The 51,018-nt window shown below is 64.1% G+C and carries 45 protein-coding genes, 2 tRNA genes and 6 pseudogenes; 37 read left to right on the top strand and 16 right to left on the bottom strand.

Features of this window, described 5'->3' with window-relative positions; all coding sequences use genetic code 11:
• Positions 1–621, top strand: a 621-nt coding sequence (locus tag ACLQI9_RS28755) for an anhydro-N-acetylmuramic acid kinase (RefSeq protein WP_442392488.1), incomplete at its 5' end; no start/stop codon positions are given.
• 31 nt (positions 622–652) lie between these two features.
• Here ACLQI9_RS28755 and ACLQI9_RS28760 read toward each other — a convergent pair.
• Positions 653–1,642 (bottom strand): serine hydrolase domain-containing protein, encoded by a 990-nt coding sequence (locus ACLQI9_RS28760; RefSeq protein WP_442392489.1) that lies wholly within the window; start codon positions 1,640–1,642, stop codon positions 653–655.
• Between the two features lie 68 nt (positions 1,643–1,710).
• On the opposite strand from ACLQI9_RS28760, the gene ACLQI9_RS28765 reads away from it, so the two are divergent.
• Together ACLQI9_RS28765 and ACLQI9_RS28770 are read left to right on the top strand one after the other, a co-directional pair.
• Positions 1,711–3,390, top strand: coding sequence for a patatin-like phospholipase family protein (locus tag ACLQI9_RS28765; RefSeq protein ID WP_442378157.1), 1,680 nt, complete (start codon positions 1,711–1,713; stop codon positions 3,388–3,390).
• A gap of 175 nt (positions 3,391–3,565) precedes the next feature.
• Positions 3,566–4,918 carry a serine hydrolase domain-containing protein gene (locus tag ACLQI9_RS28770; protein WP_442378156.1) on the top strand — a complete coding sequence of 451 codons (1,353 nt, stop codon included), beginning with the start codon at positions 3,566–3,568 and terminating at the stop codon, positions 4,916–4,918.
• 2 nt (positions 4,919–4,920) lie between these two features.
• On the opposite strand, the pseudogene ACLQI9_RS28775 reads toward ACLQI9_RS28770, so the two are convergent.
• Together ACLQI9_RS28775 and ACLQI9_RS28780 are read right to left on the bottom strand one after the other, a co-directional pair.
• Positions 4,921–5,070, bottom strand: a pseudogene (locus tag ACLQI9_RS28775) (YceI family protein); the annotation flags it as partial.
• Positions 5,071–5,170: 100 nt separating this feature from the next.
• Entirely contained in the window at positions 5,171–5,887 is a 717-nt protein-coding gene (locus tag ACLQI9_RS28780; RefSeq protein ID WP_442378155.1) for a TVP38/TMEM64 family protein, read from the bottom strand.
• A gap of 110 nt (positions 5,888–5,997) precedes the next feature.
• On the opposite strand from ACLQI9_RS28780, the pseudogene ACLQI9_RS28785 reads away from it, so the two are divergent.
• The 3 genes and pseudogenes from ACLQI9_RS28785 to ACLQI9_RS28795 form a co-directional block, all read left to right on the top strand.
• Positions 5,998–6,216: pseudogene (locus ACLQI9_RS28785) on the top strand (antitoxin); the annotation flags it as partial.
• Positions 6,213–6,476 (top strand): annotated as a pseudogene (locus tag ACLQI9_RS28790) (type II toxin-antitoxin system ribonuclease VapC29); the annotation flags it as partial. The pseudogenes ACLQI9_RS28785 and ACLQI9_RS28790, both read left to right, overlap by 4 nt.
• 29 nt (positions 6,477–6,505) lie before the next feature.
• Complete coding sequence (locus ACLQI9_RS28795; RefSeq protein ID WP_442378154.1) at positions 6,506–7,444, top strand: class I SAM-dependent methyltransferase; 939 nt, start codon at positions 6,506–6,508, stop codon at positions 7,442–7,444.
• Here ACLQI9_RS28795 and ACLQI9_RS28800 read toward each other — a convergent pair.
• Entirely contained in the window at positions 7,441–8,286 is an 846-nt protein-coding gene (locus ACLQI9_RS28800) for an NYN domain-containing protein (RefSeq protein WP_442378153.1), read from the bottom strand. The two genes, ACLQI9_RS28795 and ACLQI9_RS28800, sit on opposite strands and share 4 nt — an antisense overlap.
• Positions 8,287–8,431: 145 nt before the next feature.
• Between ACLQI9_RS28800 and ACLQI9_RS28805 the strand changes: the two genes are divergently transcribed.
• The 3 genes and pseudogenes from ACLQI9_RS28805 to ACLQI9_RS28815 all read left to right on the top strand — a co-directional run bounded on the left by ACLQI9_RS28805 (position 8,432) and on the right by ACLQI9_RS28815 (position 9,772).
• Positions 8,432–8,800, top strand: a complete 369-nt coding sequence (locus ACLQI9_RS28805) for an STAS/SEC14 domain-containing protein (protein ID WP_442392490.1) — start codon at positions 8,432–8,434, stop codon at positions 8,798–8,800.
• A gap of 35 nt (positions 8,801–8,835) precedes the next feature.
• Positions 8,836–9,194, top strand: a pseudogene (locus tag ACLQI9_RS28810) (VOC family protein).
• Positions 9,191–9,772: a TIGR03086 family metal-binding protein gene (locus ACLQI9_RS28815; RefSeq protein WP_442378151.1), complete on the top strand. Its 582-nt coding sequence runs from the start codon at positions 9,191–9,193 to the stop codon at positions 9,770–9,772. The pseudogene ACLQI9_RS28810 and the gene ACLQI9_RS28815 overlap by 4 nt, the downstream one beginning before the upstream one ends.
• Here ACLQI9_RS28815 and ACLQI9_RS28820 read toward each other — a convergent pair.
• Positions 9,769–10,659: an SCO6745 family protein gene (locus tag ACLQI9_RS28820; protein WP_442378150.1), complete on the bottom strand. Its 891-nt coding sequence runs from the start codon at positions 10,657–10,659 to the stop codon at positions 9,769–9,771. The two genes, ACLQI9_RS28815 and ACLQI9_RS28820, sit on opposite strands and share 4 nt — an antisense overlap.
• A 50-nt stretch (positions 10,660–10,709) precedes the next feature.
• Here ACLQI9_RS28820 and ACLQI9_RS28825 point away from each other — a divergent pair, with 50 nt between their 5' ends.
• Together ACLQI9_RS28825 and ACLQI9_RS28830 are read left to right on the top strand one after the other, a co-directional pair.
• A complete protein-coding gene (locus ACLQI9_RS28825; protein WP_442378149.1) occupies positions 10,710–11,750 on the top strand; it encodes a TIGR03617 family F420-dependent LLM class oxidoreductase in 1,041 nt (346 codons plus the stop codon).
• 97 nt (positions 11,751–11,847) lie between these two features.
• Positions 11,848–13,407: a DUF4070 domain-containing protein gene (locus ACLQI9_RS28830; RefSeq protein ID WP_442378148.1), complete on the top strand. Its 1,560-nt coding sequence runs from the start codon at positions 11,848–11,850 to the stop codon at positions 13,405–13,407.
• Positions 13,408–13,425: 18 nt separating this feature from the next.
• Here ACLQI9_RS28830 and ACLQI9_RS28835 read toward each other — a convergent pair whose 3' ends face one another.
• From ACLQI9_RS28835 to ACLQI9_RS28845, 3 genes are read right to left on the bottom strand one after another with little or no spacing between them, the layout of a single operon-like run.
• Complete coding sequence (locus ACLQI9_RS28835) at positions 13,426–14,223, bottom strand: SDR family NAD(P)-dependent oxidoreductase (RefSeq protein ID WP_442378147.1); 798 nt, start codon at positions 14,221–14,223, stop codon at positions 13,426–13,428.
• Positions 14,220–16,022, bottom strand: coding sequence for a sulfatase-like hydrolase/transferase (locus ACLQI9_RS28840; protein WP_442378146.1), 1,803 nt, complete (start codon positions 16,020–16,022; stop codon positions 14,220–14,222). The genes ACLQI9_RS28835 and ACLQI9_RS28840 overlap by 4 nt, the downstream gene beginning before the upstream one ends.
• Positions 16,015–16,461, bottom strand: coding sequence for an SRPBCC family protein (locus ACLQI9_RS28845; RefSeq protein ID WP_442378160.1), 447 nt, complete (start codon positions 16,459–16,461; stop codon positions 16,015–16,017). The genes ACLQI9_RS28840 and ACLQI9_RS28845 overlap by 8 nt, the downstream gene beginning before the upstream one ends.
• Positions 16,462–16,741: 280 nt before the next feature.
• Here ACLQI9_RS28845 and ACLQI9_RS28850 point away from each other — a divergent pair.
• From ACLQI9_RS28850 to ACLQI9_RS28910, 13 genes and pseudogenes are all read left to right on the top strand, one after another.
• Positions 16,742–16,935, top strand: a pseudogene (locus ACLQI9_RS28850) (CAP domain-containing protein); the annotation flags it as partial.
• Positions 16,936–16,942: 7 nt separating this feature from the next.
• On the top strand, positions 16,943–17,248 hold the full coding sequence (locus tag ACLQI9_RS28855; RefSeq protein ID WP_442378145.1) for a hypothetical protein: 306 nt from the start codon (positions 16,943–16,945) through the stop codon (positions 17,246–17,248).
• A 404-nt stretch (positions 17,249–17,652) separates the two neighbouring features.
• Positions 17,653–18,324, top strand: coding sequence for a TetR/AcrR family transcriptional regulator (locus ACLQI9_RS28860; protein WP_442378144.1), 672 nt, complete (start codon positions 17,653–17,655; stop codon positions 18,322–18,324).
• 566 nt (positions 18,325–18,890) lie between these two features.
• Complete coding sequence (locus ACLQI9_RS28865) at positions 18,891–19,685, top strand: MlaE family ABC transporter permease (RefSeq protein WP_442378143.1); 795 nt, start codon at positions 18,891–18,893, stop codon at positions 19,683–19,685.
• A gap of 1 nt (position 19,686) precedes the next feature.
• The gene (locus ACLQI9_RS28870) at positions 19,687–20,565 is read left to right on the top strand and encodes an ABC transporter permease (RefSeq protein WP_442392491.1); all 879 of its coding nucleotides are present in this window, start codon (positions 19,687–19,689) and stop codon (positions 20,563–20,565) included.
• A gap of 5 nt (positions 20,566–20,570) precedes the next feature.
• Positions 20,571–21,878: an MCE family protein gene (locus ACLQI9_RS28875; protein ID WP_442377421.1), complete on the top strand. Its 1,308-nt coding sequence runs from the start codon at positions 20,571–20,573 to the stop codon at positions 21,876–21,878.
• Entirely contained in the window at positions 21,875–22,918 is a 1,044-nt protein-coding gene (locus tag ACLQI9_RS28880; protein ID WP_442392492.1) for a virulence factor Mce family protein, read from the top strand. The genes ACLQI9_RS28875 and ACLQI9_RS28880 overlap by 4 nt, the downstream gene beginning before the upstream one ends.
• On the top strand, positions 22,915–24,486 hold the full coding sequence (locus ACLQI9_RS28885) for an MCE family protein (protein WP_442392493.1): 1,572 nt from the start codon (positions 22,915–22,917) through the stop codon (positions 24,484–24,486). The genes ACLQI9_RS28880 and ACLQI9_RS28885 overlap by 4 nt, the downstream gene beginning before the upstream one ends.
• Positions 24,483–26,096 (top strand): virulence factor Mce family protein, encoded by a 1,614-nt coding sequence (locus ACLQI9_RS28890; protein WP_442384488.1) that lies wholly within the window; start codon positions 24,483–24,485, stop codon positions 26,094–26,096. The genes ACLQI9_RS28885 and ACLQI9_RS28890 overlap by 4 nt, the downstream gene beginning before the upstream one ends.
• Before the next feature lie 62 nt (positions 26,097–26,158).
• The gene (locus tag ACLQI9_RS28895) at positions 26,159–27,313 is read left to right on the top strand and encodes a virulence factor Mce family protein (protein ID WP_442384498.1); all 1,155 of its coding nucleotides are present in this window, start codon (positions 26,159–26,161) and stop codon (positions 27,311–27,313) included.
• Entirely contained in the window at positions 27,307–28,857 is a 1,551-nt protein-coding gene (locus ACLQI9_RS28900; RefSeq protein WP_442392494.1) for an MCE family protein, read from the top strand. Before ACLQI9_RS28895 ends, ACLQI9_RS28900 begins: the two co-directional genes overlap by 7 nt.
• Before the next feature lie 355 nt (positions 28,858–29,212).
• Positions 29,213–29,710 (top strand): type II toxin-antitoxin system Phd/YefM family antitoxin, encoded by a 498-nt coding sequence (locus tag ACLQI9_RS28905; protein ID WP_324440664.1) that lies wholly within the window; start codon positions 29,213–29,215, stop codon positions 29,708–29,710.
• 130 nt (positions 29,711–29,840) lie between these two features.
• Complete coding sequence (locus ACLQI9_RS28910; protein WP_442384483.1) at positions 29,841–30,293, top strand: universal stress protein; 453 nt, start codon at positions 29,841–29,843, stop codon at positions 30,291–30,293.
• A 13-nt stretch (positions 30,294–30,306) separates the two neighbouring features.
• Here ACLQI9_RS28910 and ACLQI9_RS28915 read toward each other — a convergent pair whose 3' ends face one another.
• A complete protein-coding gene (locus ACLQI9_RS28915; protein ID WP_442384481.1) occupies positions 30,307–30,927 on the bottom strand; it encodes a hypothetical protein in 621 nt (206 codons plus the stop codon).
• A gap of 160 nt (positions 30,928–31,087) precedes the next feature.
• On the opposite strand from ACLQI9_RS28915, the gene ACLQI9_RS28920 reads away from it, so the two are divergent.
• Together ACLQI9_RS28920 and ACLQI9_RS28925 are read left to right on the top strand one after the other, a co-directional pair.
• The gene (locus ACLQI9_RS28920; protein WP_442384479.1) at positions 31,088–32,131 is read left to right on the top strand and encodes an amidohydrolase family protein; all 1,044 of its coding nucleotides are present in this window, start codon (positions 31,088–31,090) and stop codon (positions 32,129–32,131) included.
• 50 nt (positions 32,132–32,181) lie between these two features.
• Positions 32,182–33,360, top strand: coding sequence for an MFS transporter (locus tag ACLQI9_RS28925; RefSeq protein ID WP_442384477.1), 1,179 nt, complete (start codon positions 32,182–32,184; stop codon positions 33,358–33,360).
• 25 nt (positions 33,361–33,385) lie between these two features.
• Here ACLQI9_RS28925 and ACLQI9_RS28930 read toward each other — a convergent pair whose 3' ends face one another.
• The gene (locus tag ACLQI9_RS28930) at positions 33,386–34,984 is read right to left on the bottom strand and encodes a stealth family protein (protein ID WP_442384496.1); all 1,599 of its coding nucleotides are present in this window, start codon (positions 34,982–34,984) and stop codon (positions 33,386–33,388) included.
• Between the two features lie 256 nt (positions 34,985–35,240).
• Here ACLQI9_RS28930 and ACLQI9_RS28935 point away from each other — a divergent pair, with 256 nt between their 5' ends.
• Both ACLQI9_RS28935 and ACLQI9_RS28940 read left to right on the top strand, forming a co-directional pair.
• Positions 35,241–36,641, top strand: coding sequence for a CehA/McbA family metallohydrolase (locus ACLQI9_RS28935; RefSeq protein ID WP_442384475.1), 1,401 nt, complete (start codon positions 35,241–35,243; stop codon positions 36,639–36,641).
• A 45-nt stretch (positions 36,642–36,686) separates the two neighbouring features.
• Positions 36,687–39,323 (top strand): GH92 family glycosyl hydrolase, encoded by a 2,637-nt coding sequence (locus ACLQI9_RS28940; protein ID WP_442384473.1) that lies wholly within the window; start codon positions 36,687–36,689, stop codon positions 39,321–39,323.
• Here the strand turns inward: ACLQI9_RS28940 and ACLQI9_RS28945 are convergent.
• The 3 genes from ACLQI9_RS28945 to ACLQI9_RS28955 are packed head-to-tail and all read right to left on the bottom strand — an operon-like array spanning position 39,304 to position 42,195.
• The gene (locus ACLQI9_RS28945) at positions 39,304–40,581 is read right to left on the bottom strand and encodes a cytochrome P450 (RefSeq protein WP_442384471.1); all 1,278 of its coding nucleotides are present in this window, start codon (positions 40,579–40,581) and stop codon (positions 39,304–39,306) included. The two genes, ACLQI9_RS28940 and ACLQI9_RS28945, sit on opposite strands and share 20 nt — an antisense overlap.
• A gap of 22 nt (positions 40,582–40,603) precedes the next feature.
• Entirely contained in the window at positions 40,604–41,983 is a 1,380-nt protein-coding gene (locus tag ACLQI9_RS28950; protein ID WP_442384469.1) for an NAD(P)/FAD-dependent oxidoreductase, read from the bottom strand.
• Between the two features lie 11 nt (positions 41,984–41,994).
• Positions 41,995–42,195, bottom strand: coding sequence for a ferredoxin (locus ACLQI9_RS28955; RefSeq protein ID WP_442384467.1), 201 nt, complete (start codon positions 42,193–42,195; stop codon positions 41,995–41,997).
• A gap of 94 nt (positions 42,196–42,289) precedes the next feature.
• Between ACLQI9_RS28955 and cynS the strand changes: the two genes are divergently transcribed.
• The 4 genes and pseudogenes from cynS (at position 42,290) to ACLQI9_RS28975 (ending at position 47,129) form a co-directional block, all read left to right on the top strand.
• On the top strand, positions 42,290–42,745 hold the full coding sequence (gene cynS, locus ACLQI9_RS28960; protein ID WP_442384494.1) for a cyanase: 456 nt from the start codon (positions 42,290–42,292) through the stop codon (positions 42,743–42,745).
• 245 nt (positions 42,746–42,990) lie between these two features.
• Positions 42,991–44,661 carry a potassium-transporting ATPase subunit KdpA gene (gene kdpA, locus ACLQI9_RS28965; protein ID WP_442384465.1) on the top strand — a complete coding sequence of 557 codons (1,671 nt, stop codon included), beginning with the start codon at positions 42,991–42,993 and terminating at the stop codon, positions 44,659–44,661.
• Positions 44,662–46,059, top strand: coding sequence for a DUF2254 domain-containing protein (locus ACLQI9_RS28970; RefSeq protein ID WP_442384463.1), 1,398 nt, complete (start codon positions 44,662–44,664; stop codon positions 46,057–46,059).
• Between the two features lie 42 nt (positions 46,060–46,101).
• Positions 46,102–47,129, top strand: a pseudogene (locus ACLQI9_RS28975) (patatin-like phospholipase family protein).
• Between the two features lie 89 nt (positions 47,130–47,218).
• Here ACLQI9_RS28975 and ACLQI9_RS28980 read toward each other — a convergent pair.
• From ACLQI9_RS28980 to ACLQI9_RS28990, 3 genes are all read right to left on the bottom strand, one after another.
• Entirely contained in the window at positions 47,219–47,914 is a 696-nt protein-coding gene (locus ACLQI9_RS28980; protein WP_442384461.1) for a crotonase/enoyl-CoA hydratase family protein, read from the bottom strand.
• A gap of 72 nt (positions 47,915–47,986) precedes the next feature.
• Positions 47,987–48,826 carry a hypothetical protein gene (locus ACLQI9_RS28985; protein WP_442384459.1) on the bottom strand — a complete coding sequence of 280 codons (840 nt, stop codon included), beginning with the start codon at positions 48,824–48,826 and terminating at the stop codon, positions 47,987–47,989.
• Positions 48,827–48,899: 73 nt separating this feature from the next.
• Positions 48,900–49,616 (bottom strand): MBL fold metallo-hydrolase, encoded by a 717-nt coding sequence (locus ACLQI9_RS28990; RefSeq protein WP_442392495.1) that lies wholly within the window; start codon positions 49,614–49,616, stop codon positions 48,900–48,902.
• A gap of 144 nt (positions 49,617–49,760) precedes the next feature.
• On the opposite strand from ACLQI9_RS28990, the gene ACLQI9_RS28995 reads away from it, so the two are divergent.
• The 5 genes from ACLQI9_RS28995 (at position 49,761) to hadA (ending at position 51,014) form a co-directional block, all read left to right on the top strand.
• Positions 49,761–49,970, top strand: coding sequence for a type II toxin-antitoxin system VapB family antitoxin (locus ACLQI9_RS28995; RefSeq protein ID WP_442384455.1), 210 nt, complete (start codon positions 49,761–49,763; stop codon positions 49,968–49,970).
• 116 nt (positions 49,971–50,086) lie between these two features.
• Positions 50,087–50,159 (top strand) — tRNA-Thr (locus tag ACLQI9_RS29000).
• Between the two features lie 50 nt (positions 50,160–50,209).
• Positions 50,210–50,283 (top strand) — tRNA-Met (locus ACLQI9_RS29005).
• A 35-nt stretch (positions 50,284–50,318) separates the two neighbouring features.
• Positions 50,319–50,486, top strand: coding sequence for a 50S ribosomal protein L33 (rpmG, locus tag ACLQI9_RS29010; RefSeq protein ID WP_003898538.1), 168 nt, complete (start codon positions 50,319–50,321; stop codon positions 50,484–50,486).
• A 48-nt stretch (positions 50,487–50,534) separates the two neighbouring features.
• Positions 50,535–51,014: a (3R)-hydroxyacyl-ACP dehydratase subunit HadA gene (gene hadA, locus ACLQI9_RS29015; RefSeq protein ID WP_324446498.1), complete on the top strand. Its 480-nt coding sequence runs from the start codon at positions 50,535–50,537 to the stop codon at positions 51,012–51,014.
• Positions 51,015–51,018: the final 4 nt, after the last annotated feature.

Consider the following 51,018-nt stretch of genomic DNA (forward strand, 5'->3'; position numbering starts at 1 on the left):
GCACTCAACCTCGGCGGGATCGCGAACGTGACGATCGTCCGCCGCGGCCGTCCCCCGCTCGCATTCGACACCGGCCCGGCCAACTGCCTGCTCGACGAGGCGGCGCGCCGCACGACCGGCCGGCCGAGCGACGAGGATGGCCGGCTCGCCGCCCGCGGCACGCCGGACGCGGCGCTCCTCCAATGCCTGCTCGATGACCCCTACTACGCGCTAACGCCGCCGAAGTCGACCGGCCGCGAGCACTTCCGCCTCGGCGACCTGCCGGATCTCGCGCCCGAGGACCTGCTGGCGACGCTGACGGAGCTGACCGCGATCACGGTCGCCGACGCGCTGACGCGGTACGCGCCCGCCGAGGTCGTCGCGTCCGGAGGCGGCGTCCGCAACCCGGCACTGCTCGCCGCGCTCAAGCGCCGCCTCCCGCTCACCGTCAGCGACGAGCACGGCCTGCCCGCGCAGGCCAAGGAGGCCTACCTGATGGCGCTGATCGGCTTCCTCTCCTGGCACCAGGTGCCGCTGCTCACCGGACCGCACGTGCTCGGGCGCATCTCTCCCGGCGACGCGCCGCTCGCGATCCCGCCGCCGGCCGCCCCGCCCACGCGCCTGCTCATCCGAACGCCGTGAAGGCGAGCGCCGGGATTCGACGCATCGAGCGCTAAGCCGATCGAGAAGCGATAACCGTCTTGGCGATTTCCAGTGCCAGCTGGTACGGCTCGGGCTCGTTCCGGTTGGTCAGCACGACCACCGTCATGTGCCGCTTCGGGTAGCGCACGATCACATTGCGGAAACCCACCGTCTCGCCGGAGTGCCACAGCGTCTCGCCGGTGATGCGCCAGCCGTAGCCGTACTCGATCTCGGGATCGTCGGTGTGCGTCGCTGGTGTGAACGCCGCCTGTAATGAGCTCGGATGCAGCAGGCGCCCGTCGTACAGCGCGGCATCCCATTTCGCGAGATCGTCGATCGACGAATAGATTCCGCCGTCCCCGAGCACCGCACTTGTCTGGCTTTGGTCCGTGCGGTTCCAGCGGCCCGCCTCTTCCGTGTAGCCGAACGCGCGGTTGTTCACCGTCGAGATACCTTCCTCGTACGCCACGGTGTTGAACATGGCGAGCGGTTGGAAGATGCGTTCACGCAGGAACGTTGCGAAGGTCTTGCCCGACGCCCGCTGCACGATCAGTGCCAGCAATGCATAGCCGCTGTTGCTGTACCGATAGCCGGTGCCAGGGCGGAAGTAGGTGCGATCCTGCGTTTCCAGCAGCCGCAGCACATCCGCGTCGTGCAACTGCGCGGCGAAGATTTCCGAGACCACATCTTCGTAGTCGATGAGCCCCGACGTGTGCGTTAGCAAATGGCGAATCGTGACCGTCTCGGCGGCCTTCGGCAGCGACGGCAGCCACTTGCGGCCGCGGTCATCGAGCGTGAGGCGGCCGTCCTCGGCCAGCAGCAGGATGCACGCGGCAGTGAACTGCTTGGTGACCGATGCGAGCCGATAGTTCGTCTCAGGCGTGGCGGGCGTGCCCGTTTCCAGGTCCGCGAGGCCGTAGCTTGCGCGCACGACCGGCTGACCGTCGCGCAGCACGAGCACGGCCGCGCCCGGCACGTCGCCTGCGTAGTTGCGCATCAACCCGTCGACTTCCGGTTTCATCGCACAAGTCATAGCTGAAATCCGCCTCCGGATCGAGTTTGCGGCCTGGCGTGAGAAGGTTGATTCTCATGCAGATCCCGTTTGCCGACGCGCTGCTCAGCCGCCTCAGCCGCCGCGGGGCCGGGCTCGACCTGATCGAGGAGATCGAGGACGAGGCGGGCGAATCCGTCGACGCCGCCGAGCTGCTGCCAGCCGAACCGGCCCTGCTCTTGCAGAGGATGGAAAACCGGCTCATCCGGCATCAGCTATCCGCCCCGGAGGTGTTGAGCGCCGAGGAGCTGCGCAAGCTGCGCTACATCCTCAACTTCGCCAGGCTCGCCGACTTTGAGCCGGGCGGGGCGGGGCCGGGTGGAAGCCGCGGGCGCGGAGACGTTTCGGTCGGCGCCGAAATTGCGCCGTGGCGGTCCCGGGTCGCCGACGCGCTCTACGGACCGCTGCGCGAGGAACTGGATCCGATCACGGCGCTGACAACGGCACGCGAGGCGCTGGCGAGCCTGGAGCCCGACCAGGACGATCAACGCCGAGTCCTCATCGAGCGCCACGGAAATGACTTCTCCGCAGCAGAATTGGACTCCGAGGTCGGATATAAGAAGCTGGTCACGGTGCTCGGCGGCGGCGGTGGTGCCGGCTTCGTCTACATCGGCGGCATGCAGCGGCTGCTGGAGGTCGGTCAGGTGCCCGACTACATGATCGGCTCGTCGATCGGTTCGATTCTGGGCAGCCTGGTGGCTCGCGCTTTGCCGGTGCCGATCGAGGAATACATCGCGTGGGCGAAAACGGTGTCCTACCGCGCCATCCTGGGGCGCGAGCGGCTGCGCCGCCGGCACGGGCTGGCCGGCATGTTCGCGTTGCGCTTCGATCAGTTCGCCCACGCCATGCTCAGCCGCGAGGACGGCCAACGAATGCGCATGTCGGACTTGGCCATTCCGTTCGACATCGTGGTCGCGGGTGTTCGCAGGCAACCGTATACGGCCCTGCCGTCACGATTCCGCCGTCCCGCATTAGCCGCCCTGCAGTTGCGGTCGGTTCCGTTTCGCCCTATCGGCATCGGCCCGGTGGTGGGCGCTCGGATGTGGCAAGTTGCCGCGTTCATCGACCTGCGGATCGTCAAGCCGATCATCATCGGCGACGACGACCCGGCCCGAGACTTCGACGTCGTCGATGCGGCGTCCTTCTCGTCGGCCATTCCCGGTGTGCTACATCACGAAACGAGCGACCCGCGCATGATCCCGATCCTCGACGCGCTGTGCGAAGAGAAGGACGTCGCGGCTCTCGTCGACGGCGGCGCGGCGAGCAATGTCCCGGTCGAACTGGCGTGGAAGCGCATCCGCGACGGGCGGCTGGGCACCCGCAATGCGTGCTACCTGGCTTTCGATTGCTTTCACCCGCAATGGGATCCACGGCACCTGTGGTTGGTGCCGATCACCCAGGCGATCCAGCTGCAGATGGTACGTAACCTGCCCTACGCCGATCACCTCGTCCGATTCGGGCCGACGCTGTCGCCGGCTAACCTGGCGCCTTCCGTCGCGGCCATCGATCGGGCGAGCAGATGGGGGCGCAACAGTGTCGAGCGGGCGATCCCGGTGACCTCGGCGCTGCTGCAGCCGACCTGGTGGGAAGGCGACGGCCCGCCAGCCGCCAAGCCGAAGACACCCGCGAAGTCGGTGGCGTCGCCGATGAGCGCGGTCATGGCGGCGCTTCAGGTGCCGACGAGTCGTTTTGCCCGATGGCGAAACCGCTTGACGTGACGTCCGGTCTACGCTGACACAAGTAAGTATCGACAACAGCCCTCATCCATCCCGGACCGGTCTACGAGGCCTGGCCATCATTGTTGGCGTTGCCTTGCTTACCCTCGTTGCGGCGTCCTCGGCCAGGTACGCGGCGCACACGGCAGTAAGCGGCAGGCGGGCAGGTGCAGCTCCCATGACCGAATTCGCGACGGTCTCCAAGCTGATGAACGATGCGATCGCGGCACAGCGGCTGCCAGGTGGTGTGGTTGTGATCGGGCATGGCGGCAGGGTCGTCTTCCACCAGGCTTATGGCTCGCGCAAGCTGGCCGGCGAACCGGGGCTCGACGGATCGCCCGCACCTGCCGAGCCGATGACCGAAGACACCATCTTCGACTTGGCGTCGTTGACGAAGTGCCTCGCAACCGCGACTGCCATCATGCAGCTTTACGAACAAGGCTCGATTCAGTTCGACGATCCGGTGCAGAAATATTTGCCTGACTTCAACGCGGCGAACGATCCACAGCGTGCCAAGGTGACGGTTCGCATGTTGTTGACGCAGACTTCAGGCGAAGGGATAGACGTAAGTCTCCAAGATCCGTGGGGACTGGACCCAGCTGATAAAACCGAAGGCATTCATCGTGCGCTCACCACGCCGCTGCAGTCGGGTCCCGCCGAGGTCTTCCGCTACTCCGACATCAACTACATTCTGCTTGGCGCGCTGATCGAGAAACTCACCGGCGAGGCCGAAGACGTTTACGTCCAGCGAAATGTCTTTGCGCCGCCCGGCATGACAGAGACCAACTACCTTCCCCCAGCCAAAGCATGTGGGCCACACAAGGTCAGAGGAGCTGCGATTGCATGGGCGCCCGCGCCAATAGGGGGCATGCCGGGCGATTGTCCTGCGGGTACGTGGAGCACGAGTCTGTTGTCGCGCATCGCACCGACGGCACATGACGACGAAAGCAAGAACGATCCGGGCAAGAATCCCGATTTCGGTTACCTGCTTCGGGGCACCGTGCATGATCCGACAGCGCGCCGCATGGGCGGAGTGGCCGGGCATGCCGGTGTGTTCTCGACGGCGCACGATGTCAGCCTCTATGCGCAGGCCTTGCTTGATCGGCTCGCGGGCCGCCCGAGCAAGTTTCCGCTGACGCGAGCGACTTTGGAGTTGATGACGAGTCCCCAGCAGCCCGGACATACCGCTCGACAACTCGAAGCAGCGAATGATGCCGCCCGAGAAGCCATCGCAAAGACACCAAACACAACAGATCCGCTGCTCGCTCCCAACTATCCGGCGATCGGGGGACAGCAACTGTTCGGCTTTGGCTGGGATATCGATACCGACTATTCCAAGCCGCGAGGCTTGATCTTTCCCATCGGCAGCTTTGGCGCCACAGGCTTTACCGGCACCTCGGTTTGGATGGACCCGGGCTCAGATACCTACGTGATTCTGCTGGCGAACTCAATCCATGTGCGAGGCAGTCCACCGATCTCGAAGCTGCGCGGTGACGTGGCTACGGCTGCAGCCCAGGCCCTGCGTCTCTAAAGCTAGGCGCTCTTCAGCGCTTCGATGTCCAGCGTGACGGCAACCTTGTCGCCCAAGACAACACCGCCGGTCTCCATGGGCATGTTGATGTCGATTCCGAAGTCTTTGCGGTTCAGCACGACTGAGGCTGCGAAGCCGGCGACTGCGCCATGGCGCTGTCGATGAGAAATCGCTCAGAGCCGGGCAATTCGCATAGTGGTTCGGTCGCGTGATTGGTGGGGCAAATGTGACCGGCGCCGGCCCGATGCCTCGTCAGTGCGCCTCGGCTTCGCGCTCCGAATCGTCAGCGCCATGCTCGCGCCACTTTCGGAATCCGCTGCGCGCCGCGAACGCGCCGACGATCGCGGTCACGCACCACACCGCGATCGCCGAGTATGCCAACAACGGCGACCGATTCCCGATCGAAGCGCCCAGCGCGGTATAGACGAATGCCCGTGGCACCGAACCGATAAACGCGCCAACGGCCATCTGCCACAACGGAACTCCGAACGCCCCGAACGCGTAAGACGCCAGCGCATCCGACAAGCCGGGGATGAAGCGCTGACCGACCACCGCCCACAGTCCACGTCGCTGGATCAGGGCGTCGAGGCGGTCGGCGCGTTCGGCCCCCAGCAGCGCCCGCGCGCTGTCTCGCCCGGCCCGCCGTCCCACCAGGCTCGCGACAACCGCGGTGCCCACCGTCGCACCCAGCGTCACGAACACGCCAAGGACCGGACCGAACAGCAACCCGCTGCTGGCGGCCAGTATCGGGCCGGGTACGAAGATCGCGCCGAGGACCGCGGACAGCACGATGTAAGTGAGCGGCGCCGCCGGACCCGTCGCCTTGACGGTGCGCCGAACGTCCTCGATGTCGACAACGTGCCTGACGGCCAGCAGATAGAACAGCGCGACCAAGAACGCGGCGAACACGGCGAGCCGGACGATGTGGCGTCGCCGCGATGTCGGTGCGGAACCATCGTTGTCGGTCATGCTGACCCTGATTCTTCCGCACGTGCGGGTGTCGAATCCGCGCTGGGCGGATGAACCTAGCGGGCGAATATGCATCAATGCATCATGATGCGACGATGCTAGAATTAGGCGTGCGCACCACTATCGATCTGCCTGATGACCTGCACAAGCAGGCACTGGCGATCGCACGAGACACCCACCGGACGCTGAGCGAAACTGTCGCCGACCTCATGCGACGAGGCCTGGGCGCTGGCCGCACCGCGGCGCTCTCCGAGGACCCCAGGACGGGGTTGCCTCTGGTGAGCGTCGGCACGGTCGTCACCTCCGAAGACGTCCGCTCATTGATCGATTCTTGGTGCGCGCGGGGCAATCCGCGGCAGCCGCGCGTGATGTCGTCAGCGCGATCGAGACGGCGAACCGCCACGAGTTCTGGCCCGACATTGTCTCTTTCGTCGAAGTAGAAGTCAGTGGTGTCATCGGTCACCGACAAGTAACCGATGCGTACCTCGCCCAACTCGCGAGACGCCGCAAAGGGCAATTGGCGACTCTCGACAGCGGCCTCGCGCACCTGCACAACGACGTCGCAGTACTCATTCCCACTTCAGCCTGAACTACGCGGCTCAAGTAGGGTCTTGTTGCGTGAGAACCGATGACGACAGCTGGGAGATCACCGAAAGTGTGGGCGCGACGGCGCTCGGCGTGGCCGCTGCCCGCGCGGCGGAAACCGAGAGCGACAACCCGCTGATCAGCGATCCGTTCGCGCGGATTTTCCTCGACACCGTCGGCGACGGCGAGTGGAACTGGTTTGCCGCGCCTGAGTTGCCGGTCGAGGTCGTCGAGGCTGTCCCCGAGCTGCCGCTGCGGCAGAAGTCGATGGTCAGCTATTTCGCCTCGCGGACAAAATTTTTCGACACGTTCTTCCTCGACGCCGCCAACGCGGGCATCCATCAGGCGGTGATCCTCGCGGCCGGCCTAGACGCGCGGTCCTGGCGCCTGCCGTGGCCCGACGGGGTCACCGTTTTCGAGCTTGACCAGCCCCGGGTGCTGGACTTCAAAGCCTCGACGTTGCACGACTACGGCGTGGAACCGAGATGCCATCGGGTCGGCGTCGCAGTGGACCTGCGGCAGGACTGGCCGAAGGCGTTGCAGCAGGCGGGTTTTGACCCGTCGGTGCCGAGCGCATGGTCGGCTGAGGGACTGTTGATGTATCTGCCTGCGACGGCCCAGGACTTACTGTTCGACCGAATTCAGGGGCTCACGGCCGCCGGCAGCCGGGTCGGCATCGAGGCGTTGTCGCCCAACTTCGCCGAGGCCGCGGCGCAGCGGCGCGAACGGTCGGACCGGCTCCGGGCGTTGATGGCCAAGGCCGACCCGCACCGCGTGATCCCGCGAACCGACGAGCTGTGGTACTTCGATGAGCGCGAAGACGTCGGCGATTGGTGGGCTCGTCACGGCTGGCAGGTGACGGTCACACCGTCGGACGAGCTGATGACCGGCTACGGCCGCACACCTCCGCAGCACATTGAGGACGGCGTCCCGCCGTATCTGTTCGTGTCCGCGCAGCGGACCGGGAGCTAGCGCAGCCGCACCATCCGCGTCGTCGAACTCTCGTCGAGCTCCACCAGATCAGAGCGCGAACGCAGGAAGTCGCTGAAAGACCTGAATCCCAACGACTTTTCGCTGAACGACGGGTCCATCCGCTTCATCTGCGCCTTGACTGCGGAGTTGTGCAGCCAGTCGGCGTCATCCTTCTCCAGCCCGATCCGCAACGCGCGCGTCAGCAGGTCGGTGGCCGCGGCCTGTGGATCGGGCGGTGGCGGCTCATCGGCGTCGGTGTCCTTGGCGCGAGCGCGTCGCTTCGGTTCGGGTACCGGAACTCCGGGCAGCGCGTCGTAGATGACGAACTCGTCGCAGGCCGCCGCCAGCGACCGGCTCGACGAGCCGGCCACCCCGACGCCCACCACGTAGCGGCCGAGCCGCTTGCAGCGTTGCGCCAGCGGTATGTAGTCGGAGTCGCCGGCCACGATCACCACATGGGTCAGGTCAGGCAGGCGGAACATGTCCTCGACCGCGTCGACGGCCAGCCGAATATCGGCGGCGTTCTTGCCGTAGGCCGCCGCCGGGAACAGCTGCACCAGATCGACCGCGCGGCCCACCAGTTGTTCGCGGTAGCCGGTGTTGACGTCGGCCGACCAGTCCGCGTACGCGCGGGTCAGCACCAAGGTGCCGAACGACGACGCGAAGTCGATGATGGCGCCGACGTCGACGGTGGCCTGCGCCAACCGATCCGGATACTTGACCAAGCCCTTGGCCTTGTCCTTCTGGAACGAACTGCGGCCATTCACCTGGTCGTAGCGGGAGATGACAACGTTGTCGAAGTCGAGATAGACCGCAACACGGCCCTCGCCGAGATCTGCCATAGCCCCCAGTGTTGACCATCGGCACTCGGGCGAGCCCGGATTGCACACATCTTCTAGGTAGTGGAGGGAATTTTCATCGTGCTCGTCCCCTGACTTGGGGCATGATCGCAATTGAGGCAATAGGGGTGCCAAGGAAGGAAAATCCATGATCGAAGTACTGCCGGACATGCCGAAGGGAGTGACCGGTATTCGCGTGTCAGGCCGACTGCGGGGTGACGAGCTGCGCGAGCTCAAACCCACCGTCGAGGAAATGCTGCAAACCGACGAGATCAGGATCGTTGAAGTCATCGCGCCCGACTACGAGGGCTTCGGGCCCGGCGGGTTATTCGAGGATCTCAAGCTGGGGTTCGGCACTGTCTTGCCACATCGTTCGGCCTTCAAAAGAATTGCGGTTGTGTCCGATAAGGCGTGGATCGCTCATACCTTGCATGCGCTGGCGTGGCTGATTCCCGGCGAGCTCGCCGTCTTCAGGCTCGACGAGCTTGAGCGAGCCAAAGAATGGGCCTCCGGCTAGACGGCACACCCCCCCTTCAGCCACAGGAGGCAGCAATGAGCGAGCACGAAGTCAAGATGATCATCCTGTCGACCGACGACCTGGATGAATCGATCCGGTTTTACAGCGAGACCCTGGGCATGTCGCTGAAGTTCCGCGATGGAGCCCACTTCGCTGCCCTCGACGGCGGACCGATCACCCTCGCGCTGGCGACCGCGGTGGACCATCCCATCCCCGGGCAGGTCGTCGTCGGGATCAAGACCGCTGACGTCGACGCCGCGGCCAAGGCGGTTGAGGCCAGTGGTGGCGGGATAGTGAAGTGAAAGGCCCGTACGACGACGCCCACGAACGCCGCGCCGTGGTCTACGACAACAAAGGCAACGGCGTCGTCTTCTACAAGCCGCTGGCCCGATGAGCGACGCGGGCGTCGGCGCGCGAGCAACCGAAGCGATGGGCTTGTTCATCGAGGCGGTAGACCAAATCCCTTCGGCAGCTTGGGATCAGCCGTCAAACCTCGAAGGCTGGAGTATCCGCGACCTGGTGGCTCACACCACGGGCACCGCAGCGAAGATCGTGACGCTGGTCGAGGGTGGGCAGGCCTGGGAGGGGCCCTCCGAGCCGGATGACTGGAAGTCCGACGATCCGGCCGCACAGCTCCACGAACTGACAGTCCGATTGAACGACGCCCTGGCCGGCGCGGACCTGGATGCGGCGCGGCCTTCGCCGGAGGGCGAAGTCCCTCTGCACCAGGCGCTGGCGTTTCCCATTTGCGGCCTGGCCATCCATGTCTGCGACGTCTACCGGTCACAGGACCGGGCGCTCGAGCTGCCCGACGGGCTGCTGGGATTTTGTCGTCAGGTGGCGGAGTCGGTGCCGGAAGACAAGCTGCGCCGGCCCGGTGGGTTCGGGCCGGCCCAACCGGTAGCCGAGGACGCGACGCCGACGGCCCGGCTGATGGCCTATTTCGGTCGCCCGGTGCGACGCCGCGGCTAAGAAGCCAAATGCGCGCTGCCGTCGTCTAATTCGTCACGCCGCAAATTCATCGGGGTGACCGCGGGAAGATCACCGCCGGCGACCACGGCCCGGGTGATCGGCGTGAGCGCTTGAAACAGCGCCTCGACCTCGTCGTCGCTGAGCGCGTCGAGTGCGGACAGCGCAAGCGCGTCGGTGGTCGATTCGATGGCGTCCTTCAGTTCCCGGCCCGCCTCGGTCAGCGTTCCGTCGTCGTTGAGCAGCCCCCGCTCGGCCAGCTGTTCCTCGTGGTGACGCCACGTCGCGTCGTCGTAGTCGCGGGTGCGGGCGATGTAGTCGCGCGGAATCAACCCGGCCGCGGCCTGCAAGACGTTGCACTCCCGGCCGGAGACACCCGCGGCGCTCAGTACCGCGATGTGCGCGTCGCCGCGGTGTTCGCGCAACAGCGTCGCGGCCTGCCACAGCGCGGCCAGCGGATCGTCCGGCCACGCCAGTGCCCGATTGGCGGCGAACAGCGGTCGCCCGTCGAGCGGGGCCTGCTGCACCGCCCTTGCTGCCAATTCCGCTGCGGTAGAGACGTTTTCATCTGATTCGATGCCGTAGCGGCGCAGCGCCGCGACCGCGGAATCCTGCCGGGCCTGTAACGCTGCCTCCGGGCCGGCGATCTGCCACGCCGCCGGCAGCGCCTTGGCGACCCGCTCGGGGGCGAAGTTGTAGAAGATCGCGGTCACCACCTCAGGCGGCACCATGCCCAGCGGCGCCGACCGGGCGGCGAAATAGCCCATCCAATAGCCGCGGTAGCCCAACCCGTCCAACGCCGCTCGCGCCTCCGGCGCGAAGTACGTCACGCCATGCACTGGCTCGAATCGATCGAAGAAGCGTCGCGCCAGGCCCGGTTCTCTACGCACGGTGGCAAGCCTAGTCTGGAGGCGGTTGCGCCCCAGGAGGCTAGGTACCCGTGGAGATCATCGCCTCTGCTCCGGCCCAGATGGGTCTCAGCGAGATCGGTGGCTGGGCATCACGCATGGAGCGCATCGGCTTTGACGTCATCCACATCGCCGAGACCATCCACGATCCGTTCACCATCGCGGCGATGGCACTGACCCACACCAAGCAGCTGACCGTTCGCACCAGCATGGTGCTGGCATTTCCGCGCAGCCCGATGATCGTCGCGTATGCGGCCTGGGATCTCGCGAAGTACTTCAACGGCCGCTTCCAGCTGGGGATCGCTTCCCAGGTGCGCGGCAACATCATCGGCCGGTTCTCCTCCGCGTGGTCAGAGCCGGTGTCGCGACTGGGCGACTACATCGAATCGCTGCGCGCGATCTTCCACGCGTTCCAGACCGGTGAGCCACTCAACCACGCCGGCAAGTACTACCGATTCAATCGATTACAGCCCTACTTCAACCCCGGCCCCATCGACCATCCCATCCCGCAAATCTGGACCGGCGGGGTCAACAAGCAGATGTGTGTGCTCGCCGGCGAGTTGTCAGACGGCTTCGTGTGTCATCCCACCAATTCGCACCCGGACATCCTGACCGCGCGCACCCTTCCCGCGCTTGCCGAGGGCGCCCGAGGCGCAGGACGTAAGCGGACGCCGGCCGTCGTCGCCAACCCGCAACCCATGATGGCCGCGACCCGCGATGCTCTCGAAGAGCTGCGCGAGCCGCGCCGTGCCGAATTGGCTTTCCTCTACAGCACACCCGCCTATCGTCGGCAGTTGGAGGACTTCGGCTTGGCAGAGGTCGGCGAAGCGCTGAGCGAGATGGCACGCCGCGGCGAATGGAGCGACCTGGCCCACCACCTCACCGACGAGGTAATGAACCATGTTGTCCCGCAGGGCATTTACCAGGAAATCCCCGACATCCTCACCCAGTGGTACTCGGGACTGTGCAGCGGGCTCAGCCTACCTGTCCCCGCAGACGACGAGCACGACGCTGCGCTCGCCGAACTCGTCGAACGGTGCAAGACGATCCACGGCGCGACCCCGCCAAATTGACGTACACCGACATTTACGCGCGGCGGCGCTGCGTGCGAAAATGTGCATAGCGAGCGGTCCAACCACCGCGATCCATCACTCTTGGAAGCAGGCGGCTATGACCGATATCGTCCTGATCAATCCTCGGTTCCAAGTGTCTTACTGGGGCCTCGAACACGCACTTCCGCTGCTCGGCAAGAAGTGCAACCTACCGACCGCCTGCCTGCCGCTGCTCGCGGCGTTGACGCCCGCCGGCCATTCCGTGACCATCGTCGATGAGAACGTCGAGCCGATCGACTACGACCGCTTGGCGCAGGCCGACATCGTGGGGCTCACCGGCATGATTGTCCAGCGCGGTCGAATGCGCGAAATTCTCCGCGAACTGAAAACCCGCGGTGTCTTCACGGTCATCGGGGGTCCGTGGGTGAGCGTGCAGGAAGATTACTTCGGAGACTTGCCGGATGTGATCTTCATCGGCGAAGCGGAAACGACCTGGCCACAGTTTCTCGAAGAATGGGCCGAGGGCCGACATCGGCGCCGTTACGAACAACTCGAGGCGACCGACATGACTCGCGTGCCGGTGCCGCGCTACGACTTGCTGAAGGCCAAGGACTATTTGTTCGGCAGTATCCAATTCAGCCGCGGCTGTCCGTTCCAGTGCGAGTTTTGCGACATCATCATCATCTTCGGTCGTAGGCCGAGGCTGAAGACGAGCGCGCAGGTGATCGCCGAGTTGGAAGCGATGCGTAAGCAACACTTGAAAATCGCCTTCATCGTCGACGACAACCTGATCGGCAACAAGGCCGCGGTGAAGAAGTTGCTGTGCGACATTGCCGCGTGGCAAGCCGCCGAGGGGTACCCCTTCACCTTCTTCACCGAGGCGTCGCTCAACCTCGCCGAAGACGAAGAGCTGATGCAGTTGATGGACGCAGCCAATATCGTGACCGTGTTTATCGGCATCGAGAGCCCGAACGAAGAATCGCTGCGCGAGACCAAGAAGTATCAGAACGTCCGCAAAGGTGGGACGATCGTCGACCGCGTCCGTAAAGTGCAGGACTCCGGAATCGAAGTCTGGTGCGGCATGATCGTCGGCTTCGACCACGACGACACCCGGATCTTCAAGGCCCAGCACGAGTTCGTGCGTCAGACCGACATCATCCACGCCATGGTGGGCATGCTCTCGGCGATCCCGAAGACGCCGCTGCACGCTCGTTTGCAGAACGAAGGCCGCCTCGACCTCGAAGACGAACAACCGTTCGGCACCAATGTCATTCCGCTCGGCATGACTCGCGACGAGCTGCGCGATGGGTACATCGGCTTGATGCGCGACCTGTACGATCCCGAGGTTTACTTCGAGCGGCTCGAGAATCTGTTCCTCACACGCCAATTCGATTGGGCCCGGACTCGCAATGCCTACTGGCGCAAACATCCGTGGCAGAAGTGGAAGTCGCAATCTGTCGATGCTCTGCTAGCGACCGGCCTGTTCCTCCGGCTGATGAAGAACGTTCCCGACCCGGAGTTGCGCCGGATCTATCGCCGTCGGATAACCACCATGCTCCGCCGACGGCCCGACCCCGGCCTCTTTTTTATCTGCGTGATCAAGTGCGCGATGCACTACCACCACTACACAATGTCCCGCCAGATGGCCGAAGAGCGCAGGCTGGTGAACACGTTCTAGAGGCCAGCTAGACGCCCGCTAGCGCTTCAACATTCGTTTGAGGATCGGCAAGACCAACGGACTAGGCACAAACCGAGTCGATCCCAGTGCCAATCGCACCTGCGGTCCGCCCGGGACGACCGACGCGTGACCATGGTCGGCGGCTTTCAGCGCGTCGGCGACCACCCGCTCGGCGGACACGTGGGTGAATCCCGGCATCCGGTTCACCAGGTAGTCGGCGTCGTTGGCCGCCTGAAACTCCGTCGGCACCGGGCCCGGGCAGACCCCGGTGACCGTCACACCGTTCTCGGCGACTTCGGCGTTGACCGCCTCCGACAACCACAGCACATACGCCTTGGACGCGGCGTAGTTGGCGTTGTACGGGGCCGGCTGAAATCCCGACACCGACGACAGGTTGATGATCGCGCCGCGGCCGCGCTCGACCATGCCCGGCAGGTAGCGCAACATCAAGTCGGCCACCGCCTCGACGTCGACGCGCAGCATCTGCAGTTCCTGGTCGCGGCCTTCGGCGCCGAACTTGGTGTAGATGCCCAGGCCCGCATTGTTGACCAAGATGTCGACCTGGGCGCCCAGCTCATCGATGCGGGCGGCCAGCCGGTCGCGGTCGGCCGGGATGGCCAGATCGGTGCCCACGGCGACGGCGTGCTCGTCGCCGCCCAATTCGGCGCACAATGCGTGCAGCCGGTGTTCGCGGCGGGCGGTGACGACGACGCGGTAACCGCGGGCCACGAGCTGGCGGGCGAATTGCTCGCCGATACCAGAGGACGCGCCGGTGACCACGGCGACCGAGTCTTGCGATGGGGGCGGGAGAGTCATCGGGTAACCACCTTTTTGAGTGCCTGGCGAATGCGGGAATGCCGCGTAGTCGGCGGGCGACGAGACACGTAGGGCCAGGGCCGATTTCGCTCCGGAACCGAACTGGCTCGCGCCTGCTTCAGCTGTGTCCGCAGGTGTTGGCGCAACTCGTGCAGGCCCGGATCTGTCCACAGGTTGCAGGACTCCGTCGGATCGGCAGTCAGGTCGTACAACTCCCACTGGTCGTCGAGCGGGCTCATCCGATACGCCTCTCCGCCACGCCCATTCGCCGCGAGGTGACGGACCCCCGGTTCGGTCCAGGTCGCCGGATCGTCGAAGGTGCGCACCAGCTTCCACAGGTGGCCCTCGCCGCCATCGACGTCGTTGACAAGGACCACCAAGCCTTCGAAGTTCGACCCCACATGTGCGGGCACCCGGATACGCAGCGGCGCAGGCGGATTCACCGTCCGCTTCAGACGCCGCGCCAGACCCGAGGCGCCGGTGTCGCCCTCGAGGATGTTGTCGCGGGTCATCAGGTAGACGGCGCGGGTGTCATCGGCCGGCGCCCCGTCCACCACCGGCATCAAGTCGCGGCCCGGCAGCGGGTGCACCTCGGAGAACGACTCGGCCAGCGTGGCGGCCGCCGCCGCGACATCGACACCAGCCGCCCCCAGCAGGGTGGGCACCAGGTCGACATGCGACGTCGGGGCGGTGACCACCCGCGGCGACGTTGCGGCCTCGCCGATGCGGGCGATCACCAACGGCACCCGGGTGGCCTCGTCGTACAGGTTGAACCACTTCTGGTGCAGCCCGCCGTGCGCGCCGAGCAGATCGCCGTGATCGGAGGTGCGCACCAGCACCGCGTTGTCCGATCCGCCTTCGGTCACCGCCCGCCGGACCCGGTCGATCGGCCCGTCCACCTCGGCGTGCAGCCGGTAGTAGAGGTCGCGGTATTTCTGGGCGTTGCGGGCGTAGGTCCGATCGATGACCGGCGCCGGCCCGTAGCCGGAATAGTAGGCCTCCCGGTACGCGATCTGCGCGGCCGGTTTGGTCGCCAAGTCCTCGTCGGCGGTGGGCGCCGCGGGCACGTGCGGCGGATCCAGCCGTGACGGCTGCAACGGGTTGCGGCGCATCCAGGCCGGGAACAGCACGATGTCGTGCGGGTTGACGAAGCTGGCCACCAACAGGAACGGGCGCAGCGCGGCCTCCTCGCCGGCGCGGCGGGCCGCGTAACGATCGATCAGCCAGGCGACGACGCGGTCGGCGATCAACGGATCGCGGCGCACGCCGGCATCGGCCATTAACGCCCCGTGCGGCTCGGGACCGACCCACCCCGAGAAGCCATACGGCGCAAGGGGATCGGCGTCGAGATAACGCAGCACCGCGACAGGGTCGACGACACCGTCATCGTCATTGGTCGCCAGCACTCGCCCGTCGGCGTCGCGCAGATCGGCGTGCGAGATGTGCCATTTGCCGTCGTAGTGGGTGTCGTAACCCGCGGCCCGGAACCAATTGCCCAGCGTGGGCACCTCACCTTGGCGCAGCCAGCGCATGCGTGAGTCGTATGCCGTCTTGCCGAGACCGTCGGTCTGGGTGACGCCGTGCAGGTCGGGATAGTGCCCGGTGAAAATGGTTGGACGACTAGGCGCGCAGGCCAGCGAGCCGGTGTAGTGCCGCGCAAAGCTGACGCCGTGCTCGTCGAACCACTTCCGGCCGTGCAGCGTTCGGTCGCGCCAGGTAAGCACTTTGGGTGACTCGTACGGCGGAACCGCTCGTTCCTCGTCGGTCATCAGGATGATGATGTCGGGGCGATCAGCCACGAGACTTCTCCAATCGTTTCGCCAGCCCGGCGAGCATCGCGTCGGACTGTCGCACCTGAACGCGACACACTGCGCGTTCGACGAGCTTTTGCATTGGGCCAGGTCCGATTTCGACAGTAGTGGTCAATGTCACAACGGTTGTACCGCCTTGGGCCGCCCGGAGTGTCCAGCGGTTGGTGAACCGGCGCAGGCGCTTGGGCAGGCCCTCAACCTCGTAGGCAAGTGCCCATGTCGGATCGAACTCGATGATCCGCTCGACGAGGGCATCGCGGCCGATTTGGACTCGCCGGGTGGTGCCGACCGGGTCGCTGCCGTGATTGAGGATGCACGAGTGGTCGAGGTTGTCCGCCCACGAACTGATCGAGCCGAAGTCCGCGAGAACATCCCAGACTTGCTGCGGGTCGGCCGCGACGGTGCAGCTGCGGTCAATGTCGGCCACCGCATCACCGTACGCGGCGAGAAGTGCTGCGCTCGACAGATCTGCGACCCCGTTGCTGAATTTGCGACTTTTCACCGATCTGCGGCTTGCAGCTGGCAGACTTCGATGATTAGCCACTGAGCAGGTGAGACCACCACGATGTATGCCGCGATAACTGGGGTGAGTAGGGGCGCGGCGGTGGTGCACGTGACGGTGAAGGTGGCGACGGGCAGGACCCACCCCGATCTCGTAGGCCGGCACTGACAATGCTGGCCGCGCATGCCGACAACGACAACAACACGCTCATGCCGACGACGAGAGGCTCACCGACGCCTGGTGGTCAACGCCTACACCGTCCAGCACCAGGCCGGTTGCACAGAGGACCTACGAATCGATCCGCGCCTGCCGTTGGCGGCGCAGTGGCACACCAACGACGTGTTGGGCAACCGCGCATTGAACGGAGGCAGCGGATCGGACGGATCAAAACCGAAGGAGTGCACCGATGTTAAAAAGCGTAACGGTCCACAACGGGGTCCAGCAGCAGCGCGCGCAGGATGCCGAGCTATTGAAGGAGTCAGGTGTCCACAAGCTCGTCATCGCGGATCGCGACGGCAACTGCTTAGCGTTCGTATTGGCTTGGGACAGCTTCGACTATGACGCTGAGTCCGACACCTATGTGTGCGTTGCCGACAGTGATGGCAGAGAACTCATGACCATGTACACCGCTGGTGAAATCAAGTCAGCACCTGGTGCGAACATGTATGTCCTGACTGCACCGGATGGGTTCAGTAGCCGCAGGGCGTTGTAGGCCCTTTTGATCTACCGGACACCAGGCAAGCGCCAACCTTGAGCGTTCCCCAGTTTCCAGTCTCGTGAGAACACGTTCAAGGCGGTGGTGAGATTTCCGCGTTGATTCATGCTGCGGATGTCGGTGTGAAAGTTGTGGACGCGAGCCGCCACCAGTCGCGAGCTGGCGCTTCGGCCGCTGATCGTGGCCGAACGGCTAGTCGAGCAGGGCGAGCGAGCGTTCTTTGAGATTCCGATCGGGCGCCTCACGACGAGGCAGTCGCCCGGCCGACAATGTACGCACCGGACGCACGCGACCGGCTCGTCGACCTGCTGGCAGCGGTTTCTGACACGCGAGTGGGGGATACTCACGTCGCGAAAGGTATGATAGACCGTCCGTACGGTTAGTTACTTTGGAGGGTTGCGATGCCCCGATCGCCCGGCAGACGTACCGAGATTCTCGATTCGTTTGTCCGCTATGTCGCCGAACGTGGCTACGACAGAACGAATCTCGGCGACATCGCTGGCGAACTTGGCATGTCTAAGGGCACCATCGTTCATCACTTTGGCACCAAAGCGCAGATGTTGCGGGAGCTTGAGGAAACCCACCTGGCCTGCCAACTCGATGCGCTACGGATGGTATGGGACCGCCTGGCCTCGCCGCACGAACGCATTGCCGCGACGATTTATACCTCGGCGCTGCTACAGGTGATCGCTCGCAACGCGACGGTAGCAAGCCAGCGCGAGGTGGTTCAGCTGTCCGATGACCCGGCGATGCAGCAAGTGCGTAAGTTGCGCCATCAACTGCAAACGCTCACGATTGACGAGATCCGCAACGGGATAGAAAGTGGTGTATTCCGAAGTGTGGACCCCGAATTGGCGGCACTGCAGCTATGGGGATCGCTGCAGTGGATGTGGGTGTGGTTCGACCCTGTCGGTTCCCGGACACCCGAACAAGTCGGTGCCGCTTTTGTCGACGTGTTCCTCGGCGGGCTGCTGCTCGACCGCTTGGGGCTGAGCAAGTGGGCGAACCCTTCCACGGACATCGTCTCGGTGGTGCGCGAATGCCTTGCCGCGGTAACCAGCGCGACGGATTGACAGCATAGCCGGGCTGGTGACTGTACGTATAGTCGGAAATTCGCTTAGAAGAGCGCGCTTTCTCACGTACGCGACCAACCGATGAGGCGCGCCGGCGATGGCCGATGGCGGCTGAAATCCCTGGTAGTGCCACGATTGCTCGGATTGCAGCGGTGAATATTCTCGTCGTCCCCTAGCAAAGCCTCGGCAATCTTTCTGTCATTGACTGTACGGACGGTCTAGTGCAATAGTTACTGCGTGACGCAGACGAGGGCGACACGGAGTCCGACGCCGGGAACCGAGACTGGCGGCCGGGAGGACCATGTGGTCGATTGGCACCGGGAACCTGGTGATGCGCGAGCCCCCAGGTCACATCAAGAACCGTTGCGCCGCAACGTGGAGCGAAGAAGTCAGGAATTAGCGTCGTTCACGCGAAGCTCGAGAAGTATTCTCGCGAGGAGCTTTTCGCACCGTTGCCATCCTGTGAGCAAGCGCGCGAATTGGGGTCGTGGCCCGCTTGAGCAGGCAGTCGAAACGTTGGGATTCGGTGCTTCAGCCGATTACCACGCCGACCCGGAGCTGCGCCAATGACTACTTCACACGTGATTACCGGCAAAGTAACCGACCGGATCCGACCAGGGACGGAAGTGGCCGGCGGGTTCTTCCGGATGTCCGTGATGACCGCCAAAGCCCTGATGAAGCCGTTCGAATGGCGCGAATTCATCTTCAATGGCTGGTTCCTCATGCGGGTGTCGCTGCTGCCCACTATCGCGGTGTCCATCCCGGAAACCGTGCTACTCATCTTCACGCTCAACATCCTGCTGGCCGAGTTCGGCGCCGGCGACGCATCGGGGGCGCTCGCGGCGATCGGCACGGTCACCCAGCTCGGCGCGATCGTGACGGTGCTGGTGGTCGCCGGCGCCGGGTCCACCGCTATCTGCGCCGACCTCGGCGCCCGCACCATCCGCGAAGAGATCGATGCGCTCGAGGTGCTCGGCATCGACCCGATCCACCGGCTGGTGGTGCCTCGCGTCGTCGCCTCGACGGCCGTCGCGGTGCTACTCAACGGCCTCGTGATCGCCGTCGGCCTGACAGGCGGCTACCTCTTCAGCGTGTACCTGCAGAACGTCTCGACCGGTGCCTACCTCTCCACGCTGACAGTGCTCACCGGCCTGCCCGAGGTGGTGATCTCAATTATCAAGGCCGCGACGTTCGGGCTGATCGCCGGCTTGGTCGGCTGTTATCGCGGGCTGATCGTCCGCGGCGGGTCCAAAGGCCTGGGCACTGCCGTCAACGAAACGGTGGTCATAAGTTTCATCGCGCTGTTCGCCGTTAACGCGGTGATGACGACTATCGGTGTCCGGTTCGGAACGGGGCGCTGAAATGGCTACGTCTATCGCGGCTATCGTCCCGCATCACCGCTTCCCGCGGGCAGCCGTCACCCTCCGTCGATACCGCGACGCGCCGGCCCGGCAACTGACCGAGCTCGGGCAGATGGTCTGGTTCGCACTAACCGCAGTCGGGCTGATCCCCTTCGCTCTGCGCCGCTACCACAAAGAGCTGCTGCGGATCATTGCCCAGATGGGGATGGGTAGCGGCGCGATGGCCGTGGTTGGTGGCACCGCCGCCATCGTCGGCTTCATCACCATGTCCGCGGGCTCACTGGTCGCCATCCAGGGCTTCGCGTCGCTGGGCAATATCGGTGTCGAGGCATTCACCGGATTTTTGGCCGCAATGATCAATGTGCGGTTTGTGGCACCGGTGGCCTGCGGTCAGGCGCTGGCAGCCACCGTCGGCGCCGGCGCCACCGCCGAACTGGGCGCCATGCGCATCAGCGAGGAGATCGACGCCCTAGAGGTGATGAGTATCAGGTCGATCGCCTACCTGGCGTCCACCCGGGTGGTGGCGGGTCTCGTCGTCATCATCCCGCTCTACGGGTTAGCGATCACCCTGGCCTTCCTGTCCGCGCAGGCCACCACGGTTTTCTTCTACGGGCAGTCCATCGGTACCTACGACCACTACTTCCACACATTCCTGCGCCTCAACGACGTGGGTTGGTCGTTCGCGGAGGTGATCCTCGTTGCGGTGGTCGTGATGACTACCCACTGCTACTACGGCTACACCGCCAGCGGCGGGCCGGTCGGTGTCGGTGAAGCGGTCGGCCGGTCGATGCGGCTGTCGTTGATCACGATCGTCGTCGTGGTCGTTCTGACTGCGATGGCGGTCTATGGCAAAAACCCGAACTTCAACCTCACGGTGTAGCCGTCATGACGACCCCGCTGAAGGAGAACCCGCCACTTATCCCGCCCTATAAGAGGGCGGCTGTGGTGTTCTTGTTGGTCGCTGCGTTGGTGTTGGCGTTCGTGTGGCTGCAGTTTCGGGGCCGGCTCACGCCGAAGACACCCTTGACGATGCTGGCCGCCCGGTCGGGTTTGGTGATGGATCCGGGGTCGAAGGTCACCTACAACGGGGTGGAAATCGGCCGGGTGGCCGGCGTTTCGGAGGTCCAGCGTGACGGCACGCCGGCGGCCAAGATCACCATGGATGTGAATCCGAAGTACATCAGGCTGATTCCGGCCAATGTGGACGCCAACATCAGGGGGACCACGGTATTCGGCAACAAGTATGTGTCGTTGAGATCACCGAAATATCCTGTGCCGCAGCGTATCACCCCACAGCACGTGATCGATGCGAGGTCGGTGACGACGGAGTTCAACTCGTTGTTCGAGACGGTGACCTCGATCGCCGAGAAGGTGGATCCGGTCAAGCTGAATCTGACGTTGGCCGCGGCCGCGGAGGCGTTGAACGGGTTGGGCGACAAGTTCGGGCAGTCGATCGTCAACGGCAACGCCATCCTCGACGACATCAATCCGCGAATGCCACAGATCCGCCATGACATTCAGCAGCTGGCCGCGCTCGGCGACACCTACGCCAACGCCGCACCGGACTTGTTCGACTCTCTCAGCAACGCGGTGATCACGGCGCGCACGCTGCACCGGCAGGAAGCCGACCTGGATGCCGCATTGTTGGCCGCGACCGGGCTGGGCAACACTGGCGAAGACATCTTCCGCCGGGGCGGGCCCTACCTGCAGCGGGGGGTCGCCGATCTGGTGCCCACCGCCCAGCTGCTGGACACCTACAGTCCCGAGTTCTTCTGCACCATCCGCGGCTACCACGACGAAGAACCCCTGGCCTATGCGACGACGGGCGGCGGCAACGGCTACGCGCTGAAAACCATGACCGAGCTGATGTCAGCGTTGGGAGGCATACTGACGCTCCCGGGTTTGGCCGGTACGGTGGGCACACTGGGACTGCTAGGGCTCGCCGGCTTGGTCGGCGGGGCGCCGAATCCCTATGTCTATCCGGACAATCTGCCGCGGGTGAACGCTCGTGGTGGGCCGGGGGGTGCGCCCGGTTGCTGGCAGGCCATCACCCGGGATCTGTGGCCCGCGCCCGAGTTGGTGATGGATACCGGCGCGAGTATCGCCCCGTATAACCACGTAGATACCGGCTCACCGTACGCAATTGAGTACGTCTGGGGCCGTCAAGTCGGGGACAACACGATCAACCCATGAAAACCGCCACCGGCAGCGCCATCAGGCTCGGCATCGTCTCGTTGGTGCTGCTGCTGATCACCGTGTCCATCATCGTGGTGTTCGGTCAGATGCGCTTCAACAGCACCAACAGCTATTCCGCGGAGTTCAGCAACGCCAGCGGGCTGCGCGACGGTCAGTTCGTCCGCGCGTCCGGAGTGGAGATCGGCAAGGTCAAGAAGGTACGGCTGGTCGACGCCGGCAGGCGGGCATGGGTGGACTTCGATGTCGATCGTTCGCTGACGCTTTATCAGTCGACGACAGCACAGATCCGCTATCTCGACATAATCGGTGACCGGTACGTGGAACTCGACCGCGGCGCGGGTGAGGGCGCTGACCGGGTCCTGCCGCCGGGCGGACTCATCCCGCTGTCGCGAACTTCACCAGCGCTGGATCTCGATGCGCTGATCGGTGGTTTCAAGCCGCTGTTCCGGGCGCTCGATCCGGAAAAGGTCAACACCATCGCGTCGGCCATCATCACCGTGTTTCAGGGTCAGGGCGGCACCATCAACGACATCCTCGACCAGACCGCGCAAGTCACCTCGCATCTGGCCGAGCGCGACCAAGCGATCGGCGAGGTGGTCAAGAACCTGAACATTGTGCTGGACACGACGGTCAAACACCGCAAGGAGTTCGACCAAACCGTCGACAACTTCGAGAAACTGATCACCGGGCTGACGAACCACGCCGATCCGTTGGCCGCCGGCATCGCAAACATCAGCAATGCCGCGGGAACAGTAGCCGACCTGCTGGCCGATAACCGCGCTCTGCTGCACAAGGAGATCAACTACCTGCAGGGCCTTCAGCAGCCGCTCGTCGACCAAAGTGATCAGCTCAACGATCTGATCCACAAGACGCCAACCGCGCTCAACCTGATCGGACGCAGCATCGGCCTCTACGGAGACTGGGTGAACTTCTACGTGTGCGACCTCACGATCAAGTGGAACGGTCTACAGTCCGGCGGCCCAGTGCGCACGGTCCGGATCTGGCAGCAGCCCACGGGTAGGTGCACGCCGCAATGAGAACACTGACGGAATTCAACCGCAGCCGCGTCGGCCTCATGGGCGGCATCGTGCTGGTGCTCATCGTCGCCGTCGGCCAAAGCTTCACCAGCGTCCCGATGCTGTTTGCCAGTCCGAGCTACTCCGGGCAGTTCGCCAGCACCGGTCAACTGAACAAGGGCGACAAGGTGCGCATCACCGGCGTGGTTGTCGGCAAGGTTGAGGGGCTCAAGATCGACGGCGACCACGTCGCGATCAAGTTCTCCATCGGCAGCAACACCATCGGCACCGAGAGCCGGCTGGCGATCAAGACCGACACGATCCTGGGTAGGAAGGTGCTCGAGATCGAGCCGCGGGGAACCCAGATGCTGCGGCCCGGGGGCGTTTTGCCGCTGGGCCAAACCACCACCCCCTACCAGCTGTACGATGCGAACTTCGACATCACCAAGGCCGCCACTGGCTGGAACATCGACACCGTCAAAAAGTCGCTGAATGTGTTGTCTCAGACCGTCGATCAGACCTACTCGCACCTGAGCCCCGCCCTCGACGGTTTGGCCAAATTCTCCGACACCATCGGTAAACGCGACGAACAGATCAAGCACCTGCTCGCTCAGGCCAACAAGGTAGCCAGCGTCCTCGGTGACCGCAGTGAACAAATCAACCGGCTGCTGGTCAACTCGAAGACGCTGCTGGCCGCGTTCAACGAACGTGGACGGGCCATCGACACGCTGCTGGGGAACATTTCCGCCTTCTCGGCGCAGGTGCAGGGGTTCATCAACGACAACCCGAACTTGAATCCTGTGCTGGAGCAGTTGCATGCAATCAGCGACGTGCTGGTGGCACGCAAGGAAGACCTGGCTCAAAGCCTGAAGTATGTAAGCCAATTCGCGGCATCGCTAGGAGAGTCCGTCGCGTCCGGACCGTACTTCAAGATAGTCCTGGCCAACCTGCTGCCGTACTGGATCATGCAGCCGTGGGTCGACGCCGCGTTCAAGAAGCGTGGTATCGACCCGGAGGACTTCTGGCGCAGCGCTGGGCTGCCGGCGTTCAAGTTCCCCGATCCCAACGGCACCCGGTTCCCCAACGGTGCACCGCCGCCGGCACCGCCGGTGCTGGAAGGTACCCCGGATCATCCGGGGCCGGCCGTCGCGCCTGGATCGCCGTGCTCGTATGCGCCGCCGCCGGAGCTGCTGCCGCGGCCCGGCAACCCGATGCCATGTGCGGGCGTCAATCAGGACCAAGGTCCATTCGGACCTAACGGACCGTACCCGGTGCTGCCCGACGTCGCATCGTCGCCACCGAACCCCAACGGCCTGCCCCCCACACCGGGCATTCCGATCGCCGGGCGGCCAGGCGAGCCGCCTCCAGACGTCCCGGGCACGCCGGCGCCACTGCCGCCCAACGCGCCGCCGGGAGCGCGCACCGAAAACCTGGCACCGGCCGGTCCGACCCCGCCGCCGTCGACGTTCGCGCCCGGGCTGCCAGCGGGATCCGCGCCGCCGTCGGGACCCGGCGCGCAGCTGCCGGCTCCGTTCATCAACCCCGGCGGAGCGGGAGGTAGCGGCGTCACAGGAGGTAGCCAAAATTGAACGGCACCTTTAACTTACGCAACCTGCGCCTGCCGAAGCGGCCTCGGACATCGGTGATCATCGGATCGCTCGCGGTGGCGGTCGCCGTTCTTGTCGGGTTCGTCGGGTTCCACCTGTACCAAAAGTTGACCAACAACACCGTGGTGGCCTACTTCCCAGAGGCGAACGCACTCTATTCCGGGGACAAAGTCCAGATCATGGGCATTCGCGTGGGTTCGGTCGACAAGATCGTGCCGGCCGGCGACAAGATGAAGGTGATCTTTCATTACAGCAACAAGTACAAGGTGCCGGCCAATGCGTCCGCGGTGATTGTGAGCCCCACGCTGGTGTCGTCGCGGAGCATTCAGTTGGAGCCGCCCTATAAGAGTGGTCCGGTGATGGCCGATAACACGGTGATCCCGATCGAGCGCACACAGGTGCCGACGGAGTGGGACGAACTGCGCGACAGCGTCGCCAACGTCATCTCCAAACTCGGCCCCACACCCGAGCAGCCCAAGGGCCCCTTCGGTGATCTCATCGAGTCGTTCGCCGACGGGCTGGCCGGTAAGGGCAAGCAGATCAACACCACGTTCGACAGCCTGTCGCGGGCGCTGACCGCGCTGAACCAGGGTCGTGGCGACTTCTTCGCGGTGGTGCACAGCCTGGCGCTTTTCGTGAACGCCCTGCACAAGGACGACCAGCAGTTCGTCGCATTAAACAACAACCTGGCCCAGTTCACAGACAGATTAACCGGGTCTGACCGGGACCTCGCCAATGCGATACAGCAGTTCGACGGCCTGCTCGGCACACTGCGCCCGTTCTTGGCCAAGAACCGCGAGGTGCTCGCGCGCGACATCGACAACCTCGCCAACGTCACCACCACGCTGGTCCAACCCGAGCCGCTGAATGGTTTGGAAACCGGCCTGCACGTTCTCCCGACGCTGCAGACGAACCTCAACCAGATTTATCACCCGTCGCACGGCGCGGTCGTGTCTATTCCGGCGATCCCGAACTTCACGAACCCGATGCAGTTCATCTGCAGCATGATTCAGGCCGATAGCCGGCTTGGCTATCAAGAATCCGCCGAACTCTGCGCGCAATACCTAGCGCCCATCCTCGATGCGATCAAGTTCAACTACCTCCCGTTCGGCCTCAACCTGTTCAGCACCGCCGAGACGCTCCCCAAGGAAGTCGCCTACTCCGAGCCGCGGCTGCAGCCGCCGAACGGATACAAGGACACCACAGTGCCCGGGATCTGGGTGCCCGACACCCCGTTGTCGCACCGCAACACCCAGCCCGGCTGGGTTGTCGCGTCGGGCATGCAGGGCACGCAGGTGGATCCAATCACGGCGGGCCTGTTGACCCCGGATTCGCTGGCCGAACTCATGGGCGGACCGGATATCCCACCGGTGCAATCGAACCTGCAGACACCGCCGGGACCGCCGAACGCGTACAACGAGTACCCCGTCGTGCCACCCATCGGCCTGCAGCCCCCCCAGGTGCCGATCCCGCCGCCGCCCGGACCGGGCGTGGTCCCGGGGCCGGTCGCGCCAACGCCTGCGCCGGCGCCCGCGCCTGCCGGACCACCGCTACCCGCCGAGGCGGCCGTGTCGACAGGACCGGGCTCGTGAGGCGCGCGATGAGCGCGGTACGCGCGAGGAGCAAGCCGAACCAACGGCCGGTGAAGCGACTGATGCGCATGGTCCGATACCGGACCTGGCAGGGGCTGGCTCTACTGGTGGCGACCGTCGCGCTGACCTCGTGCGCGAACTGGCACGGAATCGCGAATGTGCCAATGCCCGGCGGCCCGGGCACCAGGGCCGGCTCCTACACCGTCTACGTGCAAATGCCCGACACGCTGGCCCTAAACCTCAATAGCCGGGTGCGGGTGGCCGATGTCTTTGTCGGCACAGTGCGCGCGATCAACCTGAAGAACTGGGTCGCCACGCTGGCGCTGGGTCTGGACAAGAACGTCAAACTACCCAAAAACGCCACCGCCAAGATCGGGCTGTCAACCCTGCTGGGTTCTCAGCATGTGGAACTGGCTGCGCCGCCCAACCCGTCGCCCGAACTGCTGAAGGACGGCGACACCATCCCGCTGAAGAATTCGTCCGCTTACCCCACCACCGAGCAGACGCTGGCCAGTTTCGCCATTATCTTGCGCGGGGGCGGCATCCCGAACCTCGAAGTGGTGCAGAACGAGGTCTACAACATCGTGCACGGGCGGGCCGACGTGATCCGTGCCTTCCTCGGCAAGCTGGACACCTTCACCGCACGACTCGACGAGCAACGCGATGACATCACCCGAGCCATCGATTCAACCAACCGGCTGTTGACCTACGTGGGTCCCCGCTCGGACGTTCTCGATCGGGTTCTCACCGAATTCCCGCCGCTGATCAAGCATTTCGCCGACAAACAGAACCTTTTGATCAACGCGGTTGATGCGACGGGAGGGTTCAGCCAGGTTGCCAACCAATATCTGTCCGCCTCGCGGAACAACCTCCATCAGGACCTGCTGTCGCTGCAGTGCCCGTTGAGGGAACTCGGCCGTGCCTCACCGTATCTGATCCAGGCACTCAAGCTGATCCTCGTCCGGCCGTTCGATATCGACGCCGTGCCGAAGGCGTTCCGCGGCGACTACTTCAACCTGTCACTGACGCTCGACCTGACGCTCAGCGCTGTCGATAACGCGGTTCTCACCGGGACGGGGTTCTCCGGAGCGCTGCGCGCGCTCGAGCAATCGTGGGGCCGCGACCCCGAAACGATGATCCCCGACGTCCGGTACACGCCGAACCCGAACGACGTCCCCGGCGGGCCGCTGGTCGAAAGGGCGGATAGGCAATGCTGACCCGCTTCATCTGGCGCCAGCTGATCCTGTTCAGCATCCTGAGTGTGATCACGGCGATTGCGCTGGGCTGGTTCTACCTGCGGATTCCAAGCCATGTGGGGATCGGCCAGTACACCCTGAAGGCGGACCTGCCCGCGTCGGGCGGTCTGTACAAGACGGCCAACGTGACTTATCGCGGTGAAACCATCGGAAAGGTCACCGCCGTCGAGCCGACCGAGGCCGGCGCGCAGGCGACCATGAGTATTGCCGACCGGTACAAGGTCCCGATCGACGCATCGGCGAATGTGCATTCGGTGTCGGCGGTTGGTGAGCAGTATCTGGACCTGGTGTCGGTAGGCAACCCGGGTGAATACTTCTCGCCGGGCCAGACCATCACCAAAGGCACCGTGCCCGCTGAGATCGGGCCGGCGCTGGACGCCGCCAACCGCGGGCTGGCCGCGCTGCCCAAGGACAAGATCAGTCGACTGCTCGACGAGACAGCCCAAGCGGTCGGCGGGTTGGGGCCCGCGCTGCAACGGCTAGTCGACGCGACCCAGGCGATTGCCAGCGACTTCAAGACCAACATCGGCGACGTTGACGACATCATCGAAAACTCCGGGCCAATCCTGGACAGCCAGGTCGACTCCGGTGACGCGATCGCGCGCTGGGCGCACAACCTGAACATCCTGGCCGCGCAAACCGCCGAGAACGACCAGCACGTGCAAAGCATCCTCACCCAAGGGGCGCCGACCGCCGACCAGATCAACGAGGTGTTCAGCGACGTCCGCGACACGCTGCCGCAGACACTGGCGAATCTCGAGATCATCCTGGAGATGCTCAAGCGCTACCACAAGGGCGTCGAGCAACTGCTGGTGGCCTATCCGCAGGGCGGCGCCGAAGGCCAGACGGTAACGGCGGCGTTCCCGGGCTACGCTGCGCTCGACACCGCGCTGACGATCAACCAGCCCCCGCCGTGTCTGACCGGCTTTCTCCCGGCACCTCAGTGGCGGTCTCCGGCGGACACCAGCCTGCAGCCCATGCCGTCCGGAACATATTGCAAGATCCCGCAGGACGCTGCGGCCAACGCCGTGCGCGGGGCACGCAACCTTCCGTGTGTCGATGTTCCCGGTAAACACGCCGCGACGCCACAGGAATGCCGCAGCAACAAACCATATGAGCCGCTGGGCACTAACCCGTGGTACGGCGACCCCAATCAGATCAGGAACTGCCCGGCACCGGGCGCGCGATGCGATCAGCCGGTAGATCCCGGCCACGTGATACCCGCGCCGTCGATCAACACCGGCCTCAACCCGGCGCCTTCCGACAGGGTGGCGGGGACGCCGCCGCCCATCAGCGATCCGCTGCAGCGGCCGGGTTCGGGGACTGTGGAATGCAATGGGCAGCAGCCAAACCCCTGCGTCTACATCCCCAGCGGGCCTCCCACCGCCGTCTACAGTCCACAGAGCGGTGAACTGGTAGCGCCCGACGGTGCCAAGTACGCGGTCGAAGATTCGAGGAAAACAGGAGACGACGGTTGGAAGGATATGCTGGCGCCAGCCGGCTGAACCGCACCGATGCCGACGACTCGTCCGAAAGAGTCGGAGGAAGTCACTGAAAAGCTGGCTCAATGCGTTACGCCGTTGGGCCCGTGAGACTTCGATGACCTTGAGACGTCGCGGATACGTGAACTCAGGCCGGCTCATTTGCACGAAGCTCATCGTGCAGCTTCCCCGACTCATCGTTTGGCCCTGGTCGGACTCTTGACACTGACCGCACGTACAGTCATATACTCGACGTGATGCGCTGGCAAGGTCGGAACGCTCTGAGTGCCCTGAATCGGAGCGCACCGCGGTGTGCTCTGAGCACACAGCTGGTTCGACACCGCGCGGGCCAGTTGGTGAACACAGAGATCGGAGCGAAATGCCGGAAGTGATTGGCTTAGGCCAACTCCGGAGTAACGCGTGGACGTATCTCGATCGGGTTGGCGCCGGGGAGACGATTGATGTCGTCCGTCACGGCAAGCTGGTGGCCCGGATCGAGTCGGTCGGTGACGGGAGGGTGGCTCCGATCCCGGAGCGATCTGTCAAGGCCGTGGCACCGGACGCTGGTGGGTGGGTCGGGCTTGATGAGCTGCGAACGCGTGCCGGGCGGTGTTTCGATCGGGTTGCCGCCGGGGAGACGATTTATGTTGTCCGTGGCGGCAAGTTACTGGCGCGGATCGTGTCGGCAGGTGACTCGCGGATGACCCCGGTCCCGGCGGACGCTGGTGGGCAGATCGAGCTTGACGAACTGCGAAAGCGTGCGGGGCGTTATTTCGACAGGGTTGCGACAGGGCAGACGATTGAGGTCGTCCGTGGTGGCAAGCTGGTTGCTCGCATCGTGTCAGCCGCTGGGAACGACCCCCGCAGGACAGCCTGATCGGGCCATGAGTGCGCGAGCCAGGCGCCGCTTTTGCCAGCGCCGCATCCATTACGCGGAATTTCCAGGTCCTGATGCGTAGGAGCGTTATTGTCGCTGGTGGTATTGCAAACGACGCTGCGGAGGGCAAATGACGGCCTATCGGACTGTGGTGGTCGGCACTGATGGCTCAGAGTCGTCACTGCGCGCGGTCGAGCGTGCGGCCACGATTGCCGCCGACACGAACGCGAAGCTGATCATTGCGACGGGCTACTCCCCTCACCCGGACGATTTGCGCGCGGCCGACATCCTCGGGGAGGAGGGCTACAAGGTGCGCGGCAACGCGCCAACCTACGCGATGTTGCATGATGCCCGCGACCGAGCAAAGGCGGCCGGGGCGAAGAACATCGAGGACCGGCCGATTAAGGCTGCACCAGTACATGCGCTGGTGGACCTTGCCGAGGAGGTTGGGGCCGATCTGCTGGTGGTTGGCAATGTGGGACTGGACGCGCGATCCGCGCTCATCGGGCGGGTGTTCTCGGTCCCCGGAGCTATCGCCACCAGGTCCAAGATCGATGTACTGATCGTTCATACCACTGGCTGACCCGGCAGTGGAGCTACACAATCCACACGCGATGGTCGCGCGCCTCGGAAGATAGGTCGTCTTCGATAATGCCGACCGCTGCCTGCAGGTCGGTGCTTCCCTGTTTGACATAGACCGTGGCCTCCCCAATTTCTATGGGGTCCCGGTGTTGCGTCCCTGAGACGCAGTGGCGAATCCCTACGTGGTAGCTGGTAATTGCCTGTTGCAACTTGGCATTCAGCGTCGGGTCCGGGCTCGGCATGTGGTGTTGCAAGTTCGCTACCGCACCCGCGGCGGTTGGGCACGCTGCGCCCGTCTCGGCGATGTCGCCTAGCCTCGCAGCAGTGACGAGGTTGTCTGCCGCGCCGAACACATCAATGATCGACGGCTTGGCGTCGGTGAGCCATGCCCGCACCGACGTGCCCGTCGGCAGAGGCGGCAGCGGTGGGCTAACCGAGTTCGCCGGTTGCGCCGCAGCGGCGTGCGGTGAAGCCGGCCGCACAGTGGACAAACTGTGGTGTGCCCACGCCGACAGCACGGCGATGACGACCAACAGGACCGCCCCGCTCGCCGCTGCGACCAGTTCACGGCGTTGGCGCTCACCGCCCTTGCGCGCGGAGCGCACCGGTACGCGGTGACGGCCGGGCGTGGCCATAACGGGCTCCCTTGATGTGACTAACCTTCTGCGATGTTTCGCCTCGGGCACCGTCGCCCGCGAGAGTCGTTTGCCTCGGACGCCCGCGCCGTAGGGCCCTTGATCAGGGGGTCCAAAGTCCCACCGGACGCGCCCCGACGGCAGTGGTTCAGTGGATGTCATGAAGATCATTGGTTTCGAAGAGCACTGGGTGCTTCCGGCTATCGCCGAAGCGAATCCGAACAGTCCCCGGAAATTGTTCGACACGATGCGCAGCGGACGCTTCGAGGACAGCGACGCTGACGGCGGGTGGCCGACAGGCATTCTTGATCTGGGAGAACATCGGATTGCCGCCATGGACGCGGCCGGCATCGACGTCCAGATCCTGTCCAACGTTCCCGGTGCGGAGGCCGTGGAGGTGCCGCTGGCGGTGCAGCTGGCCAGGCAGGCCAACGACGCCGTGGCAGCTGCGGTCACTCAACACCCCGGCCGGCTCCGTGGCTTTGCCACCCTGCCGATGGGCGACCCCGACGCTGCCGCAGCCGAACTCGATCGCGCCGTGCGCGACGACGGTTTTGTCGGTGCGCTGATCAATGGCCACGTCAACGGCCGTTACCTTGACGACAAGTTCTTTTGGCCGGTGTTCGAATCCGCCGAGACGCTAGGCGTGCCGATCTATCTGCATCCCACCGTGCCGCCCCTGCCGGTGATCGACGCCTACTACAGGGGCTTCGCCCCGGGGGTGTCGGCGATGCTGTCCATCGCGGGGGCCGGCTGGCATATCGACACCGGGATCCACTGCCTTCGACTGATCCTCGGGGGAGTGTTCGACCGGTTTCCGCGGCTGCAGATCATCGTGGGTCACCAGTTCGAGGCCTTGAGTTGGATGGCGTGGCGGGCGGACTATTCGTTTCCGGTTAAGCAGACCGGCCTCAAACGCACCATCAAGGAATACCTTCGGGAGAACTTCTACGGCGGCATCCTGGCCGGCGAGTTCGCGGACCAAGACCCCGGCGCCGTCGATCCCAGTTGGAGCCTGTCGTTCAACGCCTATCAGGCCATGGTCAACGTGATCGGCATCGACCGGATCGTGTTCACCACCGACTATCCGTTCGCCAGCATGAAAGCCGGTCGACAATTCCTTGAGCAGATGCCCATCAACCCGGCCGACAAAGAAAAGATCGCCCACCTCAACGCCGAGCGTTTGCTCAAACTGTCGAATTAGGCTCAGCGATTCGCCTTCAACGGAGGGTCTTTCAGTCCTATCGTCGATTCGTGAACTCGCCGGGGCACGAGAAATTGGCGGCGACCGCGTTCATCATCGGCATGAAAACGATTCCCGAGACGTCGGGCGAAACCGTGCCTCGGCGTGTGGATCTCAGTGGTCTGGCGCTGATCACACTGGGAATCGGGTTGTTCACGTTCGCCTTTGACCGAGCGCCGGACTGGGGATGGCTGTCGGCACCCGTGATCGGTGTATTCTTGCTTTCCGTTGCACTTTTGGCGGCATTCGTCGCCGTCGAGACACGGGTGCGTTTCCCGTTGATCAACCTGTCGCTGCTGCGCAATGCGCGCTTCACCACATTGGTTGTCGCGGGAACCGTTGCCAACATCGCATACGTGGTGACGGTGTTCTTGTCGACGATGAACCTGCAACAGGTACGCGGACTGGACCCGTTGATGGCCGGGTTGGCTTTCCTCGGACCGTCCGTGGGAGCGGCGCTGGGCGGCCCGGTATCCGGACGTCTGGCATCGCGCAATAAACCCTTTGCGGTCATGGGCATTGGTTGCACCGCCGCCGCGGCGTCGCTCGCCGTGCTGGCGGCCGCCAACAACTTCGCGGTGTACCTGGCCGCGCTGACGGCATGTGGCTTCACGATGGGCTTCGTCTACGCGTTCACCACGGTGGCGACCCAGGCGGTCGTCGCACCCGAGCGGGCCGGCGAAGCCGCCGGTGTCACCCTGACGTCGCTCGTCACGCTCGCCGGAGTCGGGGTCGCGGTGTCGAGCAGCGTGCTGGAAGTGCTTGAGCACCACCGGATCGGCTTCGTGACGGTGCTGCGGGCGGGAATCGTCTGCGCGGTGACCGTCGTCGCCCTGCTCGCGGTCTTCACGCTCGAACGAAACATGGTCATCCTGATCATGATTGGGTTCGGCGCAGCCATGGGTGTGACACTGACGCCGCTGGCCGCGTTGGGTGTCATACAGGTGCCCGAGGATGAACCGGGGTCACTGCCGGGAATCTGCAACGCCGCGTTCGGTATCGGCGGCTCGCTCGGATTCACCTGGGCTGGAACAGTTGTCGGGGAGGGGACAAAGGCGACCTACCACTCGGCGTTGTGGATCTGCGTCGCCATCGGCATCGCCGCCTTTGCGACCAGCATGATCCTCAAGCCCAGATCGGCGCCAGTGGTTCCGGCAGCTTCCAGGGTGAGCGTCCACACCACTGGCTGACCCGGCCGTTTACGCTATCCGCTCTTCACGCACCGTTCGATGGCGTCAACGTCATCGGCTCGGCAAAACCGGGCTGATCGATGTCAGCGGTGACCTTCTCCCAGGGAGCGGGTATGGGGAAATACCGGTCAAGGAAATCGGTGACCCGTTCGGTGCGCTCGACCGCCGAGACTTCCGGGAAGCTGCTGTCGTTGAGGCAGAAGAAGTGATACCGGCGTCTCTTTCGCAGCTCGGGAAGTAGATCGAGTCCTTCGCGGGTGGTGGTGTTCACGTACAGCACTTTGGCTTTTTCTTGTTGGACAGCGCGCCCGGTCATCAGCGCGTAATAGTGGTAGAACGAGTTGGTGACCGAGATGTCGGTGTTGGACCGAAACGCGCTGGCCTGAGTGCGGGCGAATTCTTCTGGGAATTCTCGTTCCATCTCCCTCAGTATGCTTTTGCGCAACGGAACTGCAGTGTGTTCCAGATGGCGGGTGGTGACCTGTCCGAATCGCTCGAAGAGCAGCTGTCGGTTGACCCGGGCCGCGTTTTCAAAGCCGCTGCGGGTGGGATCGTTGGCGCCGAGCCCTATCCGGGTCTTGGCTTCGATGAACCTCGTCACCCCGCCGGGCGAGAAGAACACGCTGGCTCTGAGCGGTCGGCCGAAAAACATGTCGTCATTGGAGTACAGGAAATGCTCAGCCAGCTCTGGAATGTTCTGAAGTTGGCTCTCGATCGCATGCGAGTTGTAGGTGGGTAACGCGGCTGGATCCGAGAAGTGTTCTGTCGCGCGAACAATGGTGATTTTGGGGTGCTCGGCCAGCCAGGACGGAAGGACCGAATCGGTCGCAACGAAGATCCGCCGCACCCACGGCGCAAACATGTTCACCGACCGCAGCGCGTACTTCAACTCGTCGATCTGCCGAATGCGCGCTTCGGCCTCGTCGCCTTCACCGACCACAACCTCCGACATCTGCGCCGCCCGGCGGGCCCGAAACTCCGGGTCACTGCCGTCGACCCAGGAGAACACCATGTCGATGTCAAACGTCACGTCGCTGGTATGTGGGGTGAACATCCCCTTGATAGTCGGCCATTTATATCCGTAGAGCTTTGCGGTTGCGGGCACGGCTTCTCGCCGCGGCAGCACCGTACGCGTCAGCGAGTTCTCGACGGGGCAATGGATCACCGTCTCCTCGTAGGCCCAGAATTGCAGCTCGACGCCGAACTTGGAGCCGTACCGAAAGCCGCCGGGCGCGATCCGCCGCCGATACAGCCGCACGATACGCGGATCATCCAATCTGGACAGCCTGCCGTGGGCCATTAATACAGGCGAAAGGCCGCGAACATCAACTGTTTTGGCGTACATCGGTTCGCTGGCGCAAGCGGTCGTCAGCTCGGTCTCGACTGCTGAACGCAGTTCGATATCGATGGCGAGAACCGGACGGTTCTTGTGATCGCGGATCAACAAGAACGGAATATTCGCCTTTTTTAGGATCTTCCGGACAAAAACAAGATCCTCGATCTGCGCCTCATGCGGGGTCAGGCTGGACTCCAGACGTGCGACTCTTCCGCTGCGAGAGACGATGACGGGCTTGTCGGTGCTCTGAACGGGTCGAACACCTTTGCCCGAGGCGACATTGGCCATCACAAAAACCGTCCTCGCTTTGGCGTTGAACGAGTTGTCTGTTGCGGTCAAAGCCGCTGTGTAGCCCGCGCGGAGGCGTAAACCGGGCGGTTTCAGTGTACTTCTTCTGGGAGCCCTTCAACGTGGTCAGCTCGGTGAACTTTGTTCGTCCAACAAACTTGTGCTGCGCAGACCCGTCAACCCTAAAGCCGCCCGATGGCCGGCGTTCGTGTCGATGTAACGGTTAGTTACTCCGTCATGGCGGATGCTGGCAGCCATGGGGATCGCGACAATTGCGCCTGCGATCGAGGTAGTGTTTTCGGGACGATTCGGGTTTGGCATCTACCGCTGGGCTTACCTGCCGTTCGAGGTTCCGGCGGGTGTGCAGCGAATCCGCGTTAGCACATCTCATTCGGACTTCGGCGTCGGTGCCTCGGCACGAAATGTGTTGGATTTAGGAATCTTTGGCCCCGCTGGCTACGACTTGGGTAATGCTGCCGGGTTTCGGGGCTGGTCAGGCGGCGCCCGCGACAGCTTCGTCATCTCCAGTACCTACGTCACCCCCGGCTATTTGGCCGGCCCGATCGAACCGGGTGTGTGGGCCGTGGCGCTTGGCCCGGTGGTGCTCAGCCCTTGGGGGATGGCGTGGGACGTGCACGTCATCATGGAACGCGGGGACCCCGCTGAGGAAGCCGCGGACATCGAACCCGTGGTCGCGGCTCCACCGCCGCCGTCGATCTGCGGTGCGCGTTGGTATCGCGGCGACCTGCATCTGCACACCGTTCACTCTGATGGCCAGCGTGATCCCGATGAACTGGCGTCGGCCGCACGCGCCAGCGGGCTGGATTTCATCGTCTCGACCGACCACAACACCAACTCCGTCAACCGGGCGTGGCCGGCCTGCCGCACCGGCGGACTGCTGGTGATTCCCGGCGAGGAGGTCACCACCCGGCACGGACACTGGCTGGCGGTCGGCCTGTCACCGCGCGGCTGGGTCGACTGGCGATATGGCCCAGGTGATGGGGTGTTTCCGGGATTTGCCGCCGAGGTCCGCGAAGCCGGCGGTCTGGTGGTCGCCGCACATCCGTCCGTGCCGGCACCGGGATCGGCGTGGGAGTTCGGCTTTGACCACGTGGACGCGGTCGAGGTGTGGAATGGCCGGTGGAACCTCGATGATGAAATGTCGCTTCGCATTTGGCAGCGGCTACTGCGGCAGGGCCGACGCCTGGTGGCCGTCGGCGGCAGCGACTCGCACGGCAAACACCAACCGGTCGGCTCGCCGCAGACGGTCGTGCACGCGGGTGAACTGTCGGTACCGGCGATTATCGATGGGCTGCGTCGCGGTCGTTCGTACCTCGCCCGATCATGCGAAGTCGCACTGGAACTGACCGCCTCCTGCGCCAATAGCGACGGCATGGCCGGCCCCGGGGAGACACTGCGGGTGCCGCAGGGCGCGCCGGTTACCGTGACCGCCGTCATCAGCGGAGCTCCCGACACGACCATCGCTCTGATCACCGCGGCGGGCTGTGTGGGACGGGCGACGATAGGCACGTCGGCCCGGCTGCAATGGGAACTTGACGCGGCGTCGGCGCGCTTCGCGCGACTGGAAGTGCGAGAATCGCAGCGACGCCCACTGGGCGCGATGGTCGCGTTGACGAATCCGGTGTGGCTAGCCTGAGCAAGGCATCCCAGGCGGTAACGTCTTTGCTGGGAGACGACAGCGATGTGGACACGATGGCGCCTTGCCGCCCTGTTGGGGGCGGTGCTGCTGGGTTTCGTGATGCTGGCCAGCGCGGTGCCCACGTCGTACGATCCGGCGGCCTTCGTCACTAATCCGGTCGACCATGTCGACACGCTGATCGGTACCGGGACGGGTGGCCAACGGGTGGGGGAGATCAATAACTTCCCCGGCGCCTCTGTGCCGTTCGGGATGGTGCAGTACTCGCCGGACACCGCCGGCAACTACGCGGGCTACGACCACGGCAATTCACGGGCCACCGGATTCAGCATGACGCACGCCTCGGTGGGGTGTGCAGCGTTCGGTGACATCTCGATGCTGCCGACCACCGGCCAGGTCGGCTCCGAGCCCTGGGGCGCCACCGAGGAGATCGCCCACGACGACACCGAGGTCGGGGTTCCCGGCTACTACACAGTGCGGTTCCCCACAACGCGAGTGGTCGCCGAACTCACCGCTACCACCCACACCGGCGTGGGCCGGTTCACCTACCCCGACAACGGACAGCCCGCTCTGTTCTATGTGAATTCCGGTGCGTCGCTTGGGGGTACCTCCGCCGCGAACATCCAGATCGGCGATGACAACACCACGATCACGGGATCGGCGACCAGCGGCGGCTTCTGCGGCAAGGACAACGTCTACACGGTGTACTTCGCGATGAAGTTCAGCCGGCCGTTCACGTCCTACGGCACCTGGGACGGTTACTCGGTCTTCGCCGGTACCCGCAGCGCGTATTCGAGTTACACCGGGTCCAGCGGAGGATACGTGGGATTCCCGGCGGGCTCGCGGGTCGAGGTGCGCACGGCACTGTCCTATGTCAGCCTCGACGGAGCGCGAGCCAACCTCGCCGCTGAGGGCAAAGCGGGCTTCGACGACGTCCGCGCCGCCGCAGCAAGAGAGTGGAACGACAAGTTGTCACGCATCTCGGTCGCCAGCGCCGACGACGCCGACGTGGAGACCTTCTACACCGCGCTCTACCATTCGCTGTTGAATCCCAACACCTTTAACGACGTCGACGGCAGTTATATGGGATTCGACGACGATGTTCACGAGCTGCCCGCGGTCCATAACCAGTACACGAACTTCTCCGACTGGGACACCTACCGGGGGCTTGGTGCGCTGCATGGATTGCTGTTCCCGGAGCAAGCCAGCGACATGGCCCAGTCGCTGGTGAACGACGCCGAGCAGAGCGGGTCGTTTCCGCGGTGGGCACTGGCGAATACCGCGACTGCGGAGATGAGCGGCGACAGCGTCGTCCCGTTGATGGTGAACTTCTATGCCTTCGGTGCCAAGGACTTTGACGTCCATGCGGCGCTGCGCTACATGGTCAATGCCGCGACCAAAGGGGGCGACGGGCTCAATGGCTACGTCGAGCGGCCTGCAATCGCTACCTACCTAGAGCGCGGCTATCTACCGGAGACGGCAAACTCGTGCATCGGTGGTGCCATCCCGGGTGCCTCGATCACGTTGGAGTGGTCGGTCGACGACTTCGCCATCTCCCGATTCGCCGACGCGCTGGGCGATTCCGCGACCGCTACCGAATTCCAGAACCGGGCACAGTACTGGCAGAACCTCTTCAATCCCACCACCCACTACATCTCGCCCCGCGATGCGATGGGCTTGTTTCCGGTGGGTCCCGGGGTTGTGCCGCCGGCCCAGGGCTGCTTCAGCCAGCTCGGATTCGACGAGGGCAACGCCGAGCAATACGTCTGGTATGTGCCGCAGAACATCGCGGGCCTGGTCACGGCTCTGCGTGGCCGAAAAGCGGTGGAAGACAGGCTTGACCGCTTCACCAAGCAGCTCAACGTGGGCCCCGAAGAACCCTACCTGTGGGCCGGTAACGAGCCGGGTTTCGACGTGCCATGGCTGTACAACTACATCGGCCAACCGTGGAAGACCCAGCAATTAGTCGACCGGGTGCGCAGCGAATTGTTCTCTGACACACCCGATGGCGAGCCGGGTAACGACGACCTCGGCGCGATGTCCAGCTGGTACGTCTGGGCCGCCCTCGGCCTGTACCCGAGTACACCGGGAACATCGATCCTCACTGTGAACACACCGCTTTTCGATCGCGTCGTCATCGCGCTGCCCGAAGACAAGACCATCCGAATGTCCGCGCCGGGCGCATCGGGACCCAACCGGATGAAGTACATCAAGAGCCTGCACATCGACGGCCATCCCACCGATAAGACGTACCTTCCGGAGTCGATCATCCACACCGGCGGCGACTTGTCGTTCTCGCTTTCTCCCAAGGCCAACAAGGCTTGGGGCACCGGCGACTTGTCAGCGCCGCCATCATTCGGTGCGGGCAGCTCGGCGGTGACCGTTAACGTTTCGCCCGCCGTCGTCGAAATCTCGCGGGGAGCCACGGGCAACGTCACTGTCAATGCGCAACGGATGATCGATGGCCCCGGCGGCTACACCATTACTGGCGCTTCCGACATCGCGGGCATCAAGGCGGCCAAGACATCCGGACAGTTCGCCGCCGACGGATCCGCCAGCGCGACCGTCGCCATCACGGTGGCGCAGTCAGTGCGCGACGGGTACTACCCGCTGGTTCTCACCACCAAGGTCGGCGACGGCAGCAGAACGTTCAAGCTGCTCGTCACGATCGATCAGGACTGATCTCGTCGTAATCGACGAGCAGATGCCGCGGGCCCCGGAACACTTGGCTGATGCGGTAGGGCGGTGGGTCCTCGACCAGCCGCGGGTTTTCTACTCGCCTAAGAAAAGCCTCGAACGCGGTGTTGGCTTCTAGCCGGGCCAGCGGACCGCCGAAGCAGATGTGAATACCGCGTCCAAAGGCCACGTGCTCATTGTCGGCGCGTTGCGGGTCGAACCTGTTGGGGTCGGGGAAGCGCCGCGGATCTCGGTTGGCCGCAGCGTATATCAGATAGATGGGTGATCCTCGCGGGATCGTCGTGCCGGCAATCTCGATGTCGGCCAACGCCGATCGTGTCGGGAAGAACTGCACCGACGGCTGCAGCCGCAGCACTTCCTCGATGGCGCCGGGAATCAATTCCGGCCTGCTGCGCAGCAATTCGATCGATTCGGGGTTGCGCAGCACGGTCAGCACGCAGTGCGAAATCAGATTGACCGTCGAGTCATGACCGGCGGCAAACAGCAGCATGGTGTTGTTCACGATCGCGCTCGGCGACATCCGCCCATCCGGTCCGTCATCGTGTACCAACTGTGAAATCATGCCTGGACCAGGCGATTTCTCGGCTTTCTCGACCAACCCGATGATATATTTCTTGTAGGCGATGTTGGCCGCTTCACCTTTGGCCCGGCGGGCCTGGCCCTCCTCGGTGGCGATGTCGGGGCCGAGATCGAAGAGGCCGGAGTTCGAGTCGGCGATCCAGGCGTGAAACTGCGGCTCGTCCTCGATCGGCACGCCGATGATCCGGCAGATCACTTGGACCGGCAGCGGATAGGCGAACTCGTCGGCAACATCGATGCGGGTCTTGCCCATGGCCTTGTCCAGCAAGTCGTTGACGATCTGCTGACACAGCGGCTCTTGGCTGGGGATCACGTCCGGCGAATGCGGCGGGCCGAAAAACCGCATGCACTGCCGCCGCGCCCGGTCGTGGTCCGGGGGATCCGAAGCGATGAAGCTCGGGTCCCGGTCGTAGGCCTGCACCATCTCCATCACGGACTCGTCGGCAACGTGTACACCGCCGGTCACAGCCGGGCGAGCATTGCGACGGTCAGAACTGACCCGAGGGTCGTGGGCCAGCGCGATGAGCTCGTCGTATCCGGTGACGGCATAGATGCCGTTGGTCACTCGTACGACCGGCGTCTTGCGCAACTCGTCGAAGAACGGATAGGGATTCGCGCGGTTTCCATACCGCATCGCGGCGTCAAACGCTTCTTCGGGGGTCATCTGCGCCGCTCCTCCTCATCGCTCATCGCTGCCGTGGCCGGAACTCGGCGTGGCGTTCGCTGGGGTCATGTCCTGTCAACACCACATCCGGAGCCTCCGTCAGCTCGCCGCGCGCCGGGAAGTCGGCGGGCATGACCCGCATGTCCTCGGGGAAATCAAAACCCGGCGGCTGCGGTGGAAACGGACCGGACCGGGCGATCTCCCGCCGGTAATGCTCGATCCACTTGCCGTGGTTGAAGGTGACCGCGCCGACGATGCGGCCGCGGCGACCATAGGCCGCGGCGAACCGGCGCTGCTTCACCGATCCCTGGGTGAATACGATCTCGTCGCCAAACGACGGCACGCCAACGGATTTGATGTTCACACCGAACTGACCCGACCAGAACTGCGGGATCAGTAGGTGCGCCCAGCGATCGACCTCCTCGCAGACCATGTTGTGCGCGGCGACCCGGGCGCCGAGCACGGCGTTGTCCCAGTGCTCCATTGCCAGGAACTGGTAGTCGTAGAGCACGTGTGGGGCGCGGGCGATGTCGCCGGCCACGAAGACGTTGGTGGTGACCACCGCGTTGATGTCGAACGCGCGGCAGCCGGCGTCACACCCCACTCCCCAGAATCCGGCCGCCAGCCCGCACCCTTCGAGCCACTCGACGTTGCGGATCGACCCCAACGACGTCACCACCACATCTACGTCGAGCGTGCTGCCGTCGGAGAGCCGCGCGCGTCGCACGTGCCCGGCGTCGTCGCCCTCCAACCCCAGCACCGAGACACCGGTGCGAAGATCCACCCCGGCCGCCCGCTGCATATCGGCGGCTATCGTGCCGATCACCCCGCCGAGCGCCCCGGACAGCGGGGCCGGGCCGCGCTCGGTGACCGTGACCTCCAGACCGAGCTCGCGGCACACCGAGGCCGCTTCCGAACCGATGAACCCGGAACCGATGATCAGCACCCGACGGGGACCGGCGGCCAAAGCCGCCTGCAGCCGCGCGGCGTCGGCGTTGGTGCGCACGGTATGGACCCCCTCCAGCGCGGCTTCCTCCGCGTTGGGCCATCGCCGGGCCCGTACACCGGTGGCGATCAGCAGCCGATCGCCGGGGACCTCGCTGCCGTCAGCGAGCCGCACCAGGCGGTTGGCGCGGTCCAACTCGGTCGCGGGCACACCGAGTCGCCAATCGGCATCCACCTGGCGCAGGCGCGGCAGCTTCGTGTGATCGGCGGGCACCCACCCCTTGAGGACCTGTTTGGACAGTGGCGGTCGGTCGTAGGGTTCGTCCGGCTCGTCGCCGATGATGGTGAGCTGCCCGCGAAATCCCTCTTCCCGCAACCCTTCGGCGGCACGAAGCCCAGTCAACGAAGCACCGACGATGACGATGCGACCGTTGTTTTTGAACCCATCCCCGTTCATCGGCGCTGGCGCTAGTCGCTGTCGAGCCGGTCCACGATGATTGCCTGCACCGGGCATGATGCCGCCGCCCGCAATACCCGCAAACGCTGACTATCGTCCGGGTTGGGGTCGTAGGTGAGAGTCTCTTCGCCGCTGAGCTTCAGCACCTCGGGTGCCAGCGGTACGCACTGCGCATACCCCAGGCAGCGGTTCAGGTCGACGACGATTCGCATAGCGACCTCGATCCTCGTGGCTGAAGACCTAATGCTATTGCGAAAAGTACTGACGGCGAGATGGATTCGCGGATCTGGGTGCATGCTGGTAGCCATGACCCGAAACGAGATCACCGAGCAGATCGTCGTCGCCCGCCTGGCTAAGGGCTTGACCTGGCAAGAGTTGGCCGACACGATCGGCCGGCCGGTGGTGTGGACCACCTCGGCGCTGCTCGGCCAGCACCCGATCCCCGCCGAACTCGGCAGGGTGCTCGTCGAGATCCTGGGTCTCGACGAGTCAGCGGTCGCGGTGCTGGCCGCGCCGCCCATGCGCGGTGGCCTACCCACCGCGGTGCCCACCGACCCGACCATCTACCGCTTCTACGAGGCCCTGCAGGTATACGGCGGGGCCCTCAAAGAGCTCATCCATGAGCAGTTCGGTGACGGGATTATGAGTGCGATCAACTTCAGCGTCGACCTGCAGAAGAAGACGCACCCGTCCGGCGACCGGGTTGTGGTGACGTTCGACGGAAAATTCCTTCCCTACGACTGGGTTTCAGCCAATGGCTGAGCACGCAGTTGCTCGTGGGGCAGATATGACCGTCCTGCCAGCCCGTAAAGAAACCGTCAACAAACGAGCGCCGTCAGCCGTCCACGCTTAATTTCTTTGCAAATGCTTAGCGGCGAGAGCCGAGTCGCTTGGTGCTCGTCAACGGATTGGACGGTGCCTATCGATGGTCCTCATCGGCTTGGCGCTCTTGGCAGTCTTGGCGGCTTACCCGGTCGCGGCGCTGCTTTTTCCGAAAGGGTCGTAATTTGGGTACTACATTCGCGGGAATCGCTTTTCTTGTTTTGCTGGCGGCAGCGCTGGTGGCGGTGCACGCACCGCTCGGTGACTACATGTACCGCGTCTACACCTCGCCGCGGGACCTGAAAGTCGAGAAGGCCATCTACCGTGTTATCGGCGTCGCCCCCAAATCCGAGCAGCCGTGGCGCGGGTATGCCGGCAGCGTTCTGGCGTTCTCGGCCGTCGGCGTTTTGGTCCTGTTCTTCTTCGAACTGTTCCAGGACAAGTTGCCGCTGCACCTGCATGATCCAGCGACCAAGATGACTCCATCGCTCGCGTGGAACACCGCGGTCAGCTTTGTGACCAACACCAGCTGGCAATCGTATGCGGGTGAGTCGACAGAGGGCCACCTGGTGCAGATGGCCGGCCTCGCCGTGCAAAGCTTCCTCTCCGGTGCGGTCGGCATGGCTGTGGCGGTGGTGCTGGTGCGCGGCTTTGCCCGAGAAAAGACCGAAGAGCTAGGCAACTTCTGGGTGGATCTGGTCCGGGGCACGTTGCGCATCCTGCTGCCGATCGCGTTCATCGGCGCGATCGTGCTGCTTGCCGGCGGGATAATCCAGAATTTCCACCTCCACGATCAGGTCGTCACCACGTTGAGCGGCGCCCAGCAGACCATCACCGGAGGACCGATCGCCAGCCAGGAACCCGTCAAGCTGATCACCGGCGACGGCGGCGGGTTCTACAACGCACAATCAGCACATCCGTTCGAGAATCCAAGCTCGTGGACGAACTGGGTGGAAATCTTCCTGATGTTCGTGATCCCTTTTGCGCTGCCCCGCACCTTCGGACGCATGGTCAACAGCAAGAAACAGGGCTACGCGATCGCCGCGGTCGTGGGTGTCCTCGCCGTGATGAGCATGGCCCTCATCCTGCTGTTTCAGTTAGGACATCACGGCACCGTCCCCACGGCCGCCGGTGGCGCAATGGAGGGCATTGAGCAGCGTTTCGGGGTCTTCGACTCGGCGATCTTTGCCGATACGGGCACGCTCACCTCCGACGGCGCCATCGACTCGATGCACGACTCCTACACCAGCCTGGGCGGGCTGATCACGATGTTCAACATGCAGCTAGGCGAGGTGGCGCCGGGCGGGATCGGCTCGGGCCTTTACGGCCTCCTGCTGCTGGCAGTGATATCGGTGTTCATCGCCGGGCTGATGGTCGGACGGACACCGGAATACCTCGGCAAGAAGATCAGAGCCCGCGAAATGACTTTGTCGACAACCTTTATCCTGGCCACTGAGCTGGCGGTGTTGGTTGGCACCGGGATCGCGATGGCGTTCCCGAGCACACGCGCCAGCATGGCCAACACCGGGCCACACGGCCTGTCGGAAGTGCTCTACGCATTCACCTCCGCGAGCAACACGAACGGCTCGGCGTTCGCGGGCCTGTCGGCAAACACCATGTTTTACAACACCGCTTTGGGCCTCGCGATGCTCCTGGGCAGATACCTGCCGATGACCCTGGTGCTCGGGCTGGCCGGATCGCTGGCCCGCCAGGGTCACACGCCGGCGTCCATCGGCACCCTGCCCACCCATCGGCCGCAATTCGTCGGCCTGGTGGCGGCGGTGACGGTTATCCTTTGCGCACTCACATTTCTGCCGGCCTTAGCACTCGGGCCCCTTGCCGAAGGAATCCACTAGATGCGTGGTCCCTACTTCGAGGCCGATTGGCGACGGGAGCAGCTTCGGACGAACCTGTGGCTCGTTCCGGTGGTGCAGACGCTTGGGATAGTCGTGCTGTTCGGCGTCACCTACACGATCGATCGCTCGGCTTATGACGGATGGATCCGGCTGCCGAATTGGGTGCTTAACGGCAGCGCCGATTCGGCTCGAGTCGTGTTGGCCACGGTCGCGGCGGCGATCATCACCGTGGTCGGCATCGTTTTCTCGATCACCATCGTTGCGCTGACACTGGCCTCAACGCAGTTCGGGCCGCGGATGCTGCGCAACTTCGTGCGCGATCCGGGAACTCAAGTTTCGTTGGGAACATTTGTCGCGTCGTTTTGCTACGCGATGGTCGCGTTGGTTTCGGTGGGCGGCGGCCCGCACGGTGATTTCGTTCCACATTTGTCGATCACGGTGACGTTCATGCTGACGTTGGCCGACGTGGCTGTGTTGATCTTTTTCCTCAATCACATCGCTACCATGATTCAGCTTCCGGTGGTGATTGCGCGCATCGCGGGAACATTGAACGATGAGATCGTCGCGCTGGATCGCGGTAGCTCGTTCGGGGTCGGCACGGCGCGCGGCCCGTCGCACGAGGAATTGTGTGCGCTGCTAGCGGAGTCCGGTGCCCCGATCCGCACACCGCGCAGCGGCTATCTTCAGGTCATCCGGCATGACATCCTGCTGAAGATCGCGGTCAAGGCCGACGCGGTCGTTCAGTTACCATACCGCCCTGGGCATTTCGTGGTTGCAGGTCAGGTGATCGCCTTGGTGTGGCCACCGGAGGCTGCCGAGTCTGTCGCCGAACGTCTGGCGCTGGGACATGTCTCGGGTGCGTATCGCACACTTCCGCAAGACATTTCGTTCGGCTTCGATCAACTGGTCGAGATCGCTTTGCGTGCATTATCGCCGGCGGTCAACGACACGTTCACCGGGATGACCTGCGTCGACTGGATCGGCGATTGCCTGTGCCGAATTTCCACCTCCTGGCGCCCACAGCGGATCCGGCGTGACGCTGAGGGCCACATCCGCGTCATCGCCTACCAGCCCGATTTCGAGCGGCTGGTGGAGCGCACCTTCGATACCATCCGCCAGGCCGCAGTTGGCATGCCCGCCATCATGATCCGGCAACTCGAAGCGCTGGCTAAGATCATCGAACAAACCCCTGACCGTGCACACCAGACCCCGTTGATCCGCCAGGCCGAGGCGATACAGCGGTCCAACCTGGCCACGGTACCCGACCCTTCAGACCGCGACGACGTCACAGAGCGCTACGAGGCGGTCATGGCGCTGGTCGACCTGACCGCGACGCCACGGCTGGCCGAGGTTACACCGATTAGCAACGGATTCGATTACGGCGGACGGGCACGCTGAGTCCAGCGATCACCGTCCACCAGCGGCGGCTACAGTCGCGCCATGACTAACGAACCGTCGGCAGACCACACCCCGCTGAAGGCGGATCTGGTCCTATCTGGTGGCGGCGTCAAGGGCATCGGCCTGTCGGGCGCCGTCGTCGCGCTGATGGAGGCGGGGTACGACATCCAACGCGTCTCCGGCACGTCGGCAGGCTCGATCGTCGGCGCCATCTTGGCGGCCGGCGCCGACCAGCTGACCCCCGAGCAGGTCGAGCAGCTCACCATGACGTTGCCGTACCGCAAATTCCTCGACCCGACGCCGCTCACCGGCATTCCGCTGCTCGGCCCGGCGTGGGGTGTGCTGAGCGAAACGGTATCTACAAAGGCGATTACGCGCACGAGTGGATCCGTTCTGAGCTGAAGAACCTGGGGGTCCGCACCTTCGGCGATCTCGCGTTCGACGACGCGAGCCTGCCGCCGGAGCAGCGTTACCGGTTGGTGGTCACCGTGTCCGACTTGACCACCGGGCAGCTGGTGCGGCTGCCGTGGGACTACTACCAGCTGTACGGGCTGGACCCCGACGACCAAGAGGTCGCCGATGCGGTTCGTGCTTCGATGTCGATTCCGTTCTTCTTCCAGGTGGCCAAGCTGACCAGCACCAGCGGCTTGAGGTCGACGCTGGTGGACGGCGGGCTGCTGTCGAACTTCCCGATCGACTCATTCGACCGGCGTGATGGCAAACCACCACGTTGGCCGACATTCGGCGTCACGTTGTTACCCAATCTTCCGCAGGGCAACGACAAAGTGATTCCCGCATTGGGGCCGGTGAATTGGCTCTTCGGAGGTCCGCCGCTGCTGGAAGAGCTGATCACCACGATGATCGTCGGCCGCGACCAAGCCTACCTCAACCAGCCCTGGGTCAGTGCGCGGGCCATTCGCGTCGACTCGACCGAAGTCGGATTTCTCGACTTCAACATCTCCAAACAGCAGATGCAGGGGCTTTACCAGAGCGGCTACGACGCAGCGGAGGCGTTCTTGTCGACCTGGAACTGGACGCAATACCTGGATCGCTACCGACGACCGGTGTGAGGAAGGTCGCGCCGCTCGAAATGACCCGACGGCGCCGCTGTGCCACACTGGATCGACGGGAGGAGGCGAGGGCCAGAGCTTGCTCTGCGCTAGATCTCGAACTCGGCTGCCATGCCATCGATCCCCGCGCGGATGCCGGCGAGAGCATCGGCCCGGGTCCGCAACTTCGTCCCGGCGTGGGCGTGCTGCTTGAGGGTGGCGAATTCCCGTGCGGCTTCCTCGGCGCGGCTGAGCACCATATCGGGCATCACGATTTCATCCAACCAGCCTGCGGCTATTGCGGTTTCGCCGAAGAACGTCTTCGCCAGCCCCGCGGCTTGCTGGTACGCCGACCGCGTCAGCCGCAGCTTCATCACTTCCAGCGCCGCATACGGGATCGTCATACCGATCGCCACTTCGTTGGCCTGAATGTTGGAGGCGGGCGCCGCCACCCGGTGATCGCCGCTGGCCAGCAGGAAAGCGCCCATCGCGATGGCGTGGCCGGTGCAGGCCATCACCACCGGCTTTGGGTAGGACAGCAGCCGATGCGAGAGTTCGAAGCCGCCCTTGAGCATGTCGATCGCGGGCTGAACCTCACCGGAGGTGAGAACTTTCAGATCGAACCCGCCGCTGAACACCCGGTTGTTTCCGGCGATCACGACCGCGCCGACGTCGTCGCGGTCGGCGTTGTCGAGGGCGTCGTTGAGGGCCTGCTGCATGCTCGGACCGAGCACGTTGACCTTGCCGTCGTCCATGGTGATGAAAGCGACGGAATCGTCGAGGCGATAGGTGACCGAGCCGCTCATAGGAAACTCCTTCGATACCGGCAGCGGAGTCGATTGAATCAGATCAACCTGGCGCCGGCCGTAGCGGCGTCGTTAGACCACCCGCTCGCCGCGGTGCTTGCCCAGTTCATCCTGGGCGTCACCCCAACGCACACTCACATCGGTCGGCGGCGCGTCGATCTGACGGGTGCGCCAGCGATCCTTGGTTTCCTCCACCGCGCGGTTCATCCGTTCGATCTCGCTGCGGAAGACATCTGCGCGAGTTTCCTTGGTGGCGTAGTGGAAATAGGTCAGCAGGCTGCGCAACAACGCGAGCTTCTCTTTTTCGCGCTTGGCCAGGTTGTGGTTCGTCATCAACTCGATCCGCTGAACGGGCGGCAGCGCCTCCCAGTCCAGCACCACCTTGGTCTCGAACGGACGCCGACGTCCCTGCCAGAACTTCCACCCGCGAGGAGTATCGACGCGGTCGTAGTAGGTCACCGTGCCCGGGAAACGCGACTCGATGCCCTCACCGAGCTCGGCGCGGTCGAGCGCGGAATCCCAAATCGTGCGCCACTCTTGGCTGGGCGCCAGGCTCGGCAACTGGTGGGGGAGTTGCAGTTCGACGACATCCGCATAACCGTCGGTGGCGTTTTCGTATTCGGCGACGGTCGGCGGGTGCGGAAACGTGAACTGGACGTCGTAGGCCGAGGTCTTACCGAAATTCCGCACCACGAGCTCGATCACATGCCAATCGGCGGCATGCGGCTCCATGAACATCCCGACGTGTGGTCGAGTCTCTTCGGTTGCCAGTCGACGATTACGCCGGATCTGTTGATTGGCAAAGATCAGCGCTGCCACGCCGAGCACGAGCAGAGCCCAGACCGCCAACGCCAACCAGGTACCGGACGCCGCGCCCGCCACCTGATGCCAGCGATCTTGGATCCACCCCATCGAATCCATCCCTCCGCTTATATCACAGCGCTTACGCGCGTGAAAATTCGCTGAAATGCCCGTAAATGCTTATTCAGCCGCCCATCAGCATTCGCCATTGGTCAAGATCAGAGACGCGATAGACATAATTGGAACGCTTGACCTCCGACAACGACGCACTCGGTTCGAGCGAATACCAGTGTCCGGGAAACACCGTTGGATCACCAGTCAGCTGAGCAAGCTTTTGCAGGCTGCGGAACATCTCGTCGGAGTCGCCGCCGGGAAAATCGGTGCGGCCACAGCCCTCCACAAACAGGGTGTCACCGGCAACCAGCCGGTCGTCGAGCAGGAAGCATTGGCTGCCCGGCGTGTGACCGGGGGTGTGCAGCAGCTCGATGTCGATGTCGCCGGCGCTGACCTTGTCGCCATGCTCATGCTGGGTGAGGTCACCCATGCCGATCCCGGTAATGCGCGAAACAAACAGCGCCTCATGGGAATTCACGTGGACAGGAACGCTGACCCGCTCCAGCAGCTCGGCCAGCCCCTTGAGTTCGAAGCCCATCATCGAGCCGCCGACATGGTCGGGGTGGTGATGGGTGACCAGCACTCCGGACAGCTGCATGCCGTCGGCCTCGAGTGCGTCGAGCAGATCGCCGGCCGCGTATGCCGGGTCGACCACCAGGCAGTCGCCGGTCTGGCGGTCACCGATCAAGTACGCGAAGTTGCGCATCTGCGTCGCGAACCCGTCACCTTTGGCGAAGTCGCGGCCGGACAGCAATTGGCGGAAGTACAGCCGGTCGGAATCAGGCATCTGCTCAGCCTATGGCCACCGGACGATCGGGTAACGCTGTGGTGTCCTCGAGTTAACACCCGAGCTGCAGCGCTGGCGAGGTGACCTGCGCATTTACCACCTGATTCGGTGGTTGGCGACGTGGCAAGTGGGTAAAGTTGGAACATGAGACTGGCCAAGGTCGAGATCGAGGTTGATCAGACTTTGATCGACGAGGTGATCCAGCGGTATCACCTGCATAGTGCGCGCGAAGCCGTCAACCTCGCACTGCGGTCCCTGATCACTGTCGACTCCGAAGCCGATACAGACGAAGACGAAGACGATCCGTTCGGTCTGGCCGCGCTGGACCCGCACCATCGCCGCGACGCCGGGTGAATCCGGCTGACTCGCCTGCGGTCTTTGCGGGTCGCCGCTGGGTTTGGTGCGCCCGCAACGCAGGCTGTACCCTCTTTTAGGCCCGCGGTATGACCCGACTGGTCGCTTCGGGTGAGGCCCCCTTAGCTCAGTCGGTAGAGCGTTTCCATGGTAAGGAAAAGGTCAACGGTTCGATTCCGTTAGGGGGCTCGGCGGACGCCGAGCAGGCAGGCGGCCAACAACGGGGGCTTAGGCCCCGAGGCGATGTAGCTCAGTCGGTTAGAGCGAACGACTCATAATCGTTAGGTCGCCGGTTCGAGTCCGGCCATCGCTACAAGACAACAACGAGAACCCGAAAAGAGAACTGACGTGGCCTCCAGTACCGACGTACGGCCCAAGATCACCTTGGCGTGCGAGGTGTGCAAGCACCGCAACTACATCACGAAGAAAAACCGCCGCAACGACCCCGACCGGCTGGAGCTGAAGAAATTCTGCCCCAACTGCGGCAAGCACCAGGCCCACCGCGAGACGCGCTGACACCGGTCACGAGCCGATACTGAGACTGACTAGGTAGGTTTTAGAGCCGTGGCGTTGGGCAAAGACGTGGTCGGGATGCACTACCGGTACCCCGATCACTATGTGGTCGAGCGGGAGAAAGTCCGCGAGTACGCGACCGCCGTCAAAAACGACGACCCGGCGTTTTTCGAAGAGAAGGCCGCCGCGGAGCTGGGTTACTCCGCGCTACCGGCGCCACTGACGTTCATCTCCGTTTTCGGCTACAAGGCACAGTCGGCGTTCTTCGCACACGCCAACATCGGCATCCAGGACGAGCAGATCGTGCAGGTCGACCAGGTGCTGAAGTTTCTGGCGCCAATCCAGGTTGGCGACAAGCTGTACTGCGATGTCTATGTCGACTCGATCCGACAGGCGCACGGCACTGACATCATCGTCACCAAGAACATCGTCACCAATGAAGCGGGTGACGTCGTACAGGAGAGCTACACGACCCTGGCGGGCCGTGCCGGTGAAGACGGAGAAGAGGGTTTCAGCCATGCCACTGCGTGAGTTC

It is taken from the genome of Mycobacterium sp., from assembly GCF_052143115.1.
In the GTDB taxonomy this organism is placed as follows: domain Bacteria; phylum Actinomycetota; class Actinomycetes; order Mycobacteriales; family Mycobacteriaceae; genus Mycobacterium.

Excerpts from the sequence above, each read along its gene's own strand:
- ACLQI9_RS28920 (WP_442384479.1), top strand. The coding sequence starts at position 31,088 with ATGAAGATCATTGGTTTCGAAGAGCACTGGGTGCTTCCGGCTATCGCC.
- ACLQI9_RS28995 (WP_442384455.1), top strand. The coding sequence starts at position 49,761 with ATGAGACTGGCCAAGGTCGAGATCGAGGTTGATCAGACTTTGATCGAC.
- ACLQI9_RS28805 (WP_442392490.1), top strand. The coding sequence starts at position 8,432 with ATGATCGAAGTACTGCCGGACATGCCGAAGGGAGTGACCGGTATTCGC.
- cynS (WP_442384494.1), top strand. The coding sequence starts at position 42,290 with ATGACCCGAAACGAGATCACCGAGCAGATCGTCGTCGCCCGCCTGGCT.
- ACLQI9_RS28875 (WP_442377421.1), top strand. The coding sequence starts at position 20,571 with ATGACGACCCCGCTGAAGGAGAACCCGCCACTTATCCCGCCCTATAAG.
- ACLQI9_RS28950 (WP_442384469.1), bottom strand. The coding sequence starts at position 41,983 with ATGAACGGGGATGGGTTCAAAAACAACGGTCGCATCGTCATCGTCGGT.
- ACLQI9_RS28980 (WP_442384461.1), bottom strand. The coding sequence starts at position 47,914 with ATGAGCGGCTCGGTCACCTATCGCCTCGACGATTCCGTCGCTTTCATC.
- ACLQI9_RS28855 (WP_442378145.1), top strand. The coding sequence starts at position 16,943 with ATGTTAAAAAGCGTAACGGTCCACAACGGGGTCCAGCAGCAGCGCGCG.
- ACLQI9_RS28870 (WP_442392491.1), top strand. The coding sequence starts at position 19,687 with ATGGCTACGTCTATCGCGGCTATCGTCCCGCATCACCGCTTCCCGCGG.
- ACLQI9_RS28900 (WP_442392494.1), top strand. The coding sequence starts at position 27,307 with ATGCTGACCCGCTTCATCTGGCGCCAGCTGATCCTGTTCAGCATCCTG.
- ACLQI9_RS28835 (WP_442378147.1), bottom strand. The coding sequence starts at position 14,223 with ATGACTCTCCCGCCCCCATCGCAAGACTCGGTCGCCGTGGTCACCGGC.
- ACLQI9_RS28985 (WP_442384459.1), bottom strand. The coding sequence starts at position 48,826 with ATGGGGTGGATCCAAGATCGCTGGCATCAGGTGGCGGGCGCGGCGTCC.
- ACLQI9_RS28910 (WP_442384483.1), top strand. The coding sequence starts at position 29,841 with ATGACGGCCTATCGGACTGTGGTGGTCGGCACTGATGGCTCAGAGTCG.
- ACLQI9_RS28780 (WP_442378155.1), bottom strand. The coding sequence starts at position 5,887 with ATGACCGACAACGATGGTTCCGCACCGACATCGCGGCGACGCCACATC.
- ACLQI9_RS28880 (WP_442392492.1), top strand. The coding sequence starts at position 21,875 with ATGAAAACCGCCACCGGCAGCGCCATCAGGCTCGGCATCGTCTCGTTG.
- ACLQI9_RS28930 (WP_442384496.1), bottom strand. The coding sequence starts at position 34,984 with ATGGCCAATGTCGCCTCGGGCAAAGGTGTTCGACCCGTTCAGAGCACC.
- ACLQI9_RS28970 (WP_442384463.1), top strand. The coding sequence starts at position 44,662 with ATGCGTGGTCCCTACTTCGAGGCCGATTGGCGACGGGAGCAGCTTCGG.
- ACLQI9_RS28830 (WP_442378148.1), top strand. The coding sequence starts at position 11,848 with ATGACCGATATCGTCCTGATCAATCCTCGGTTCCAAGTGTCTTACTGG.
- ACLQI9_RS28765 (WP_442378157.1), top strand. The coding sequence starts at position 1,711 with ATGCAGATCCCGTTTGCCGACGCGCTGCTCAGCCGCCTCAGCCGCCGC.
- ACLQI9_RS28905 (WP_324440664.1), top strand. The coding sequence starts at position 29,213 with ATGCCGGAAGTGATTGGCTTAGGCCAACTCCGGAGTAACGCGTGGACG.
- ACLQI9_RS28770 (WP_442378156.1), top strand. The coding sequence starts at position 3,566 with ATGACCGAATTCGCGACGGTCTCCAAGCTGATGAACGATGCGATCGCG.
- ACLQI9_RS28760 (WP_442392489.1), bottom strand. The coding sequence starts at position 1,642 with ATGAAACCGGAAGTCGACGGGTTGATGCGCAACTACGCAGGCGACGTG.
- ACLQI9_RS28895 (WP_442384498.1), top strand. The coding sequence starts at position 26,159 with ATGCGCATGGTCCGATACCGGACCTGGCAGGGGCTGGCTCTACTGGTG.
- ACLQI9_RS28935 (WP_442384475.1), top strand. The coding sequence starts at position 35,241 with ATGGGGATCGCGACAATTGCGCCTGCGATCGAGGTAGTGTTTTCGGGA.
- ACLQI9_RS28865 (WP_442378143.1), top strand. The coding sequence starts at position 18,891 with ATGACTACTTCACACGTGATTACCGGCAAAGTAACCGACCGGATCCGA.
- ACLQI9_RS28800 (WP_442378153.1), bottom strand. The coding sequence starts at position 8,286 with ATGGCAGATCTCGGCGAGGGCCGTGTTGCGGTCTATCTCGACTTCGAC.
- ACLQI9_RS28915 (WP_442384481.1), bottom strand. The coding sequence starts at position 30,927 with ATGGCCACGCCCGGCCGTCACCGCGTACCGGTGCGCTCCGCGCGCAAG.
- ACLQI9_RS28940 (WP_442384473.1), top strand. The coding sequence starts at position 36,687 with ATGTGGACACGATGGCGCCTTGCCGCCCTGTTGGGGGCGGTGCTGCTG.
- ACLQI9_RS28815 (WP_442378151.1), top strand. The coding sequence starts at position 9,191 with ATGAGCGACGCGGGCGTCGGCGCGCGAGCAACCGAAGCGATGGGCTTG.
- ACLQI9_RS28990 (WP_442392495.1), bottom strand. The coding sequence starts at position 49,616 with ATGCCTGATTCCGACCGGCTGTACTTCCGCCAATTGCTGTCCGGCCGC.
- ACLQI9_RS28860 (WP_442378144.1), top strand. The coding sequence starts at position 17,653 with ATGCCCCGATCGCCCGGCAGACGTACCGAGATTCTCGATTCGTTTGTC.
- ACLQI9_RS28885 (WP_442392493.1), top strand. The coding sequence starts at position 22,915 with ATGAGAACACTGACGGAATTCAACCGCAGCCGCGTCGGCCTCATGGGC.
- ACLQI9_RS28955 (WP_442384467.1), bottom strand. The coding sequence starts at position 42,195 with ATGCGAATCGTCGTCGACCTGAACCGCTGCCTGGGGTATGCGCAGTGC.
- ACLQI9_RS28945 (WP_442384471.1), bottom strand. The coding sequence starts at position 40,581 with ATGACCCCCGAAGAAGCGTTTGACGCCGCGATGCGGTATGGAAACCGC.